This window comes from Waterburya agarophytonicola KI4 (genome assembly GCF_020640915.1).
In the GTDB taxonomy this organism is placed as follows: Bacteria; Cyanobacteriota; Cyanobacteriia; order Cyanobacteriales; family Xenococcaceae; genus Waterburya; species Waterburya agarophytonicola.
The window spans coordinates 382-58,052 of sequence record NZ_JADWDC010000023.1; the positions used below are offsets into that span (position 1 = coordinate 382).

The 57,671-nt window shown below is 38.4% G+C and carries 57 protein-coding genes (1 of these 57 running past the window's edge); 24 read left to right on the forward strand and 33 right to left on the reverse strand.

Annotation, left to right across the window (positions count from 1 at the left end; translation table 11 throughout):
- Together I4641_RS10830 and I4641_RS10835 are read left to right on the forward strand one after the other, a co-directional pair.
- Positions 1-1,028, forward strand: a 1,028-nt coding sequence (locus tag I4641_RS10830; RefSeq protein ID WP_229640537.1) for a GNAT family N-acetyltransferase, incomplete at its 5' end; no start/stop codon positions are given.
- Positions 1,029-1,260: 232 nt separating this feature from the next.
- Positions 1,261-2,550: a right-handed parallel beta-helix repeat-containing protein gene (locus I4641_RS10835; protein WP_229640538.1), complete on the forward strand. Its 1,290-nt coding sequence runs from the start codon at positions 1,261-1,263 to the stop codon at positions 2,548-2,550.
- Positions 2,551-2,566: 16 nt separating this feature from the next.
- On the opposite strand, the gene ruvA is transcribed toward I4641_RS10835, so the two are convergent.
- From ruvA to I4641_RS10855, 4 genes are all read right to left on the reverse strand, one after another.
- Positions 2,567-3,208, reverse strand: a complete 642-nt coding sequence (gene ruvA / locus I4641_RS10840; protein WP_229640539.1) for a Holliday junction branch migration protein RuvA — start codon at positions 3,206-3,208, stop codon at positions 2,567-2,569.
- A 40-nt stretch (positions 3,209-3,248) separates the two neighbouring features.
- A complete protein-coding gene (locus I4641_RS10845) occupies positions 3,249-4,145 on the reverse strand; it encodes a TIGR04168 family protein (protein WP_229640540.1) in 897 nt (298 codons plus the stop codon).
- A gap of 25 nt (positions 4,146-4,170) precedes the next feature.
- Positions 4,171-5,145 (reverse strand): anti-sigma factor antagonist, encoded by a 975-nt coding sequence (locus I4641_RS10850; protein WP_229640541.1) that lies wholly within the window; start codon positions 5,143-5,145, stop codon positions 4,171-4,173.
- Between the two features lie 254 nt (positions 5,146-5,399).
- Positions 5,400-6,059: a DUF3318 domain-containing protein gene (locus I4641_RS10855; RefSeq protein WP_263858208.1), complete on the reverse strand. Its 660-nt coding sequence runs from the start codon at positions 6,057-6,059 to the stop codon at positions 5,400-5,402.
- A 161-nt stretch (positions 6,060-6,220) separates the two neighbouring features.
- Here I4641_RS10855 and I4641_RS10860 point away from each other — a divergent pair, with 161 nt between their 5' ends.
- Both I4641_RS10860 and I4641_RS10865 read left to right on the forward strand, forming a co-directional pair.
- Positions 6,221-7,207, forward strand: a complete 987-nt coding sequence (locus I4641_RS10860; protein ID WP_229640542.1) for an undecaprenyl-diphosphate phosphatase — start codon at positions 6,221-6,223, stop codon at positions 7,205-7,207.
- A gap of 297 nt (positions 7,208-7,504) precedes the next feature.
- Positions 7,505-8,866 (forward strand): TIGR03279 family radical SAM protein, encoded by a 1,362-nt coding sequence (locus I4641_RS10865; protein WP_229640543.1) that lies wholly within the window; start codon positions 7,505-7,507, stop codon positions 8,864-8,866.
- A 225-nt stretch (positions 8,867-9,091) separates the two neighbouring features.
- Here I4641_RS10865 and I4641_RS10870 read toward each other — a convergent pair whose 3' ends face one another.
- The 9 genes from I4641_RS10870 to I4641_RS10910 form a co-directional block, all read right to left on the reverse strand.
- Positions 9,092-9,427, reverse strand: a complete 336-nt coding sequence (locus I4641_RS10870) for a ribulose bisphosphate carboxylase small subunit (protein ID WP_229640544.1) — start codon at positions 9,425-9,427, stop codon at positions 9,092-9,094.
- 25 nt (positions 9,428-9,452) lie between these two features.
- Positions 9,453-9,875, reverse strand: coding sequence for a chaperonin family protein RbcX (locus tag I4641_RS10875; protein ID WP_229640545.1), 423 nt, complete (start codon positions 9,873-9,875; stop codon positions 9,453-9,455).
- 107 nt (positions 9,876-9,982) lie between these two features.
- Entirely contained in the window at positions 9,983-11,398 is a 1,416-nt protein-coding gene (locus I4641_RS10880; RefSeq protein WP_229640546.1) for a form I ribulose bisphosphate carboxylase large subunit, read from the reverse strand.
- A 596-nt stretch (positions 11,399-11,994) separates the two neighbouring features.
- Positions 11,995-12,669 (reverse strand): beta-carboxysome scaffolding protein CcmN, encoded by a 675-nt coding sequence (gene ccmN, locus I4641_RS10885; RefSeq protein ID WP_229640547.1) that lies wholly within the window; start codon positions 12,667-12,669, stop codon positions 11,995-11,997.
- Between the two features lie 124 nt (positions 12,670-12,793).
- The gene (gene ccmM, locus I4641_RS10890) at positions 12,794-14,893 is read right to left on the reverse strand and encodes a beta-carboxysome scaffolding protein CcmM (protein WP_229640548.1); all 2,100 of its coding nucleotides are present in this window, start codon (positions 14,891-14,893) and stop codon (positions 12,794-12,796) included.
- Between the two features lie 104 nt (positions 14,894-14,997).
- Positions 14,998-15,306, reverse strand: coding sequence for a beta-carboxysome shell vertex protein CcmL (gene ccmL, locus I4641_RS10895; protein WP_229640549.1), 309 nt, complete (start codon positions 15,304-15,306; stop codon positions 14,998-15,000).
- A 22-nt stretch (positions 15,307-15,328) separates the two neighbouring features.
- A complete protein-coding gene (locus tag I4641_RS10900) occupies positions 15,329-15,667 on the reverse strand; it encodes a carbon dioxide-concentrating mechanism protein CcmK (protein WP_229640550.1) in 339 nt (112 codons plus the stop codon).
- Positions 15,668-15,726: 59 nt separating this feature from the next.
- Entirely contained in the window at positions 15,727-16,038 is a 312-nt protein-coding gene (locus tag I4641_RS10905; RefSeq protein ID WP_019504424.1) for a carbon dioxide-concentrating mechanism protein CcmK, read from the reverse strand.
- Between the two features lie 116 nt (positions 16,039-16,154).
- A complete protein-coding gene (locus tag I4641_RS10910) occupies positions 16,155-16,463 on the reverse strand; it encodes a carbon dioxide-concentrating mechanism protein CcmK (RefSeq protein ID WP_229640551.1) in 309 nt (102 codons plus the stop codon).
- A 965-nt stretch (positions 16,464-17,428) separates the two neighbouring features.
- Between I4641_RS10910 and I4641_RS10915 the strand changes: the two genes are divergently transcribed.
- The 6 genes from I4641_RS10915 to I4641_RS10940 all read left to right on the forward strand — a co-directional run bounded on the left by I4641_RS10915 (position 17,429) and on the right by I4641_RS10940 (position 25,533).
- Complete coding sequence (locus I4641_RS10915) at positions 17,429-19,327, forward strand: NAD(P)H-quinone oxidoreductase subunit F (RefSeq protein WP_229640552.1); 1,899 nt, start codon at positions 17,429-17,431, stop codon at positions 19,325-19,327.
- Positions 19,328-19,416: 89 nt separating this feature from the next.
- On the forward strand, positions 19,417-20,868 hold the full coding sequence (locus I4641_RS10920; RefSeq protein ID WP_229640553.1) for an NADH-quinone oxidoreductase subunit M: 1,452 nt from the start codon (positions 19,417-19,419) through the stop codon (positions 20,866-20,868).
- 78 nt (positions 20,869-20,946) lie between these two features.
- Positions 20,947-22,101: a CO2 hydration protein gene (locus I4641_RS10925; RefSeq protein ID WP_229640554.1), complete on the forward strand. Its 1,155-nt coding sequence runs from the start codon at positions 20,947-20,949 to the stop codon at positions 22,099-22,101.
- Between the two features lie 187 nt (positions 22,102-22,288).
- On the forward strand, positions 22,289-23,191 hold the full coding sequence (gene fabD, locus I4641_RS10930; protein WP_229640555.1) for an ACP S-malonyltransferase: 903 nt from the start codon (positions 22,289-22,291) through the stop codon (positions 23,189-23,191).
- Between the two features lie 402 nt (positions 23,192-23,593).
- Complete coding sequence (locus I4641_RS10935; RefSeq protein ID WP_229640556.1) at positions 23,594-25,033, forward strand: MotA/TolQ/ExbB proton channel family protein; 1,440 nt, start codon at positions 23,594-23,596, stop codon at positions 25,031-25,033.
- Between the two features lie 35 nt (positions 25,034-25,068).
- Positions 25,069-25,533, forward strand: coding sequence for a hypothetical protein (locus I4641_RS10940; RefSeq protein ID WP_229640557.1), 465 nt, complete (start codon positions 25,069-25,071; stop codon positions 25,531-25,533).
- Here I4641_RS10940 and I4641_RS10945 read toward each other — a convergent pair.
- The 9 genes from I4641_RS10945 to I4641_RS10985 all read right to left on the reverse strand — a co-directional run bounded on the left by I4641_RS10945 (position 25,530) and on the right by I4641_RS10985 (position 38,322).
- Positions 25,530-28,565, reverse strand: coding sequence for a hybrid sensor histidine kinase/response regulator (locus I4641_RS10945; protein WP_229640558.1), 3,036 nt, complete (start codon positions 28,563-28,565; stop codon positions 25,530-25,532). The genes I4641_RS10940 and I4641_RS10945 overlap by 4 nt on opposite strands.
- Positions 28,566-28,600: 35 nt before the next feature.
- Positions 28,601-30,853 (reverse strand): PhnD/SsuA/transferrin family substrate-binding protein, encoded by a 2,253-nt coding sequence (locus tag I4641_RS10950; protein WP_229640559.1) that lies wholly within the window; start codon positions 30,851-30,853, stop codon positions 28,601-28,603.
- An 83-nt stretch (positions 30,854-30,936) separates the two neighbouring features.
- Positions 30,937-33,030: a methyl-accepting chemotaxis protein gene (locus I4641_RS10955; RefSeq protein WP_229640560.1), complete on the reverse strand. Its 2,094-nt coding sequence runs from the start codon at positions 33,028-33,030 to the stop codon at positions 30,937-30,939.
- A 115-nt stretch (positions 33,031-33,145) separates the two neighbouring features.
- Positions 33,146-33,685, reverse strand: a complete 540-nt coding sequence (locus tag I4641_RS10960; RefSeq protein WP_229640561.1) for a chemotaxis protein CheW — start codon at positions 33,683-33,685, stop codon at positions 33,146-33,148.
- A gap of 6 nt (positions 33,686-33,691) precedes the next feature.
- Positions 33,692-34,054, reverse strand: coding sequence for a response regulator transcription factor (locus I4641_RS10965; protein WP_229640562.1), 363 nt, complete (start codon positions 34,052-34,054; stop codon positions 33,692-33,694).
- Positions 34,055-34,147: 93 nt separating this feature from the next.
- Positions 34,148-35,395 (reverse strand): response regulator, encoded by a 1,248-nt coding sequence (locus I4641_RS10970; protein ID WP_229640563.1) that lies wholly within the window; start codon positions 35,393-35,395, stop codon positions 34,148-34,150.
- Between the two features lie 124 nt (positions 35,396-35,519).
- Entirely contained in the window at positions 35,520-37,265 is a 1,746-nt protein-coding gene (locus I4641_RS10975) for a serine/threonine-protein kinase (protein ID WP_229640564.1), read from the reverse strand.
- A gap of 103 nt (positions 37,266-37,368) precedes the next feature.
- Complete coding sequence (locus I4641_RS10980) at positions 37,369-37,908, reverse strand: GIY-YIG nuclease family protein (RefSeq protein ID WP_229640565.1); 540 nt, start codon at positions 37,906-37,908, stop codon at positions 37,369-37,371.
- Positions 37,909-38,001: 93 nt separating this feature from the next.
- On the reverse strand, positions 38,002-38,322 hold the full coding sequence (locus I4641_RS10985; protein ID WP_369426768.1) for a hypothetical protein: 321 nt from the start codon (positions 38,320-38,322) through the stop codon (positions 38,002-38,004).
- A gap of 267 nt (positions 38,323-38,589) precedes the next feature.
- Between I4641_RS10985 and I4641_RS10990 the strand changes: the two genes are divergently transcribed.
- The 3 genes from I4641_RS10990 (at position 38,590) to I4641_RS11000 (ending at position 39,854) form a co-directional block, all read left to right on the forward strand.
- Positions 38,590-38,973 (forward strand): hypothetical protein, encoded by a 384-nt coding sequence (locus I4641_RS10990; RefSeq protein WP_229640567.1) that lies wholly within the window; start codon positions 38,590-38,592, stop codon positions 38,971-38,973.
- Positions 38,974-39,111: 138 nt separating this feature from the next.
- Entirely contained in the window at positions 39,112-39,459 is a 348-nt protein-coding gene (locus I4641_RS10995; RefSeq protein ID WP_229640568.1) for a hypothetical protein, read from the forward strand.
- A gap of 14 nt (positions 39,460-39,473) precedes the next feature.
- On the forward strand, positions 39,474-39,854 hold the full coding sequence (locus tag I4641_RS11000; protein ID WP_229640569.1) for a hypothetical protein: 381 nt from the start codon (positions 39,474-39,476) through the stop codon (positions 39,852-39,854).
- 70 nt (positions 39,855-39,924) lie between these two features.
- On the opposite strand, the gene I4641_RS11005 is transcribed toward I4641_RS11000, so the two are convergent.
- Positions 39,925-40,311: a hypothetical protein gene (locus I4641_RS11005; protein WP_229640570.1), complete on the reverse strand. Its 387-nt coding sequence runs from the start codon at positions 40,309-40,311 to the stop codon at positions 39,925-39,927.
- A 349-nt stretch (positions 40,312-40,660) separates the two neighbouring features.
- Between I4641_RS11005 and I4641_RS11010 the strand changes: the two genes are divergently transcribed.
- Positions 40,661-41,524: a carbohydrate ABC transporter permease gene (locus tag I4641_RS11010; protein ID WP_229640571.1), complete on the forward strand. Its 864-nt coding sequence runs from the start codon at positions 40,661-40,663 to the stop codon at positions 41,522-41,524.
- Between the two features lie 69 nt (positions 41,525-41,593).
- Positions 41,594-41,953: a DUF4864 domain-containing protein gene (locus tag I4641_RS11015; RefSeq protein WP_229640572.1), complete on the forward strand. Its 360-nt coding sequence runs from the start codon at positions 41,594-41,596 to the stop codon at positions 41,951-41,953.
- Between the two features lie 40 nt (positions 41,954-41,993).
- Here the strand turns inward: I4641_RS11015 and I4641_RS11020 are convergent, their stop codons facing one another.
- From I4641_RS11020 to I4641_RS11040, 5 genes are all read right to left on the reverse strand, one after another.
- Positions 41,994-43,652 carry a hypothetical protein gene (locus tag I4641_RS11020; protein ID WP_229640573.1) on the reverse strand — a complete coding sequence of 553 codons (1,659 nt, stop codon included), beginning with the start codon at positions 43,650-43,652 and terminating at the stop codon, positions 41,994-41,996.
- 25 nt (positions 43,653-43,677) lie between these two features.
- Positions 43,678-43,938: a MoaD/ThiS family protein gene (locus tag I4641_RS11025; RefSeq protein ID WP_229640574.1), complete on the reverse strand. Its 261-nt coding sequence runs from the start codon at positions 43,936-43,938 to the stop codon at positions 43,678-43,680.
- A 20-nt stretch (positions 43,939-43,958) separates the two neighbouring features.
- Positions 43,959-44,936: a GTPase Era gene (era, locus tag I4641_RS11030; protein WP_229640575.1), complete on the reverse strand. Its 978-nt coding sequence runs from the start codon at positions 44,934-44,936 to the stop codon at positions 43,959-43,961.
- A gap of 95 nt (positions 44,937-45,031) precedes the next feature.
- Positions 45,032-46,153, reverse strand: coding sequence for a M14 family metallopeptidase (locus I4641_RS11035; protein ID WP_229640576.1), 1,122 nt, complete (start codon positions 46,151-46,153; stop codon positions 45,032-45,034).
- Positions 46,154-46,223: 70 nt separating this feature from the next.
- Positions 46,224-46,430, reverse strand: coding sequence for a hypothetical protein (locus I4641_RS11040; protein WP_229640577.1), 207 nt, complete (start codon positions 46,428-46,430; stop codon positions 46,224-46,226).
- A gap of 165 nt (positions 46,431-46,595) precedes the next feature.
- Between I4641_RS11040 and I4641_RS11045 the strand changes: the two genes are divergently transcribed.
- From I4641_RS11045 to I4641_RS11065, 5 genes are all read left to right on the forward strand, one after another.
- Positions 46,596-47,249 carry a DUF3386 domain-containing protein gene (locus I4641_RS11045; RefSeq protein WP_229640578.1) on the forward strand — a complete coding sequence of 218 codons (654 nt, stop codon included), beginning with the start codon at positions 46,596-46,598 and terminating at the stop codon, positions 47,247-47,249.
- An 84-nt stretch (positions 47,250-47,333) separates the two neighbouring features.
- Complete coding sequence (locus I4641_RS11050; RefSeq protein ID WP_229640579.1) at positions 47,334-47,570, forward strand: NifU family protein; 237 nt, start codon at positions 47,334-47,336, stop codon at positions 47,568-47,570.
- A 73-nt stretch (positions 47,571-47,643) separates the two neighbouring features.
- Positions 47,644-47,847 carry an RNA-binding S4 domain-containing protein gene (locus I4641_RS11055; protein ID WP_229640580.1) on the forward strand — a complete coding sequence of 68 codons (204 nt, stop codon included), beginning with the start codon at positions 47,644-47,646 and terminating at the stop codon, positions 47,845-47,847.
- Between the two features lie 31 nt (positions 47,848-47,878).
- Positions 47,879-48,985 (forward strand): Holliday junction branch migration DNA helicase RuvB, encoded by a 1,107-nt coding sequence (ruvB, locus tag I4641_RS11060; RefSeq protein WP_229640581.1) that lies wholly within the window; start codon positions 47,879-47,881, stop codon positions 48,983-48,985.
- A gap of 145 nt (positions 48,986-49,130) precedes the next feature.
- Complete coding sequence (locus I4641_RS11065; RefSeq protein ID WP_229640582.1) at positions 49,131-49,637, forward strand: DM13 domain-containing protein; 507 nt, start codon at positions 49,131-49,133, stop codon at positions 49,635-49,637.
- Between the two features lie 44 nt (positions 49,638-49,681).
- Here the strand turns inward: I4641_RS11065 and rph are convergent, their stop codons facing one another.
- Positions 49,682-50,407 (reverse strand): ribonuclease PH, encoded by a 726-nt coding sequence (rph, locus tag I4641_RS11070; protein WP_263858209.1) that lies wholly within the window; start codon positions 50,405-50,407, stop codon positions 49,682-49,684.
- Positions 50,408-50,692: 285 nt separating this feature from the next.
- Here rph and I4641_RS11075 point away from each other — a divergent pair, with 285 nt between their 5' ends.
- Both I4641_RS11075 and I4641_RS11080 read left to right on the forward strand, forming a co-directional pair.
- Positions 50,693-50,986: a hypothetical protein gene (locus I4641_RS11075; RefSeq protein ID WP_229640583.1), complete on the forward strand. Its 294-nt coding sequence runs from the start codon at positions 50,693-50,695 to the stop codon at positions 50,984-50,986.
- A gap of 105 nt (positions 50,987-51,091) precedes the next feature.
- Positions 51,092-52,672, forward strand: a complete 1,581-nt coding sequence (locus tag I4641_RS11080) for a cation:proton antiporter (RefSeq protein ID WP_229640584.1) — start codon at positions 51,092-51,094, stop codon at positions 52,670-52,672.
- A gap of 69 nt (positions 52,673-52,741) precedes the next feature.
- Here I4641_RS11080 and dnaG read toward each other — a convergent pair whose 3' ends face one another.
- The 4 genes from dnaG to purS all read right to left on the reverse strand — a co-directional run bounded on the left by dnaG (position 52,742) and on the right by purS (position 56,894).
- Positions 52,742-54,700 carry a DNA primase gene (gene dnaG, locus I4641_RS11085; protein ID WP_229640585.1) on the reverse strand — a complete coding sequence of 653 codons (1,959 nt, stop codon included), beginning with the start codon at positions 54,698-54,700 and terminating at the stop codon, positions 52,742-52,744.
- Between the two features lie 224 nt (positions 54,701-54,924).
- The gene (locus tag I4641_RS11090) at positions 54,925-55,824 is read right to left on the reverse strand and encodes a D-hexose-6-phosphate mutarotase (protein WP_229640586.1); all 900 of its coding nucleotides are present in this window, start codon (positions 55,822-55,824) and stop codon (positions 54,925-54,927) included.
- Positions 55,825-55,907: 83 nt separating this feature from the next.
- Positions 55,908-56,603, reverse strand: a complete 696-nt coding sequence (purQ, locus tag I4641_RS11095; RefSeq protein ID WP_229640587.1) for a phosphoribosylformylglycinamidine synthase subunit PurQ — start codon at positions 56,601-56,603, stop codon at positions 55,908-55,910.
- Positions 56,604-56,627: 24 nt separating this feature from the next.
- Entirely contained in the window at positions 56,628-56,894 is a 267-nt protein-coding gene (gene purS / locus I4641_RS11100) for a phosphoribosylformylglycinamidine synthase subunit PurS (RefSeq protein WP_229640588.1), read from the reverse strand.
- Between the two features lie 117 nt (positions 56,895-57,011).
- On the opposite strand from purS, the gene I4641_RS11105 reads away from it, so the two are divergent.
- Together I4641_RS11105 and I4641_RS11110 are read left to right on the forward strand one after the other, a co-directional pair.
- Complete coding sequence (locus I4641_RS11105) at positions 57,012-57,389, forward strand: Fur family transcriptional regulator (protein ID WP_229640589.1); 378 nt, start codon at positions 57,012-57,014, stop codon at positions 57,387-57,389.
- Between the two features lie 239 nt (positions 57,390-57,628).
- On the forward strand, positions 57,629-57,671 hold the 5' portion of the coding sequence (locus I4641_RS11110) for a potassium channel family protein (RefSeq protein WP_229640590.1). The gene runs 1,673 nt beyond the window's last position; the window shows 43 of its 1,716 coding nt (coding positions 1-43); its start codon is at positions 57,629-57,631; its stop codon lies beyond the right edge, outside the window.

Below are 57,671 nucleotides of genomic sequence, written 5' to 3' on the forward strand. Positions count from 1 at the left end.
TAGAAATAGACCCCGATTTTTTTTGGTCTTGGCATAATTTAGGGGATGCTTTAACTAAATTACAACAATGGGATCGAGCAGTTTTAGTTTATCGTCGTGCAGTAGAAATAGACCCCGATTTTTTTTGGTCTTGGCATAATTTAGGGGATGCTTTAACCAAGTTACAACAATGGGATCGAGCGATCGCCGTTTACCTCCAGGCTATTATGCTCCAAAGCGATCGCCAGGTAGTATATCAAAAATTAGGTACGGTTTTTAAACAACGGGGTAGTCTAAAAGACTCGATTCGAGATTATCGTCAATTAATTCAATCTGGCGATCGCGATAATATTTACCGCAACCTGAAAACAAATCCAGAAACCTTACTCGCCATTGCTGAAGCTTTAGTTATCGAACATCAAACCCATGCTGGGATCGTTCTATATTACATGGCGTTGGAGATTCAAAGCGATCGCCCTGCCATACTAGTTAAGTTAGCAGAATTATTGCAGCAGCAAAACCAACTACAAAAAGATATTGCTTCAAATCAGTCAACATTGCAAAGCGAATTATTAACTAGGCAGCAAAGCAATATTATTGCCCAAGCCAAACCCGATAATATCCCTGGAGAAATAATTGTTCAACATAATTGCTCTATTTCACCCGAACAGTTAGAAGATCTATTTAGCACCGTTGGTTGGTCGCGTCGCCCTTTAGATCGAGTAAAACAATCCTTAGATCGTAGTTTTGGTTATGTTGCTGCTTGGCACATCTATGGAGAGAAAGAATCCTTAATTGGCTTTGCTAGAGCAGTTTCCGATGGAGTTTTTCACGCCACACTACTAGATATATTAGTCGCTCCTCGTTTTCAACAGAGAGGATTGGGTAAAAAAATTGTTTTGGCTTTAATCGAGCAATTACAACAGTCTCAAATTAACGATATTACTTTGTTTGCCAGTCCCCATATCGTAGATTTCTATCACAAGCTCGGTTTTGTCTCCCAACCCAAGAATTTACAGTGGATGCTTTGGGGAGGGGGAGATCGATAAATTTTCGATAACCCACTCAGTTTTTACGGCTATAATTGCTTTTAGGGTGGACAGTCTCTTGAATCAACCTTGTCACGAATTGAGGGACGCGACATTTCACCCTTTTTTTAGCTTCATCCAATCTTCATCAGTTGCTCGGTCTAGAAGCTCTATCTCTTCACACAATCTGCGATCTTTTTTTGTTACAAATGGGAATAATAGTTTTTTATAATTTCTTTTCCCTAAAAATAATATGAATTTCAAATATCTAGTTTCTTCTATTTTAGTTTCTTCTATTGCTCTAGGTACGGGATTTTTCATATTTACAGAAGCTTCGACAGCCGATGTAGTTGTGGAATGGCAAGAAGGAGACAATTCGAGCAATATTCAAAAAGCGATCGATTCTGGTGACGATACGGTAATTATTCCTAAAATGAATGAGCCTTGGGTAGTAGGTAAGCGCATTCGTGCCAGACAACCGAATCAAAAGATTGTTTTTGAACCAGGAGTACTAGTATTAGCCCAAAAAGGAGCATTTCAGAAAATAAATGATAGTATTATGCTGATAGAAGCAGATAATGTCACTCTTTCTGGTTATAAAGCTACATTTCAAATGCAAAAAGCTGACTATCTCAATCCCGAGCTATACGAACCATCAGAATTTAGACATAACATAGTAGTTCGTGGGGCTAAAAACTTTGTTGTTGAAGGATTAACCCTCAAAGATGCTGGAGGGGACGGTCTTTTTGTTTCTCACGGTCCCAAAGCGCAAGGAGAATCTATTCCTCAACAGAGATTTTCATCGGGGGTAATTCGCGACGTGGTAGCCGATAACAATCATAGATTGGGACTAAGCATCATGAGCGCGCAAGATCTGACGGTAGAGAATAGCATCTTTAAAAACACTAGCGGTACGAAACCAGCGTCGGGGGTAGATATCGAACCCGACCACGAGTGGCAAAAGCTAGTTAATATTAAATTCAAAAATAACCAATTCATCGACAACGATCGCAACGGAATTCAGATTGGGTTGGGCAAATATCGCGGAGAGAACATTACCGACGTGAGTATTTCCTTTGACGGTTGTGAAGTTATGAGAAACAAAGAGTCTGGTATTAAAATCAATACCAATAAAGCAGGAGCTGTCGATGGAGTGAGAGGGAAAATAAGTTTTAAAGATTGCGATATAGATACATCAGGGATAAGTGGAATTCATATCAAGTCCGATCGCGTCAATCTTGACGAGGCAGTAAAAATTGATTTTGAAAATATCACCGTCCGCAATACAGGCAATGAATCTCCAGAGTCTGCTCCTGTAGTGCTATTTAATACCCACGCTCCAGGAGTAGTTGCAAATATCGATTTTGGCAAAAATTTTGTTATTTACGATGATGCCAAGCGTCCAGGATTACTTACCTCCAATTTCTCTCGCAAACACGGCTTGGCAAATATTCACGGTCAAGTAAAAATCAACAACCCCAATCAACAACCATCATTTTTGAGCGATAATTTAGAGAATGTAACTTTAGAAATTATTAAATAAATCGCAGAAATTAATTTTATTCTCCACTCAACCAAGCGATCGCACTTCTAATCCATTCTTCTGCATGGGGATTATTAAGTAATTGCTCGTCTCGGCTCAGAGCAGTTAAAACCTGCTCAATTTCTTCGTTGCTATAACCTAAAGCTAATAAGGTCATTTCTAAATCTTCTTTAATTTCAGGTTTGGGAGCAAAAACAGCTTCGGGTTGTTCTACTTTTATTCCCGATACTTTATGCCATTTAGCCAGTTTGGTTTTTAATTCCAAAGCAATTCTTTCGGCGGTTTTTTTACCCACTCCTGGGATTTTGCTTAGGGTGGTAATATTGCTGGTGACAATTGCACCGACTAATTCGGAAATACCCAGAGTATCAATAGAGGCGATCGCCAGTTGCATGCCAATACCACTAACTGCGGTTAGCTGGCGGAACAAATCTCTTTCTGCTGCGGAGTCAAAACCATAAAGGATTTGCTTGTCTTCTTGAATCTGTAGGTGGGTAAAGACTTGAATTTCCTCGTCGGTTGTTTCATCTAACTGACGGGCAAAACGAGAAGAAATCTGCATTTCGTAACCAATTTTATTAACTTCCAACACCAAAAAAAGACGATTTTGGGTAGTTTTAGTAATATCTATTTTTTTACCCTTGAGGTAACTAATCATAAGTATGCGTTTTTAATTGATTAGCTCGAAGCTTGTTTGATTATTGCTCGCAATAAAGAATTTCTTCGCTTTCAATTGTAAAGTCTGAATTCACCCAAACTAAAGAAATCTCTCTGACCACACCTCCCTCAAACGACACCAGCGAGAAATTACGCTTAATGTTGCCATCGCCTTTAATTACGCGAGGTACGCAGGCTGCATTGAGATACACCGTATCGTCTTTAAATTCTACAATAGTTCTTCTTTTTCCCGAAGGATGTTTGAGGGCGTGGTGCATGTGACCAAAAGTAACCAGAGGAATAGATTTACCAATGTTGCGAATATCTGCGATCGCCTGGGTTAAATCAGGATCGCCATAGTCTCCTCCATCGGGTTTCCAATCTCGACCGCAGATTGATTCTGTCTTACTCCCGAGACCGTGGGGGCCATTGTGACCGATAATAATTATGTCCTCAAAAGAGCAATTTTGAGCCATGGTAACGATTTGCTCGGCAGATTGAGCAAAGCTTTTTACATTATAGCGATCGCGATAAAATTGCGAGTTTCTCCAGGTTGAGCCACCCCAACTAAAAGGACGACTGCCCACTACAGATAGCTCATAATCGGCAAAATCTAGCTGAGAAAACCCGACATGAGCATCTCCTAGTAAATCTAACTGTTGCTGTACCCGATCTTCGGTTGATTGGTCGTAGGGAGCTTTTTGTCGCCCCCAAGACGACGCACTATACCAGGCATCGTGATTTCCTGCGATCGCTGCTTTAGGAGTTTTAACTGCGGCGATTTTACGTACCACCTCCACCGCTTCATTGCCAAAATCTCCCACAAATAGGACTAAATCTATCCCAAGATGTTGCAAAGTTAGTTCATCTCTTTCGTCCCACTGATTGTGGACATCTCCTACTACAGCGATGGTAATTTGTGATTTTTTTGGACTCATGAACTAATTACTGTTTCCTATTGGTTTAGACTGCACCGCTATCTTTATTGAAAATCACCCAAACTGTTTTCCAGATTAGCTTTAGGTCGTAGAGCAGACTCCAACTGTGCTGATATTTTAAATCCAACTTGATTACATCTTCAAAATTCCGCACCTGAGAACGACCATTCACTTGCCATTCTCCTGTCATTCCTGGCTTGACATCTAACCTTTGCCATTCAGGTATTTGATAGCAATTCACCTCTTCAGAAGTTGGGGGACGAGTACCGACAAGACTCATATCTCCTTTGAGAACGTTAAGAAATTGAGGAAATTCATCTAAACTGGTGCGTCGTAAAAAGTGACCGATTTTAGTAATGCGAGGATCGTTATCATTTTTAAAAAAAGCCCCACAGGCTTGATTTTCAATTTCCTTTTTCTTTTCTTCTGCATCGGCATACATGGAACGAAATTTCCACATTTGAAATTTTTTTCCCATCCACCCACAACGAGTTTGGCTAAAAAAGATCGGACCAGGACTGCTTAATTTGATTGCTATAGCGATGGGAATCAAGATAAGACCAGTAATTACCAAACCAACAATAGCACCTGTAATATCTATTGTACGCTTGACGAGGGAACGGACTGAAGGGTGGGTTTCGGGAGATTCTTTGTTAGACCACTTTTCTGAAGATCTAATATCTAAGATATCGATTAGTCCCGTCATCGACAAAGTCGCCATCACTGGAGGTTGTACCGATTCTAAGATTAATTCAATATTTTTTTCTTGAGCAGATTTTAAACTAGCGATCAAAGCACCAATGCCACTACTATCAATAAATCTAGTTTTAGCAAAATTTATAATTATCTGTTGATAAGCAATATCTGGTTGCAACAATTGGCTGACAGCTTGTTTAAAAGGTACTGCTTCTAAAACTGTCAAGCGTTCTGGCAATTCTACAACTGGGTTATCCCGATCAAAGGATATCGGAAACCTAATTGCTGGTGTCTCGTCAATCATTAATTCTCAATGTTTGATTATCAAAGGTTAATTAAAGCGTGTTATTAATTTTCAGAAAAGTGCCTTGTATATTTAATAATGTTTTGCGATCAACGAAAAACACTAATAATTATTAAGTATTGCTTAACTCGATTTTACACTCTTCTCAATCAACAGCGAATAATTGATTAACAAAAAGATTTTACTCATAAAGGGAAATTTTGGAATTGATAATTTCCCTAGGATCTCACTCCAAAATTTTATTTATTTCCAATTCACAGGCGATTATCCCTTCTACCAATTGGTTGTCTTCCTTCTTGATTTCGGGCTTTATCTCTAGAAGCACTGCGACGTAAAGCTTGTAAGCGTTCTTCGTATTTTTTTCTTTTCCGACGACTGGGAGTCATTTCGATTAAAGTTTTCAAGGCACTGCCCAAACTCTTATAAGCATTGGGTAAAGAATAGCCAAAACGAGTAGCTAAAGCGATCGCTTTTTCGTCTGCTTCAATGGATTCGGTGATGGTTTTTTCGCTACTATTTTTTTGCCACAGACGATAGCCAGAAATACCGCACAAAGATAAAGCGAGTAACAACAATAACCCATCCTGTACCCATAATTCTCCCACAGCACCGCCTAAACCAATTGCTAGGGCTGCCATTTCCCATCCTTCTTTAGGAATCGTATCATTTTGTACCCTTGCAACCTCGTGCCAAAATAGCAAATTGCGCTGATCGATCGCCAGACTATCCCATTTGGCGAGATCGATTTGAATTTCAATTTCATCTTTGCCAATTTCTTCGCTACGAATTAAGGGAGGATTGACTTCTGTCGAACCTTCTACAATTACCCAACTTTGCAATTCGGGGGGAAGTAAGGTTTTTAGACGGCGCAATTCATTAATTTCTGCCCTAGCGGAAGAGGTTGCATAACTCATACGTTTATCAGGTTAATACTTTGATTATTTCGTAATTTTTAAGTGTACCCACTTTTATATGATATCTGAATTCATTTATCGATCGAAAATGCTTGGGTTATGGCATATTCCCAGATAAACTTGAGACTTAACAAATGTTTTAGATTTGGAATCAATATACTATGTTCAGGCAGATTAAAAAATATTTTAGTTTTATCTGTTATTTGTGTCTGGGTCTTATTGTAAGTGTTTTATCTTCTACAATCGCAAGCTCATCAGCGATCGCCAGTTCCGCCGAGATTATCGCTCAAGGTGCTGTAGGCGAAACAACCCAAGTGAATTTATTTCAGGCAATCGTTTTAGGTTTTGTTCAAGGGGCGACGGAATTTATTCCTATCAGCAGTACCGCACACCTCAAAGCTATTCCTGTCTTTTTTGGTTGGGGAGATCCTGGAGTATCTTTTAGCGCGGTCATCCAACTTGGGAGTATTGCTGCGGTTTTATCTTATTTTTGGTCTGATTTAGCCCAGATTGTTAAGGGAATGATTAAAGCTATTCGCACCTCTGATTATGATTCTCAAGAATTTTGGATGGCAGTGGGTATTGGGGTGGGTTCGATTCCGATTATCTTTTTTGGTTTGTTGCTCACAATTTACGAACCTGCTTTTTATGAAAACACTCTCAGAAGCATGACTTCTATTGCGATCGTTTCGATTTTGATGGCTATTTTACTTGCTCTGGCAGAATCAATCGGCAACCAGAAGCGCAATTTTAAAGATTTAACGGTCAAAGACGGTATTTTAATCGGTTTGGCTCAAGCTATGGCAATTGTACCAGGAACATCCCGTTCGGGTTCGACGATGACGGCTGGTTTGTTTAGCAATCTAGATCGAGAAACTGCTGCGCGGTATTCGTTTTTGTTGGGCATACCTGCCATTACCTTAGCTGGTTTGGTAGGATTAAAAGATTTAATTAGCCCCGTTGAGGGAGAAGCAATATTATTTATTCCCTTGATTGGAGGTTTGATTTCTTCTGCGATATTTTCTTATATTGCGATCGCTTGGCTGTTGGAATTTTTAAAAACTAGAAGCACTTGGTTATTTGTGTGGTATCGCTTAATATTCGGAGTAGGTATCTTAGTTGCAGTGGCTTTAGGGTGGATTAAATAAGGAACGAGAATAATTAAACTGTAGGGTGGGCAATAAGATAACTTTTATTTTTGTGTATTAATTGATTTTTATTGCCCACCAGTCATTAGCTAAATAAAAAGTACGGGTTCAATGTTATTTTTAAAACCTGTTTACTCATAAATTTGCCCGCATCATCAAAACTCTTTAATTCGATATATTTTAAAATAATATTTACTACTGCTACAAAAACAATTCAAAGGTTTGGAGCTTAGAGCCTAAAGCTTATAGCTATTTGTTATTTATTAATACTGATTTTAACTTCAAACTAAGCCTATTATGAGTAAAACTACAATTACGCCAGCTAAAATTAGCCGTGTTTTGCCAGATTCGATCGCCGAGGAGATTGGCTTTGAAGTTGGCGATGCGATCGTGTCGATCGATCGCACTAAACCCCGCGATCTAATTGACTACCGTTTTTTGTGTAGCGAAGAATATTTGGAATTGGAAGTAATTGATGCTGGGGGGGAGCTTCACGTCATTGAAATTGAAAAAGACTACGACGAAGATCTCGGTTTGGAATTTGAAACGGCTTTGTTTGATGGCTTGATGCAGTGCAACAATCATTGTCCTTTCTGCTTTATCGATCAGCAACCCCCAGGCAAAAGAAAAAGTCTTTATTTTAAAGATGATGACTATCGTCTGAGCTTTCTTTATGGCAGCTATCTAACCCTAACTAATGTAACCGAACCAGAATGGCGCAGAATCGAACAAATGCGTTTATCTCCCCTATTTGTTTCTGTACACGCTACCGAACCAGAAATTAGGACGAGGTTGTTGAAAAACGATCGCGCTGGGTTAATTATGTCCCAATTTGCTTGGTTTCAAGAACGACGCTTGCAGATACACGCACAGGTAGTTGTTTGTCCTGGTATTAATGATGGAGAACATTTAGAGCGTACTTTATTAGACGTGGCATCTTTCCATGAGGGAGATATTCCTGCCGTCGCCTCCGCAGCAGTCGTTCCCGTGGGTTTGACACGCTTTCGTCCAGCAGAAGATGAATTGATTCCTGTTTCTCAAGAAAAGGCGATCGAGGTGATTAAGCAAGTACAAGAATTACAGAAAAAATTTAAACAGCAGTTCGGCAGTAATTTTGTTTGGCTGGCTGATGAATGGTTTTTGATTGCGCGCCAGGATATACCTCCCGAATCTCATTATGAAGACTATCCCCAAATTGGTAATGGTGTGGGTTCGATTCGGTTATTTTTAAAACAGTTTCAAAATACGGCAAACGAAATGTTACCCGATGGGATAGATACTCCCCGTCGTTTTACTTGGGTAGTGGGGAATGCTGTCGAGCAGGCTTTTCAACCTTTAGTAGAGCAATTAAATACTGTCGAAGGATTGGAAATTAATTTGGTGGCTTTAAATAGTAACTATTGGGGACAAGAAATTACTGTCACGGGTTTGTTGACAGGACAAGATTTACTTCAAGGTTTACAGGAAAAAGACTTAGGCGAGGGGATTTTATTACCATCCTTAATGCTCAAGCACGATGATACTAAGTTTCTTGACGATCTAACAGTTGAAGATGTTAGCAATCAGCTTAAAATACCTATTTTCCCCGTTAGTGGTGTGGCAGAATTGATTGATCGCTGTATTGAGGGTTCTGAGTCTGAGAATATCGTTTTAGTTTAAGAAAAAGCGTACCGAAAGAAAGCGCAGCTTATCGCCTCTTTTCCAATTTCCTTAACTTGTGACCAATGATTGGCTAGGCAATTGGTAATAATTGCCAAAAATAAAAGGGATGAAGTTAGAAAGAGTTCTATCATCATCCCCGATCAATATTTAGAAATTAGACTTAAGACATCAAAATAAGATGCTGGAAGTCCGAACATATAAGCAACTAAGCCAAACTGCTACTTAATAACGGTTCTGAGTGGGCTTATAAACAATGAAACTTACAGTTTGACACTGTTTGATGTTGTCAAATCCAACAACACGAATATAACAATCGGAATATTCAGAACGGCACTCACGTACTTCATTCAAGACATCTTGAGCGCTACGAGCATCAAATAAAGGTAGCTTCCATAAAGTCCAGTGGTGTAGTTGAGGAGTGGGATCTTTCTCAAATTCAACGCCAGGAATGTAACCTTGGTCGATCATAAAATCGATTTGTTTGGCGATTTGCTGATCTGTTAAAGGAGGTAAGTATGAAAAGGTTTCGTAACGACGCTCTTTAGGTAATGTTTTCATGGTTTATCTTTCCGTATATTTATGATTAGTCAGAAGATTCTTCAGTTGCCGATCGCGGTTCTATATCCTCATCTAATGAAGATAAATCAGAACTTATTTCTGATTGCGATCGCGTCAGACGTTCCAAAAGAATACGACGAAGAGTCAAATTATCTTGCTTAATACCAGAAGTAACCATTTCTGGCAAAAATTCTAGAGTTTGCTCTGCTATGCTGTCGCGGACAGTCATGATCCGCAAAGCCAACTCCTTTCCTCTAGGTTCGGACATAATCTCTTCTAGGTAAGCTTCTGCATCTCGCAGTTTGCCTCCCGAAGAATATTTCCTCAGCCAGATCGCTTCACCAGGGTTGGTTTCTGCTAGCTGATCGATAACTAACATCACCGCTTTATAAGTTAGATAATTTTGGACAATATTTGCCGTGTCTTTTGCAATATCTTTAGGTTGCATTTAGTTCGGATATAGCCATTCTGGGATGTCAAATTTAACAAGTTTTGTTTTTTATTTTTAATCCCAGACGAAACTATTTGCTGTTCGCGAATAACTATTCTCTAAATCTATAGAGTGTCTACTGCGTCGAATTCAAACTTGATTTCTTTCCATAGTTCGCAAGCTGCTGCCAACTCAGGACTCCAACGGCAAGCTTCGCGGATAACATCGTTACCTTCACGAGCCAAGTTACGTCCTTCATTACGAGCTTGAACGCAAGCTTCTAGAGCTACGCGGTTAGCAGTTGCACCAGGAGCATTACCCCAAGGGTGTCCTAGAGTACCACCACCAAACTGTAGACAGGAATCATCACCGAAGATTTCTACTAGGGCGGGCATATGCCATACGTGGATACCACCAGAAGCGACGGGCATTACACCAGGAAGAGAAGCCCAGTCTTGAGTGAAGAAGTTACCGCGAGAGCGATCTTCTTCTACATAGTCTTCACGCATTTGGTCGACAAAACCTAGAGTGATATCTCGTTCACCCTCAAGTTTACCTACAACAGTACCAGAGTGTAAGTGGTCGCCACCAGATAGACGCAAGCACTTAGCTAATACGCGGAAGTGAATACCGTGATTTCTTTGACGGTCAATTACAGCGTGCATTGCACGGTGAATATGTAGCAATACACCATTTTTGCGACACCACTTAGCTAAGGTAGTATTAGCGGTAAAACCACCAGTCAAGAAGTCGTGCATGACGATAGGAGTACCGATTTCTTTAGCGAATTCAGCACGTTCCATCATGTCTTCGCAAGTTGCAGCAGTCACGTTAAGGTAGTGACCTTTCATCTCATTAGTTTCTGCTTGAGACTTCTCAATTGCTTCTTGAACGAACAAAAAGCGATCGCGCCAGCGCATGAAAGGCTGTGAGTTAATGTTTTCATCATCTTTGGTGAAATCTAGACCACCACGGAGAACTTCGTAAACTGCACGACCGTAGTTTTTAGCAGATAGACCTAGTTTGGGCTTAATAGTACAACCCAATAGAGGACGACCGTATTTGTTTAACAAGTCTCTTTCAACGGTGATACCGTGGGGAGGTCCTTGGAAAGTTTTTAGTAAAGCTACAGGAAAACGTATGTCCTCTAGACGCAATGCACGTAGAGCTTTAAAACCAAATACGTTACCTACCAAAGAAGTAAGAATGTTAGTTACAGAACCCTCTTCAAACAAATCCATTGGATAAGCGACAAAACAGAAATACTGATTGTCTTCACCAGGAACTGGTTCGACTTCATAACAACGACCTTTATAGCGATCAAGATCGGTTAAACCATCAGTCCATACTGTTGTCCAAGTACCAGTGGATGACTCAGCAGCTACCGCAGCCGCACATTCTTCTGCTGGAACACCAGGCTGAGGAGTCATACGGAAACAAGCCAAGAGGTCTGTATCCTTGGGAGTGTAATCTGGGGTGTAATAAGTTAGGCGATAGTCTTGTACGCCAGCCTTAAATCCAGCACCTGTTTTAGTTGCCATGTTCGGTCATTCCTCCATAAATAAAACGCTTAATTTTTTACTTTCTTTTAGAGTCATTTAAATCTTGCAGACTCTATACCTTTAAAAAAGAATCAGTAGAAAGATATCTCGCGGTCTTTAAAAAATTCGTTGCTTTGAGTAGCTAAATCAGCTACTTTTTTTCGCAATTTCTTATGTTAATACCATAGCATGGATGTTAATCATTTCTAATGATTTTTCCTTTGACTGTGATTGGATTATTTTTTACGACAGATTAGTTTAACTAATGAATATTGAAAGTTGTTATTAAAAAAGTTAAGAATTATTAATATTATCTTTATTATCTTTAGTTTTGAATATTTTTTTAGGCTCTAATAATCAAGTGAAATAAGCATATGTGCTTATTTGAAAAATAAAATATTAATTACTATCTTAAAACTAAATTAAGCTCAAAGTATTGCCTTAAAAGAAAAAATAGCTATAGTTAAAAATAAAAAATCGATACAAGCATAAAATTGCATCGATTGAAAAATAATATTCAATTATTTATTAATAGTTTTCTTTATATTTTTACTTAATAAGCAAAAATAATATTTTAAGCTGAGTTTTTTAAACTATTATTCTAATTTTTGGGCATTAGAATCAAAATCTTTCTTGTGGGGAAATAAAGTTACCAAAAGCTGATTAATATACACTTGCCCAACTACTGGATTTTTCTCTTTCTCAACTTCAAACTCTACTGCTGTTTTTGATTCGGTAGTCGGAGGACTGCTATTTTTTTGTTTAAAATTCTCGACTACTGTTTTACCTTTGGGAAACTTGGTGCTGTAATTCTTATTTTTACTTGCTCCATGATGAGAATTTTGATTGGGTTGAGACTGAGACTTTGGCGAACTGCTTACTTGCCCCTCTTGTTGTTTGGCTTCAATTTTCAGCTTACGGGAGGCATCGCCCAAAATCGAACCAGGTTCGATTACCTTCATTGGGTCAACATCCGCTTGAAAAATAGTAACTGCTGTTCCAATGCAAGCATTATTGCCAATTTTACAACTACCAATAAGTAAAACTCCAGAACCTAAAATAGCTCCACTGCCGATCTCAATCGAACCTTGAGAAGCATTTACAATTACCCCCATACCAATACACACATCAGCACCAATGACAATACGGCGATCGGGAGCAGCTTGCAAAATCACTCCTGGTGCGAGGGATGCTGTAGGATGAATCTCAACATCACCGCTAATGCGTATATCTTTATTTAAAACAGGTTGCGGGGGTGGTAAGTAAATCATGAAGAATATTATTTGAATCGTGGGCGCGGGAACAGCTATTGCAACTCCTAGCTACAATAGAGCATCAGGCGAACAACCGTTCCTTTGTCCTCCAGGGGATGAGCGCAACCTCTAAAGTGCTAGCTTATGGTCGCTGAATAATAGTTTCAGCTACTCTTCTTTTACTTTTAGGGTCGATTCCCAATAAGCGAACGTATTCGCCATTGTGTTCAGCCAAACAAACTTTCAAAGAAGCAACTACATCTAACTCATGACGACTATCGATAGTAGCGCAGCTTTTCCACGATTTAGTTTTAAAGCGTCTTTTATCTGCATGTTCTGTGCCTATTTTGAAGCCAGCAGCTAATAAAGATCGTACTTCTTGAATCGCATCATCGCTGAGTTGGCTTTGACTGAAGTCATTGTAGTGAGCAGCGCGACCATTTTTGCTATCGTCATTTGTGTAGTCAGCTACAAAGTAGCCTCGATCCTTAACATTTCTGTTACCGTGACCGTTACCATTTCCGTTGATTTTACCATTGGAACTATTGCCAGGTCGTTGGATAATAGTTTCTGCTACTCTGCGTTTAGCCTGGATATCGATACCCAACATACGAACGTACTCGCCAGAATGTTCTGCCAAACAATCTTCCAAAGCGGCAATAACTTCAGATTCGCGATTGCTTTCAATGGGAGAACAAGTTTCCCAAGATTTAGTTTTAAAACGTCGTTTGCTAGTATGTTCTGAGCCAATTTTGAAACCAGCAGCTAATAGAGAGCGTATTTGTTGAATAACATCAGCCCCTAAAGAACCGCCACCATTACCATTGCGGCCATAACTAGATCTGCTACCACCGTTACTGCTACTACTACCACCAGAATTCCAATTCCTTTTAGCCTGTACGGGATTTTCTCCAGGACGCTGGACGATAATTTCTGCCATTCTTCTTTTGGCATTATTATCAACGCCGACGATACGCACGTATTCGTTGGGATTTTCAGCCATCGCCTGTTCGATCGCGCCAAATACCTTGCTACTGCTGCCGTCAACTTGCTTTACTGTCAGCCAAGACTTTGTTTTAAAGCGACGTTTGCTGGCACGTTCGATACCAATACCACAGCCTTGAGAGACTAAGCTATTGATTTGTGCTGCAACATCACCATCTAAGATACCATCACGACTGCTATGGTTACCGGAGCTAGAACGACTTCTACCACTGCGATTGCGACCGCGATTGTGATTGGCTATGTTTCTAACTGAACCTTCTCCTGGAGTATCTTCAGGTCGTTGAATAATCATTTCGATAACTCGACGATTGGCTCTTGGATCGACTCCAATTAGCCTGACGTATTCTCCCTGATACTCGCGTAACACAGAATCTAGTTCTGCGGTTACATGGCCTTCATTCCGGCTTTCAATTCGCTCGCCAGTAAGCCAGGATTTGGTTTTAAAACGACGTTGATTAGCGTGTTCGGTGCTGATGATACAGCCTTGCGCCAATAGCGATCGCACTTGGGTTCTAATATCTGAACTTAAACTCATATTCCCTACTGAATTTATATAATCATTCTCATTATTGACATCTGAAGTCAGACTCGTATCCACCTCATCTTGTTCGCGAGCCTTGTAAGCTTGGGGATTTACACAGGCATCATCATCCGCACAACGATAACCAGCCAAAAGAGCTTCGTTGATTTCCACAACATGATTGGCAAAAGAGCGATCGCTATCTATAACATTTGGTAAGCGTTCCGCTTGTTGCTGATTGACAATTACTGCTCCTGAAGGAACGTATTTGCCAGGAGGAATTGACACGTCTTGAATCAGAGCGTGCATCATGATAATGCAACCATCTCCTACCTTGGCATTGAATACCGTAGAGCGAAAACCAATAAAGCATTCATCCCCAATATAAGCAGGACCGTGTATCAGTGCCATATGAGTAATACAAGTATTGTTGCCAATCCAGACAGAATACTCTTTACTATCGTCACCGACTACTCGACCTTTTTCCAGACCGTGAATTACGACCCCATCTTGAATATTGCTGCTTTCTCCAATGTAGAAAGGCGTTCCCTCATCAGCCCTAATTGAGCTACCAGGAGCAATAAATACATTTGCACCTACTCTGACATCCCCAATCAATCTAGAAAAGGAATGTACGTAAGCAGTGCTGTCTACTTGTGGTGTTGCAAGATCGCTCGACCACGGAGTCGGGGGAGCCGCGTTTGTGCGGACTACCATTATTGAAATTCCTCCTAAATTAACTCAATCATTTGTCCAAACCAATTTTCGTTAGGCTATGCTTTTTGATACTTTTGTAGCGTATGCTTTTGCTAGGCTTGACGTTAGAGTAAACGCTCGGCTTCTTTTTTGCTATAAAGAGCATTACGCTCTACGTTGACCGTATCAATAATGCCCACTACTGTAGCATCTAACGGTTTGGACTCTTGACCAACCTCAATCCTCGCTGCACTACCTCGGCTAATTAGAACCCACTCACTGACACCCGCACCAATGAGATCTCCAGCTACTTCATATTTAGGCAACAATTGTCCTTCTTCGTCTATATATTGAACAAGAAGTAATTTTATTCCCCTCATGCTAGGCACTTTATGAGTGCTAACTACCGTCCCGCGAACTTGGGCTATTTGCATACCATACTTGCCTAAACTAAACTTATGGTCTTCTTAAAGGGCGGGGATTTACGCTCTCACGAAATTGTTCTACAGCTTCGGTATAGCGAATAGGTAGGACGTATTCTAGGTTCTCATGAGGACGAGCAATAATGTGAGTAGAAAGAACTTGTCCGCCATTGACTCTAGCAACATTCTCTGTCCCAGCAGCAACGGAAGCTTGGACTTCTGAAACGTCACCGCGAACGATTACTGTTACGCGACCTGTGCCGATTTTTTCGTATCCAACTAAGGTTACGCGAGCTGCTTTTACCATAGCATCTGCTGCTTCTACTACCGCAGGGAAACCAAGGGTTTCAATCATTCCGACTGCAATTGACATATTTTTACTCCTGAATTTTCTACTGAATTGGTTACTGATAATTTTTAAGTAAAAAATTATTAATAGGTGCGAAACTGCTCTACTTCTTCGGTATAGCGAATGGGTAGGACGTATTCTAAGTTTTCGTGAGGACGAGCAATAATGTGGGTGGAAAGAACCTGTCCGCCGTTTACTCTAGTGACGTTTTCTGTACCAGCAGCAACAGAAGCTTGGACTTCTGAAACGTCGCCACGAACGATTACTGTTACGCGACCCGTGCCAATTTTTTCGTATCCAACTAAGGTTACGCGGGCTGCTTTTACCATAGCATCTGCCGCTTCTACTACCGCAGGGAAACCAAGGGTTTCAATCATTCCGACTGCAATTGACATATTTTTACTCCTTTACAATTAGCGATCTAGCTAACTATTTTTAAATTGATTGACTGATGTGTGATTTTTAGACTGGAGACAATAAGCTTATGAGCTAGAAACTAATAGTTAAATAGTTAAAAGCGAAATTGATCTACTTCTTCGGTATAACGAATAGGTAGAACGTATTCTAAGTTTTCGTGAGGACGAGCAATAATGTGGGTGGATAATACTTCTCCACCATTGACGCGTTTGACAGACTCTACTCCCGCTGCGACAGAAGCTTGAACTTCTGAAACATCGCCACGAACAATTACTGTTACGCGACCCGTGCCAATTTTTTCGTATCCAACTAAGGTTACGCGAGCAGCTTTGACCATAGAGTCTGCTGCTTCTACTACTGCGGGGAAACCAAGGGTTTCAATCATTCCGACTGCAATCGACATTTATTATTTTCCTCTTTAAACCGAATATAAAAACGCTTGGGGCAGAGAAGCAGGGTATGACAGATTTGTTTACCTGAGCTACTTTGCTACGTTGATTAACTCTTTATATCTAGTCGACAAGCCAATTTCCCAGGCTCATATTAAATTATGAGTTTTCTTAATCTCGACCAAAATTACCTTTCATGGTCGAGCTAACAACCATGTCATAATAATTTGGCTAAATAAAGTCTGGCACTTGCTAATTTACCATCCATTATCAAGCATAAATAACCTTGACTCCTTTGACAACATAAAACATGATTATATTTTTTAATTTGATTGTTAATAAGAATTAATACCTGTTGGCAAACATACGTTCTCGACTACGCTATGAGTAGACTGACATTGGGCTTATAACTACTTTTTATAATTTATTTATACTCAAATTTGGCGTTTTCAAGTATTTGATTCGTAGTATGTCAAGTAACGAAATCATCCTGACTCAGTTGAGTAAGTTTACCTACAGTGATAACCTTTATTTTGTAAAGATCTCAGACAAACAAGGTAAGCATATATTCTCCTAAAAATATATACTCCAAAAAAACTTTTAATATGTTCTGTGGCGATATTTCATTGAGCCTAACTATCAGTAAAGAGGGTGAAAGTCGAGAAAAAGTAACTGATATTAATAATTCCAAAATATATTAAATTATTTTAGCAATAAGGCGATCGCAAAAAAATAGACCGAACCAACTATAGTCAAGATTGAGCTTGAAAACAAGTTTTATTGGGCATTGCCTATCATATATTCTAATTTTATGGAGGGAAATTAAATAAGATTTGAGTGCATCATAGCTGATAAGATGGGGTTTTAAGAAAACAATCAAATAAGAATTAGCTTGACTATCAAAAATTTTAAGATAGCTTGTATTGCTAATGACTGAATAAATATAAAAATTGGTGTTGTAAGTTCCAAAACAGTTTTGATGACTGACTTTTTAGTAAATTATTCCTGGATAATACCCGTATATAGCTTGGTGGGTGCATTAATCACTTTACCTTGGTCTTTAGGATTAATCCGCAAGACAGGACCTCGTCCAGCAGCATATATCAACATACTGATGACCGTGCTGGCGTTTGTTCACGGCTCGATTATTTTTAATCTTGTTTGGACAAGACAGGGGCAACAGTTTGTGTTTCACTGGTTGCAAGTGGCAGATTTAGATCTCACCCTTTCGATTGAGCTGTCTCCAGTAAGTTTTGGAGCATTACAGTTGGTAACGGGGATTAGCTTGCTGGTGCAAATCTATGCTCTGGGATATATGGAGAAAGACTGGTCATTAGCACGCTTTTTCGCCTTAATGGGATTTTTTGAAGCAGCCTTGGCGGGATTGGCTTTGAGCGATTCGTTATTACTAAGCTATTGCCTTTTAGAAGCTTTAACCTTATCTACTTATCTTCTGGTAGGTTTTTGGTATGCCCAACCTTTGGTAGTTACTGCTGCTAGAGATGCTTTTCTCACAAAAAGAGTAGGAGATATTGCCCTGTTGATGGGTATAGTTGCTCTTTCTACTTATGGGGAGGGACTTAATTTTTCTCAGTTGGACAGTTGGGTATCGGGACATCAGTTAGATTCCACTACAGCTGCTTTTTTGGGTTTAGCTCTAATTGCAGGGCCGATTGGTAAATGCGCCCAGTTTCCTCTTAATCTTTGGTTGGATGAGGCGATGGAAGGTCCTAACCCAGCGGGAATTATGAGAAACTCAATTGTGGTTTCTGCGGGGGCTTATGTATTAATTAAATTAGAGCCAGCTACTACCCTTTCTCCTGTTTCTGCTAACGCCTTAATTTTAATAGGTGCAATTACAGCTATTGGTACGTCTTTGATGGCGATCGCCCAAATAGATATTAAGCGAGCGTTATCCCATTCCACCAGTGCCTATATGGGATTGGTCTTTATTGCTGTAGGATTGAGACAGGTTGATATTGCCTTTCTATTATTATTTTCTCACGCGGTCGCCAAAGCCTTACTTTTCATGAGTGCGGGGTCAGTTATCTTAACCACCAACAATCAAAATGTTACGGAAATGGGCGGTTTATGGTCGAGAATGCCCGCAACTAGCTTGTCTTTTCTGGTCGGATCGGCAGGACTGTTAGCATTTACTCCTTTAGGGATGTTTTGGACTTACCGGCGTTGGTTTAATGGGGCTTGGGATGTCAGTTGGTGGCTGATTGCGATCGTGATGTTTGTCAATACTTTTTCTGCCATCAACCTAACTCGATTGTTCAGAGTCATCTTTCTCGGACAGCCCCAGGTTAAAACCCGTCGCGCTCCTGAAGTACCTTGGCAAATGTCAGTCCCGATGGTGGCGTTGATGGTAGTTACTTTAATCACTACTTTTGCTCCCATAAAATGGCCTTTATGGTTGAGTCCCAATACTCCTCTATCTTTGTTACAACCCGAATTAGTTAGTCAGTATTCTATTCCCCTTTTAATTGCTTCGGGGGCATTGGGTTGTATCATAGGTTCGACCATTAAAGTGCGTAAAGCTTGGGCAAGATCTAGCAATATTGGTGTTCGATTTATTCAAGACTTGCTAGCCTACGACTTTTATATAGAAAAGCTTTATGACGTGACTGTTATTGCTGCGGTTTCCAATTTAGCAAAAATTACTTCTTGGCTAGATCGCTACATAGTTGATGGTGCGGTCAATTTGGTAAGTATCGCTACCATCTTCAGTAGTAATGCTCTTAAATACAACACTACGGGACAATTGCAGTTTTATATTGCAACTATCGTAATTGGCACGGGCTTATTGTTGTGGTCGATGATCAATAGTCAATGGTCAATAGTTACCAATTATTGGTCTTCACTTATGCAATAAATATAAATATAAAATTTCAATTATAAAAACAGTATTTTTTCGATTTCATAAAATCCCCCAAGATAAATCCCCCAAGATAATCATTTATCATGCTCAGTGCTTTAATTATTATTCCTTTTGTGAGTGCTGCCATTATTGGCTTGACACCCTTGTCAGGAAAAAATCCCCGCAATTTTGCCATATTGACCGCAGCAATTATATTGACGATCAATCTCTTTGTTTGCTTGCAGTTTGATTTTCAACACCAAGGTATTCAATTTGCCCAAGATGTTGCTTGGATTGAATGGATTGGTTTAAATTACCACGTTGGAATAGATGGTCTTTCTTTTCCTCTGATCTTGCTCAATAGTCTTTTAACTTTAATTGCCATTTTAGCTACTAGCCCCACCATTCAGAGACCTCGACTGTATTATGCAATGTTGTTTTTGCTCAACGCTGGTGCTGTAGGAGCATTTTTGGCTCAAGATTTATTGCTTTTTTTCTTGTTTTACGAGCTAGAAATCGTTCCTTTATATTTCCTGATTGCTATTTGGGGAGGAACAAGAAGAGGTTATGCAGCAATGAAGTTTTTACTTTATACTGCTCTATCGGGAATTTTGGTATTGGCGTCTTTTCTGGGATTAGTTTGGCTGACAGGAGAAACTACCTTTGATTATGAAATATTGCGATCGCATACTCTTCCTTTAGCCAGTCAACTATGGTTACTCGCACCTCTTTTGATTGGAGTCTTTATCAAAATTCCCATCTTTCCTTTCCATACTTGGCTACCCGATGCTCACGTGGAAGCCTCTACCCCCATTTCCGTTTTGCTAGCGGGAGTACTATTAAAACTAGGAACATATGCTCTACTGCGCTTTGGTGTAGGCTTGTTCCTCGAAGGTTGGGTCTATCTTGCTCCGTGGTTGGCTGTTTTGGCGGGAATCAGTGCCTTGTATGGAGCATCCTGCGCGATCGCTCAAAGGGATATGAAAAAAGTGGTGGCATACTCTTCTATTGCCCACATGGCATATATTCTATTGGCTGCAACCGCTACGACTCGTCTTAGTATGACGGCTGCGGTGTTTCAAATGGTCAGTCACGGATTAATTTCAGCTTTTCTCTTTTTGTTAGTCGGAATGGTTTACCAAAAAACAGGCTCGCGAGATGTCGATTACTTACGAGGTTTACTCAATCCAGAAAGAGGACTTCCCGTTACAGGTGGATTGATGATTTTAGGAGTCATGGCAAGTTCTGGATTGCCAGGAATGGTCGGTTTTATTTCCGAATTTCTAGTATTTAGAGGCAGCTTTCCGATTTTTCCGATTCCGACCTTGATGTGCTTGGTGGGAACTGGTTTAACGGCTGTTTACTTCTTATTAGTAATTAATAAGGTCTTTTTTGGTCGTCTGACAGAAAATCTAGCCCAATTACCCCCAGTGCAATGGAAAGAACATGCTCCTGCTTTTGTACTGCTGCTGTTGATTGTCGCTTTTGGCATTAAACCAGATTGGGTCACTCATTGGAGTGAAGTACAGGCGATCGCTCTGTTAACTGGGGGATAGAGATCGCAGTTCATTGATTTGTTAAGACGCAAAAGCAAACTGCTCGCTCGTAAGTAATAAGTAATAAGTAATAAGTAAATGGTTGGCACTTCGGTTAAACGTTCCAAATCTCTTTTAGTTGACGAATACATTGCTAGATTAGAAAAAGGCGATGCTTTGCTAGATGATTCTCCGCAAAATCTTCTGGAAGTTGTGGGGATTCTTAAAAGTTATGGCGTTGTTTTAGATGCCTATTCTGTTAATCTTTGCTACATTGCCAATACTCAGTTTCTCAAGCTTTTTCCTCTCTTTAAATACTTTAATGGGGAAGTAAACAGCGAGAAGATTGCTCAGTTTTTGTGGCACGATCGCATTAATTACGAATATGCTGAATACTGTATGAAATCTATGTTTTGGCATGGTGGAGGCGGTCTAGATGCTTATTTAGATAGCCCAAAATTTGCAGACGAGACGGACAAGCTGATCGAAGCCTATTATAAATACAACCCTCTGATGTTGGGGCTACACAAAGTATTTAAAGACTTTCTGCCCGAACAAATGCGCCAAATGTCTTACTATAGCGGATTGGGACAATTTTGGCGGGTCATGAGCGATATATTTATCAATCTGTCCGATAGTTACGATCACGGTGAAATTAAATGTATCCCCGACGTAGTTGAATTTATTTTAGATGGTTTGGTGGCAGATGCAACCCGACCAATTACTTATACAGTAAAAGTAGGAAAACAAGAATTTGCGATCCTTCCCGAATCGGCAGAATTAACTTTTCTAGCCGATACCGCTGTCCCCTATGTAGAAGCTATCTTCTTTAGAGGCACTCCTTTTACGGGTACAGTATCCTATAACGCCCAGGCTTATGAAATTCCTTACGATCCTGGGATGTTTAACTATGGAGCATTGTACGCCGATCCTCTACCGATTGGCGGTGCGGGCATTCCTCCCACGCTCTTGATGCAGGATATGCGTCATTTTTTACCCGACTACCTAAGTCAGTTTTATCAGAAAAATAGTATTCGTGGAGAAGGAGATCTCAGAATTCAGATTTGCGAAAGCTTCCAAAAATCCATGTTTTGCGTTACAACTGCTGCTGTCCAAGGACTAGCACCCCACGCTTTAAGTACTAGTGACCCAGAACAACAGTTTGCTAATCGCAAATATCTCAAGGGTTGGCTCAATCGTATTTTGGAATCCCAAGTTATTGCAATCAATAGCACCACAGCTTCTCAAACTTAATAATTTGAATTTAGTAGAATTCGATTCTGTCGATCGCAAAGTAGAGTCAAATTCTTCACAAATTTGTAAAAATAGTGAGATAATTGGATATTAGCTGTTTATTAAAAAAATCTTAAAATATCTCGCCAAAACCTTTTTTTTATAGTATCAGCAATCTTTAGTACACAAAAAAATATAATTCTAATCAATGACAAAGACAGCATGGGTATTTCCAGGACAAGGTTCTCAAACCGTCGGAATGGGGGTAGATTTGCAAGATATTCCCACTGCCAAAACTAGATTTGAAACCGCAGAAAAAATATTGGGTTGGTCTATATTAAATATTTGCCAAGGAGACGAAAAAACCTTAGCTCGTACCTTATACACTCAACCTGCTTTATATGTTATCGAATCGATTTTAGTAGACTTATTAGCAGAGCGGACTGGTTTACCCCAGTTAGTAGCTGGTCATAGTCTGGGAGAATACGTCGCTTTGTATGCAGCTAGAGTATTTGATTTTGAGTCGGGACTAAAGTTAGTCAAAAAAAGAGCAGAATTAATGGATAGTGCTGCTGGGGGAAAAATGGCTGCACTCATGAAATTCGATCGCGACGAACTTACCGAAGTATTAGCCCAAACCCCTAATGTAGTTTTGGCTAATGATAATAGCAAAGGACAAGTTGTTATATCTGGTACTCCCGAAGCAGTAGAAGAAGTTGTAGGTAAAGTCAAAGCCAAGCGAGTAATGATGCTTAATGTCTCTGGGGCGTTTCATTCTCCTTTGATGCAATCGGCAGCAGAGCAATTCTTAACAGTATTAGATCGAGTCGAATTTAATGATGCCAAAACCCCCGTCTTATCAAATGTCGAACCAACTCCTGCAACTAGCCAAAAAGAGTTAAAAGAAAGACTAGCTCGACAGATGACAGGCTCGGTACGTTGGCGAGAAATCATGTTGCAATTCTCTGAGGCAGAAATTACTAATATTATTGAAGTTGGCCCAGGAAAAGCGTTGTGCGGTTTGCTCAAACGAACTTGTCGCGAAATTGAGTTGGAAAGAATCGGTACATTAGAACAGTTAGATACTAAAACCTTAGTTTTGACTCCCTAAGTCTTAGCTTTTATAAGGAATAATAAACGCTGATTTTTTATTCCTTATTCCTATTAAATAATAACTAATAACTAATAACTAATAACCAAGGCATTTGATAATACCCCATTAAAGTTAGAACTGCTAGAAAAGTTTTCAGTTAACTGAAAAATCGATCTTCTTGAGTCTATCGTATTCTTTATTTTTACTTGAATTTGGTAAATACAATATGGGATTAGTCACCCTATATATTTCACGTAAGCTTAAATAAAAATCTCATCGTATTTAGTTAGAATTACACGCCCTAAGTAAAATCTCAGATAATTGATTGACTAGAGACTAACAGATGAGCTATTACTGACAAGCAGAAGCCCTTAGAGCAAAAGATCGCAACCCATCATAACTGAAAATTTTAAAATCAATATGAGCAAATTTAGACCTAATAAACCTAAAAAACCTCGTTCTCGAAATTCCAAACGCCAAGAATTAGAAGTAGATTCTCGATTGCTATTTGCGATCGCAGCAGCAATTTTTTTACTTATTTACCTGATTGTTGGAATAATACCAGGATTGAGACAATCTTATATTGGTAAATTATTATACGATCAAGGACAAGCTCAATTCGTTCAGTTTATTGTAGTTGCGCTGACGGCAATAGTAGTTGCGTTTACAGGCTTAAAGATATTCCTTCTAAGAACAGAATACGAGGCTTTGGGTAAGATCTGGATTGCCGATCATATTCCTTTAGATAGACCCGATGCACACGAAGTAGCTTATTTTCAGGAAAGATTAATCAAGGACGGTAACTTAGTTGCATTGCGTTGCGGGCGTATTCTCAAAGCTTATATTCAAAGTGGGGACCGCGCTACTGCTAATGAATTTGCTTTAGATGATTCTTCTTTCTATCTCTCAGCTTCAGAATCTTCTTATGCTGTACCCCGCATTCTGGTTTGGGCAATTCCTTTACTAGGCTTTGTCGGTACGGTAATTGGTATTAGTGGGGCGGTAAGTGGTTTTTCTGGGGTATTAGAATCTTCGGGGGATGTAGAAGCCATCAAAGGGGGTATTGGGAACGTTACCACTAGCTTGGGTTTGGCTTTTGATACTACTTTATTAGCCCTGTTTCTTAGCGTCTTGGTGATGATTCCTTTAGTATTAGTCGAACGCTACGAATCCAAGCTATTGTTAGGTATCGATGTCTTTGTTAACGATAAACTCTTACCCCGCCTCAGAAAAAAAAGCGGACAGGTAGATCCAGCTACCATAGATCGAGCCATAGAAGGGGCAATTAAAGAACATTTTCCCAATCCCCGAGACTTAGTCGAACCAGCCCACAGCTACGCCCAACAAGCAGCAAAAAGCTTATCTACAGGTTTTATTGCCGAAATCAGTAAGGTGCAGGATGTTAGTTCTCAGGTAATTGCTCAAGTTAACGATATCAAACAGCAAACAAATCGCGATCGCCAAGAGTTTCTCAATTTCTTCGCCCAACAACAACAAGCAAATCAAGAATTAGTCCAGCAAATCAGGTCGGTAATTGAAGAAATAAGAAGTAAAAATATGGAGGCAGCCAACGACCTCAATGCCCAAACTCAAGGTATCGGTCAACAGCTAGAAAACGCAGCTAGAGTCCTGGAAAATAAAGTCGGATCTTTAGAAATTGCCACCCAAAAAATGTCAGATTTTCAACATATACAACAAGGGTTAGAACGTAGTTTTACTTCTTTAGAAAAGACGGCTCAACTAGAAAATGTCTTGAGTGCAGTTAAAGATAATTTGGCACAACTCCAGCCTATTTTGCAGCAACTAAACAAACCCCGTCGGATTACTATAGTCGAGCAAGATAACCATCAAAATTCTTAATTAACACTGTTGCCCACTAATTAAATTACTGCAATATGTCTCGGCGTAATATGCATCGTAAAAGGCAAACAGAGGTTGAACTATTTCCGTTTCTCTCTGTTTTAGCCTGTACCATTGGTACACTTATTTTATTGATCGTTGTCATGACTACTCAAGCTTTAGAACCTCAAGAAGCAGTGGTAGTAGCTAAAGTAGATGAAGATGGTAAGGGAGCAAATAAGACCAAAACTCCCTTATATATTGAATGTCGTGAAGATGGTTTTGTGCTTTATCCCGATAAAGAATTTGCTCCTAGGGCAGATTTTTATGACAAGGAATCTTCCTTCAGAAAAATGATTGCCAATTTAAAAGCAAACAAAGATAAAGAGTATCTAATCGTTATTTTGCGTCCTGATGGTTTAGAGATGTTTAACAAACTTAGAAACCTAGTCAAAGGAGAAGGAATAGATATTGGCTACGAGCCATTGGAATTTGGTTTAGAACTGAAGATTGAATCTTAATTCAACATTTCTCCTAGCTTATCTAGTAGCTGTTGCTCGTTGTAAGGTTTAGAAAAGTAGGCTGACGCGCCCAAGTTCATTGCTAACTTACGGTGTTTTTCATTGCTACGAGAAGTCAACATAGCAATAGGAAGATCGGCGAATTCCGATCGCTCTTTAATCTCTTCTAACACCCCATAACCATCTAATCTGGGCATTTCTACATCACAAATAACAGCCTGTACTATAAGTCCAGCCAGCAGCTTATCTACTGCCTCTCGACCATCTTTTGCCTGTTCCACTCGATAACCAGCTTTTTCTAGAGTCATACTGAGATAGCGACGGACATTGATCGAATCATCTACGACTAGAATAGTCTCGATCGCAGAAATATTGATTTTCGGCGAATTCAAATCAGCGCGATCGCTATTGACACCATTATTATTTTTTTGACCAACTAATACCATCGGATCGATTAGAGGAATTACTGTCCCATCGCCAAGTACTACCGAACTAATTATTCCAGGAGGCAGAGGAATAGGACTATCAATAGACCTAGTAGTCAATTCTTGTTCGTCCCAAAAACGATTTATTTTCAATGCAGCAAAAGAGCGATCGTCTCCCACGACTAAGGTCATTATTTGGTTAATAGTAGGATTACCAGTCAAGCTAATACCATTGTGAGAACGACGATAAAGCAGAATTTTGTCTATTTCCACTAAGGGAATAGACGTGAAGTTCCAGGCTATATTTTGATGATTATCTTCTGCCAATATTTCTTCTGGAGGACAAGAGATTAATTCTCTAATATTATTGGCAGGCAAAGCAAAAACTATACCACCTTGTTCGACAATTGCTACTCGCAAAATAGATAAAGAAAAAGGAATTCGCAGAATAAAAGTCGTACCTTTACCTGGTTGTGTATCTACTCGAATATCACCGCGAACTTCTTCCAAGTTGGTCTTGACCACATCCATCCCAACTCCTCTACCAGATAGTTCTGTAACTTGTTGTGCCGTACTAAATCCAGGCTCAAAGATAAAGTCGAGTAGCTCGGTGTCGGGTATTTGTGCCACCTCTTCGGGGGTAAGTCCCATTTGACAGACGCGATCGCGAATCTTGTCTAAATTAATACCACCCCCATCATCACTTAACGTAATTACACTGTAAGTCCCCAGATTTTTGGCTTGTATGGTAATTGTTCCTGATTCTGATTTGCCATTTTTGAGGCGAGTTTCTGAATCTTCAATACCATGGTCGAAAGAATTCCTTAATAGGTGCATCAAAGGATCGCTCAGAGCTTCGATTACGGAACGATCTAAAAGAGTTCTATCTCCCAAAATTTTTAGATTTACTTGTTTGCCAAACTGAAGATTGAGGTCGCGAATAATTCTCGGACAACGCTTAACCGCATCAGCAAAAGGTAACATTTGAGTTCGTGTAACGTTACCCTGCATCGACTTAGTAGTGTAATGAAGATCTCTTACTGATTGATTTACTTCTTGTACTCCAAGCTCAATATCCGTTGCCACTTCTTGTAGCTGAACGATAGTTTCTATTTGTTCTTGGCAAATTAAATGAATATCGCTGTAGCGATCCATTTCTAAGCTATCAAAGCGATCGCTTTGCTGGGTTGAGGAATTGACTGAAGTTAAGGCTAGCTGGTCTTTTTCGCTCAATATACCTTCAATAGAAGCGCGATCGTACCATTGTTTCAGTTGAGTATTAGAACGCTCCATTTGCGACATTCTTTGACTCATTAAAGAAACCACATTTTGTAATTGTTCTAACCGCAAATTAATACTATTACGGTTTAAAACTAATTGTTCAAATAGAGTATTGAACTGCTTTAGTTGAGAGGTCGGAACTCTGACCATCTTTTCTAATCGTTCGACAGATGGTGCTTTAGTTGATTTGGGAACAGTTGCCGAGTCTTCTGTTGTCGATCTAATTTTATTAGGGGTATCTGGAAAACTTTCTAGCTCAAATGCGGATTGTAAGCTACTTAAATCTAAAGAATCGACATCTAAAGGATCTAACTCTGCTTCTGCTTCCTCTTGTGTGTCGGTAATATTTAACTCAAATGCTGACTGCAAACTACCTAGTTCGATCGAATCCATATCTAAAGGATCGAACTCTTCTTCTGCTTCCTCTTGCGTGTCGGCAATATTTAGCTCAAATGCCGATTGCAAACCACCTAGTTCGATCGCATCAGCATCCAAGGGATCAAACTCATCTGGAATTTCTGGTTCAATCTGGCGATCGCCCTCGCCTAAATCTAGATCAGAATAACCTTCAAGATTAGATGGTAATCTTTCAATACTACCGCGCAAAACCAATGCGTGCGATCGCCTCCAGGTTTTAAGAGCCTGTTCTGCTAAAGATTTGATCTCAGCAGGAGATATACTTGCCACCTGGGCTTGAATCGATTCGCAAAGTTGCACGAAGGGATCGAGACTTGCCATCATGCCAAAGCCAACTAATTCTTGAGCAGTGGTAGTTAAGGCTTCGGTTAACTCAGTAATATCTAATTCTGATAATTGACTTTCAAAGCTATCTAGAACTCCATCAACTCCTTCTTCAAAAATCAGTACGGCAGGATCGAAATCTTCATTTTGTGACAATAAAGCATTTTCATCGGCAGTTTCCAATTCACCCAAATACTCTTGCAGTTTGTCAAAAATTGGTTGAGTCTGCTGACTAATATCAGACTCGACAACTTCCTTTCCTTGACGGTGCAGACTGGCAATCTGACGCAAGTGATCGACACTTTGTAATAATAATGTTTCTACTTCTGTCTCAATACTCTCTCCAACATAGCGGACTCGCAAAATTTTCAAGAAATCTTCTGTACGATGAGCCACTTGACTCAAAGTATTAAAGCTCATCATTCCTGCTCCTCCCTTAATTGAGTGAGCAGAGCGCAAAATAAGGTCTACTTTCTGAGACTCGATCGCACTATTCGCAAACCCCAGGAGATTAGACTCCATCAGATCGAAATATTCGACCGCCTCATCCAGAAAATTTAAGCGAATCTGTTGTTCTGTATCCATGCTGCTTAATTAATAATTAATAATTAACAATTGATTTATTCGGCTACTTTAAATTGAGCTACAGTAGATTCAAGTTTTTGAGCTACTTCAGCCGTGGCAACAATCGATTGTGCGACTTTTTTGGAAGATTCAGAAGTATTTTCCGATAGACTCGCTATTTTCTGCATTAGGTTACTTACATCTTGGGAAGTATTTGCTTGAGATATTGTTGCTTTTGAGATGGATTCCATTAATTGATTGATTGCTTGTGACTTTTCTAGCACTTTATTCAAACTTTCTTTACTAGCTTTCACTAGACGAGCAGATTCAACTACTTCGGTATTTCCAGATTCCATCACATTGCTTACTTCTTGAGTCTCATGCTGGATTGTTGTAGCAATATTGGCAATTTGTTGAATAGCTGAGGTAGACTGTTTTGCTAATGTTCCTACTTGTTCGGCAATGATGATAAATCCTTGTCCATATTCTCCTGCACGATCTGCTTCAGCACTAGCATTAATGGCTAAAACGTTAGTTTTCAAGGCAATTTCTTCAATAAAGGAAACTATTTGCGATATTTGTAAGGAAGATTCCCCCAGACGCTTCATTTTATTGGCTGTTTCTTTAACTGTAGTTCTCAGATTTAAAATACTATTTACGGTCAAGTCCATATTGCTACTACTTTCCACAGCCGTTATATAAGTATCGTTAGCAATTTGTTCTGCTCGATTGGCATTTTTGGCAACTACCTGAATCGATTGCGACATTTGTTCTACCGAAATCAAAGTATTACGAGTTTCTTGAGCTTCAACAATAGCCTGTTCGGCTAAAGCCAAAATTTCTACTTCACTTTGTTTGAGAGAAGACCCTACTTGTCCAGACGACTGCTTGGCTTCAATTGCAATCTCTTGTAGGCTACTAATAATTGCATTGAATAAATCGGCAACTGTACTGAGTTCTAATGAATCTAAATTCGCCCTAACTGTCAGATCTCCATCGGTAGCATCAGAAACTTCATCCAAAAGCGTATAAATTGCTTCTTCCAACTTTTCTTTTTCTTGACGTTGTTCTTCGGCTTTTACTTCTAAGGATTTATTACTTTCTTCTAAGGATATATTTAATTCAGCCAAAGCAGCTTCGCTTTTCTGTCTTTGAGCTAAAGTGCGTTGTTGAAAGTAAAGGATTGTTCCGACCAAACCAATAAATGTCAGGGTTGGAATATACCAAAATCTACGCAGTAACTGGGAAACAGTGATCACTCCTAATTCTTCGTAAGGACCAATTTGAAGATCTAAAAATAATTCATGTACTGGACGATAGTTCAAGGGAATTGTCCACCCTTCCGACTTAGCAGCAATCGCAGCAGGACTATCTTTGGGCATACTCAACAAGGCAGCGGAGACTTTTTCTGATATTTCTATAGGAACACCCTTGGCTACAGCAAACGGCCACTCAGGATATAGAGGAGTACTATGAACAAATGGGAATTGACCACTAGGATCTTGTTGTTGATTGATAATCCGAAAGTCTTCGAGTTTAATCTTTCCCTCTGCTGCCATTCTTTCTAAAGTATCTGTACGCACCGTACCCGCATCAACTTTTCCTTCCAAAACAGCTTCAACTACTGCATCATGAGTATCTCCAAAACTCAATTCTTTAAAATGTTTTTCAGGTTTAATTCCTTGTTGTTTCAAGACTCCCCAAGCCATTTGCCAACCACCTAAAGAGGTTTGGTTAACTGCCATAAAGGTTTTACCTTTTAGGTCTTTTAAGGTATTAATGTCTTGACGATCTGCTCTGACTAAAATTACACCGCCGAAAGAAGTATAGGGTTTGCCCAATCTCAGATTTTTTAAAGTAGCAATTCGATTTGCTCCATATTCTGCTTCAAAATCAACATACATTCCCGAGTTAGCAATAATAAAATCTATACTTTTTGCTTCTGTTTCTTGATAGATTTCTTCAAAGTTCAAGGGTACGATTTGAAATGAATATTCGGGAATGTTCTTAGAAAGGTATTCCGCCAAAGGTTGCCATTGAGATAAAACTTTTTCAGGGCCTCTTTTTGCTAGAACCCCAATTTTCAAAATAGTTTTAGTCGAATTGACTGTAGATGATTGTTGAGCTTGCGCTACAGCCGATATTGAATTAGTAAATAATAATTGTTTGATACTTATTGGTGCTAACGGGGCAAGTAATGCGGGTAGAATAAGACTTCCACAGCTAATTAATAATATTTGAGACCTAGTTTTGCTCAGCAATATTTTAGTTGCTTGGTAAAATTTTGGTTGAAGATTTTTAAAACTCATTATATAGACTCCATATCATGAACAAAGGAATATCAGGGAAATTTTCTGGAAAATATAATTAATATTTATCATTAATAATTAGTTTATTCGGCAACCTTAAATTGACCTACAGTAGACTCTAACTTTTGTGCAACTTTTGCCGTTTCTACAATTGACTGAGCTACTTGAGCAGAAGACTGGGATGTTGTTTCAGACAAAGTAGCAATTTTTTGCATTAGCTTGGTAATATTCTGAGACGTGTCTGCTTGAGAGATAGTACTTTGGGAAATAGAACCCATCAACCGATTGACCTCTTGAGATTTGGCTAATACCAAATTCAAACCCTGCTTGGTATTTTCGACTAGGCGAGTAGTTTCTACTACCTGAGTTGTCCCTGATTCCATTGCTTGGTTGACTTCTTGGGTTTCGGCTTGGATGGCTGCCACAATATTGGCAATCTCTTTGGTTGCTGCTGCTGATTGTTCTGCCAACGCCCCCACCTGTTCCGCTACGATGGTAAAGCCTTGACCATATTCCCCCGCCCGTCCAGCTTCCACACTGGCATTAATTGCCAATACATTAGTTCTGAGTGCAATTTCTTCAATGAATGATACTGCTTGAGAAATTTTCTGAGAAGATTCTCCCAAACGCTTCATTTTCTTGGATGTCTCACCAACAGTAGAACGCAATTCCAAAATACTAGCTACAGTCAAATCCATATTCTTGGTACTGTTGACAATTGTATTGTAAGTATCATCAGTAATTTTTTCGGCTTGGCTGGCATTCTCCGATACAGCTTGAATCGATTGAGACATTTGTTCTACAGACATCAAGGTATCACGAGTTTCTTTAGCTTCATCGATCGCTTGTTCGGCTAATAAACGGATAGCTAGTTCATTTTGCTGGAGAGAAGAACCTACTAGACTAGATGATTCCTTGGCTTCGATGGCAATATCTTGTAGGTTATCAATAATGGCATTAAATAAATCGGCGACGGTACTTAATTCCATCGAATCTAAGTTTGCCCGAACTGTTAAATCTCCATCGGTGGCATCAGAAACTTCATCAAGCAGAGTATAAATTGCTTCTTCCAACTTTCTTTTTTCCTGACTTTGCTCTTCTGCTTTACTTTCAATTTTGATAATGGACTCTTGTAGTTGTTGAGCCATCGTGTTAAAAGAATCTGCCAAAATACCAATTTCATCGTCTTGGGAAAGTTCGACTTTTTGGTCAAGATTACCTTCAGCAAAATTGGTGGCTGCTGCGGTAATTTTACTAATGGGTTTTGTCAGACGACTAGCTAAGAACCAAGTTAGCAGACCTACCATTAAGATGGAAACACCTGCAATCAATGTTGCTAAATGCTGGAATTCTTTTTCTTGAAGAAAAGCTTCAGATTTTTGTTGCAAGATAAATACTCCCCAACCATTATCAAGACGGTTGCCATGAGATATCCATTCTATTCCCGATTCGTCTTGAAAAGGAAAGCTGCCTTCTTCTCCTGAAAGTAAATTAGCTACAGGAGGATAATTACTGTAGTCAGTTAATTCATCGCCAGAAGTCAAATTAGGATCGGGATGACCCAAAATACGACCTTGTTCATCGACAATAAAACCATAGCCAGTTTTACCAAATTTAACCGCCCCAATTTGTTGAGTTAGTTCTTCTAATACACTGCAAATAACAGCTACGGCAGATAAAGTTGTTTGTTTATTAATCGGTGCGGCTAGACACAGAGTTGGCTTTTTGCTAGTTTTGCCAATCAAAGTTTGTAAAAACATTTTGTTACCTGCTTTTACCTCTTTTAACCAGAGTCTAGTTGAGTAATTATTAGCAGGTTTATCATCGCTACGAGCTATGTTTAAGCCATTTAGATCGGCAGTATGAGCTAAATAAATATACTCGTAGGTATCAGTAACTGTTTCCAAAATAGGTTTTTGTTGTTGAGGATCGAGGCTACGAACACCAGGTTGCAAAGTTAAATTTTTAAGAGATAAAATATTCATTTGCGTCCATCTAGATACGTTTTCGTCTAGAGCCTCTGCTTTCAAAGCTAAATTTTCTTGGGTTTCTTGGCGAATAATCTTACTAGCATTAGAATTAGCAAAAGCGATCGCAATGATTGTTGTGGGAATGACTCCCAATAAAACCAGAAAAGGCAAACGGAACTGTAAGCTTTTAAACAATGATAATTTCATAGATCTAAGTCGGTTATTTTAGCGAATATTTGCTGCTGGGCAAGGAAGTAGAACCATAAGTAATTAATACGATGTAAGTTTAAGTTTTCTCTTTACTAAATAAACAAAAACAATATTAGGAAATTTCTCGAATGGTTTGTAAAATATATTCAAGTTTTAAGATCGGAAAGCTAGTTGTTTGTTTCGTAATTACACCAGAAATAAAAGGTGCAATTGCGGAATAAACAGTTGCAGTAGCTGGTTGAATTTCTTTTGCCTGAAAACGAACAATTCCTTGCAAGTTAGATACAGCAAGACCTAAATAAATTGGCATTTCATCAGTAGTTTGCAAGACAATAATCTGATATTGTCGAGGATTAACTAGGTTAGAAGATAAATTTAACAACTGAGCTAAATCGAAAACACAAAATACCCGATCTCGCGAACTTATCATGCCAATGGTAGACTTGGGCATTCCAGGCAAAGTAGTAACTTGTTCTGTCTCAACAATCATCGATTCTTGTACCTGATCCATTGATAGAAAAGCTGCTACTTCTGATGTTAATTGGAATTTAATATAAGCCTTTCCAGGGGCTAGGTTACTTTTAAATAGCCCTTGAAGATCGGCTTGTACTCTTGAAGCTGCACTATCAGCCGTAGTATTATTGTTGGTCATCAATACTTAATTAATTACTCCTTCGACTGCATTCACCAATTCATCTTGGGTACAGGGTTTGGTGACATAGGCTTTTACTCCTTGTTTCATTGCCCACATCCGATCGACATCTCGATCTTTTGCCGTACAAGCAACCACGGGAATATTCTCTGTTTCAGGATTCTTTTTCAACTTGCGACATACATCTAAGCCACCCATTTTAGGCATCATCCAATCGGTAACAATCAGATCGGGTTTTTTTTCTATTGCCAAGGCGATCGCATCTTCTCCGTTATTAGCAAGAATAATACTGTAGCCAGCTTTAGTCAAATAGTTTGCCATCATATCTAACTGGGATTTGGTATCGTCAACAACAAGAATAGTCTTCATGATTTTTGGTTTTTTGCTTATTACTATTTGTAGATAAAATTTATCTCGGCGTATAAATTTGAGTTACTATTAATACAATTATTAAAAGTAAATTTACTGGAGATGTTTGGCAACTATATTATTTAAACCTTCTTTGGTAAATGGTTTGGGAAAATAGTCCGTTGCCCCAGATATTTTTGCCCTAGCTTTATCAATTAAGCCTGTGTTTCCCGTCACCATAATAATGGGAGTGAGATCGCATTTACCACTACTTCTTAATAGCCCACATAGCTTATAGCCATTAATTCTCGGCATAGTAATATCTAGTAAAATTAAGTCTGGTTTAATGGTGAAAATTTTAGATACAGCCTGTACGGGGTCATCTATAGCTGTAATTTCAAATTTCTCTCCATCGAGAAAACGTTTAATTTCACTCAGGATAGTAGGACTATCATCAATACAGACTATTTTCCAAGTTTTGACTGATGTCTTAGAAGAATTACTTTGGGTTATTTGGCGATCGCGATTAACATCAAGTGGCGACTGTAGAATATTTCGAGGAATATGGGGTAATCGATCTAAAGGTGATGGAGGATGATGTAAATAAATCATCTTCTCATCAATATAGGGAGATAAAATTTGTGCTACCTGTAACTCATCTTTTTTGAGGAGTATTGATAGTTGACGAATGCTAGTACGTCCTGTCAACACTTGGGTTAATTCCACGAGAGTCTTATGATTGAGAGAGCCAGAGACTGGCATAGGCTTGTTTTGCCAACTGGGTGGAAAATAAGGACGCTGATAAACCGAAAGTAGTTCTTGACTACAGTTTTGCCATTGTTTCAGCTTTGCTTGATTTTCATTCAAACATTCTGCTACGTTCCAAAACAAAGAATCTCTGATTTGGACTGGAATCCAAATAGGAAGAGAATCTCCATCCCGCCATGAGGAAGTAAAATTTTGTAACCAAAGACAAGATTGTATTTCATCCTTGGTGATATTTTGGATCAATTTTAGAGTTTGGGATAGATCTAAATGCTGTTCCTTTAATAGCCAAGAAATAACTTTGCCATATATCTTGGGTGGATCAGATTTATCTTTGATTGATGATTCTACTTGTAGTAAAGATGGAGGTACTTGTTTCAACGCAGCGATGGCTTGCTTGTATTGAAAATAATGTAGATGATATTTTAATTGGTCTAGTAGTTGTATGGAAGAATAAACGTACTGTATTTCCCCCTGATGTAAATAAATTTTCCAAGAAACTAATAATTCACTCTCAATCTCAAGACAGCCACAACTATTTGCTTTAGCTAATTGAGACAGTAATTCTGTCGGACGAAGCCTTTCAGTTGTTTTCATATAAAGAATTAAAATCAACTTAATAAGCTTATATTTCCCAGATAGCTATCTCAAATTAACATTTGGGTTATTTATATCAATTTAAAGAATAAATGTTTAATTTCAAGGGTAATTATGCAAAATACTATTGAAAACCTCTTTCCCAAACAGAAATACTAACTCGATCTTTGCTATCTCGTTGAACTTTTCCTTCGAGATTATCGACTTTAAAAAAACTAAAGTTGGTTTGACGATTATAAACACTACGCAACTTGTCTTTAATATCAGCAGAAGTATCTCCGCCCAACATTTTGGCTAAAGTTTGTTGCATTGTTCCTAAACTAACGGATGAATCTAAAACTACGTCTGTTTGACGAATTTTCCCTGTATTATCTGATTCATAACTCAGATTCACCCGATCTGGAACTACATCATAGTAAACCAAAACTCGGCTGTCGGGTCGGAAGCCTTTTCTTTCTGAGTTGGGTTTGCCTAGGGTGCTGACTAGTTGGCTTTCAGATATTCCTGTGGTCAAGATCGGAATGTTGATTTCAGATCTTGAGTCGACATCAATTTTAGTGAGAGTTTTAGGCGTTTTATTATCTCCCTCTGGCTGTTTTGCGTTTTTTGCGGGTAATTGTTCGGCTTTTTCTCTAATATTCGTGAGAATTTTCTCGGCTTTCTGGAAATTTTCTTCTTTGCCAGGTTTTTCTTTTTCAGTGTTGGCTTTAGGTTTTTCTGGGTTTATTTCTGGGTTGACAAAGATATCAGGGCGACTAGGTGTGGGTTTAATCTCTGCTTGTTGAGTTGGAGATTGTGGAGAGCGCAATATACTAGAAATTATGGCAAAGCCTGCTGCAAAAGTTCCTCCTGCTACGGCGATCGCAATAAGAACAAACAGACTGAGATTGGTTAATAAACTACGTTTTTTAGGCTGGTTGGCTTTTTTGGAATTAATACCAATAGTATTGTAGCGATCGCTTTTGGCACTATAGCTTTTGTTAGAATTGCCCCCAGGAGCAACATTTAGGGTTATTCCCGTGGATTTTGTGCCGTCGCTTCCTTTTGCTCCATTAAGAAGGGCAGACAACATTTCTTGAGCAGTGCTGAAGCGATCGCGGGGATGAAACCGTATTGAGCGATCGATTATTTGGGTTAATTCGCGATCGAGATTATGAGCGTGTTCGAGCCAGATTATTTCTCCGTCGCGGGGATTGGTTTCCAATTCGTGGGGAGATTTGCCCGTCAGTAGAAAAATTGCCGTCAAGCCCAAACTATAAAGATCGCTAGAATAGATGGGACGACCCGCGGCTTGTTCGGAAGACATATAGCCAGGAGTACCAATAGAAGCAGAATAGCTGCTACCAGAATCTTCGCTAATTTCCGTGGCGATCGCTTCCTTGACGGCGCCAAAATCGATCAGAAAGGGTAAGTTATCCCCTTGGCGCAGAATAATATTTTCTGGTTTTATATCGCGGTGAATAATACGACGACTGTGGACATAATCTAATACGGGTAATAATTGCAACAAGATTTCCTTAACTTCATCCCGATGTAGGTTGCCCTCTTTCTCCCAATACTGGTCTAAAGTTAAACCTTCGATCCACTCTTGAACCAGATAAAACTTGTCATCTTCGGAAAAATAAGCATAAAGACGAGGAATTTGATCGCTACCTTGCCCTAACTCCTCTAAAATTGCTGCTTCTCGCTGAAACCGTTCTTTTATCCATAAAGGAGTTTTGGGATTTTTAACAACGGGTTTTAGTTGTTTGAGGACGCATTTTCGTCCCGAAGGCATATGAGTATCTTCGGTGAGATAGGTTTCACCAAATCCACCTCGACCCAAAGTTTGGAGAATCCGATAGCGGTTGTTTAATAGTACGGCTTTCATACTTAATTGTATAAAGAGTAGGTATCGATCTAGAAACAACTCGGCTAGCAAGCAAGAGTAAATTTTATTACTCTTCTATACTTTTACGATCTAGATATCGCGTTTACTTTAAGTTTAATAGACCTTTTTCTTTTAGTTTGGGATTAAAACGAATATTCATCGTAACTCCGCGATCGCTTAGTTGTTGTTGAATATCTGCTTCAACTCGTCTAGCTACCTTCTTACGTATTTTAATTTGTCCTAATTCATCGCTATTATTGTACTGTGCCTTTTCTTCTTCTGTCATAGCAGGATTGGCATCAATTGCTTCAGTCCAAATAGAGCTTTCGCTGTCATTTCCTGGGGGAGTCGAGCCATTTTCGGCAATCCAAGCTGCTGCAATATCTTCTAAGATTTGACGACTGGGACGAGTAATAGTTTGTATTTTGATCCAGTAACAGTTTTGTGGTTTACGAATTAGATGTTGTTTGAGGCTGAGATAAACATCGCGAGAATAGCCCACATACTGCATTTCTTGTTCTTGATCGAATATGGCATATACACCAATTTTTCCCTGGGTATCTTCTGCGATGCACCCAGCCTCATCTAAGTATGGCAAATATTCCAAACTAGAAAGTGGAGATATTTCAATTTGGGCAGACATAAAAAATTACTTTTAACTATAATTAACTACTAAAAACTAATAGCTATCAACAGCTTTACTAACTGTATTTATAAATTCAATCAATAACGGTGGTTAAACCTTGCGATATATAGCGCAGAGACGGCTTGGTTTAAAAATCTTGGCTTGAAACATGAAATTTGGTGGCACGTTAATAATAATGTATCCCTCGGAGTTATGATATTGCTCGAACTCCCGGGGCATTCCTTTAGGAGTGTGCTGGCTGTAGGGTACTGGTTGAAATAATAGATCGGTAAATACGATCTCGGTTTCGTGCAATCTTTGGCTAATTTGGTCGGTAAAAGTCTTATTTGTCAACAATCGAAATAAGATTTCGTGAGCGTTGGTGTCAAGAGCAAAGCTAGTATCAAAATTTTTGACTATTCGTAAACCCATTTTGGACATCGATAATATATCGATAATATAAAAGGACTAAGTGAAATAGTATCAGACATTTCTGATTAATTTATCCGTGGTTAATCTTTCGTAATTGACCTTTTTTTAGTTACTCAAGATAGGAATTTCGGACTTCAATTAGTCTCTATCATCTAAAATTTTCCAGTAGTAAAAATGTAGGTAAATTTTCCGATCTTTGGAACACTCAGTTTAGAGGTGCGTCTAGTTTCTGGACAAGGTTGATTTATTAGAGACTATTTTCACACTATGAACGTACAAATTTTGAATTCACACAGCAAACAACTAGTTTTCGCGCTTTTGGCTGTTTCTACTATTGGTTTATTTTCTGTTCCCGCTAAAGCAGACGATGCTTTGATCCAAGAATCGATTCAAGAATCAGTAGTTACGGGTAGCGACAATGTTTCGGTACAAAATTCTAATCAAAGAAACCAACAATATACGGAGTATCGGGATAACCACGGTCGTTATGGTCGCGATAACTATAACTATAACGATAACGGTAGCACTGGTATTGTTCAACGCAGCGATCAATTTTGCGATCAAGTAGGGGAATATAATACCTGCGTTCAAGACGCACAGCAATCTAATAATAGCCACACTCGTCGCGAACGTCGCAGTCGTAGTTATTAACTATTGCACATTTGCAAGTAACGCTTTTGTAAGGTTTTCGTTTTGGCTGTTAGCCATTAGTTATTAGTTGTTAGCCGTTAGCTTCTATAGTTAACGGCTAACAACTATTCAAAAATTACCGAAATTAAAATTTTTTCCATGAAACTAACAAATTTAATCGGGTTCGTGGCGATAGGTGTTGTTATACCCAGTACTATCTTAGCAGGGAATAATTCCGCATTAGCAGATGTAAAAGTTAGCACTCCCAACGTCGAAGCCATCACTCGCAGCGATGGCAGCGTTTACGTCAATTCAGGAGGAACTACCGTACAAGTTCCCAGTCACCGTAGATATTGGACGCCTTGGCGTTATTGGCGTTTACCTTGGCAAAATTTAAAGAGCGAACGTTCTAATTGTCGTCAAACTTCTTATCAAGCAACTACTCGTATTACTCCTTCTAGTAGCAAAATAATCCAAAGTAGTGTTGCTAGTAACGGTTGTAACTAGAGGTAGTAAGAACAATGAAATTGACAGTAAGAACAACGGGATTATTATCGGTGTTTGGCTTGTTAACTGCTAACTGGTTTGTTACTCCTGTTATGGCTCAATGTGTCCAAGCTGATGTTTCTGTTCAATACAATATTAGTGGTTCAAAAGAACCCACCGAACGCACTAATGATGTGGAAATGAGCCAGGAAGGAACTTGTCGTGGTAATGCTAGCGTTACCACGGGAGTTCAGGGAAACGTTGGCGGAACTCGTCAAGTTCGTCAAACTAGAGTAGTACGTCATCGTATTGAGAATCGCGACAATAGTCATAGATACTCAGGAGGTTCTACTATTCAAATTCAAAGTAATCCTGCAATTGATGTTTACAATCCTGCGGATAATTTGGATTATTAACTATATTGCTAAAACTAGGAAGGACTTGGTGATGCCAAGTCCTTTTTGAATAGAATCAATATTTTTTATATTATAGCTTGAGAGAATAGATTGAAAAGTGTTCTACAGAAGCATCTTTTACAAAGATAACTAGAGTTTTATTATCGGTGCTATCTTTTTCTTGTATATCGATCTGATATTTTTTTTTAATTTTTAAGTTGAGCATTTTAAACCAAAAGTTATTTTGGGGAATGTAGGAAATTGCCTGATGAATTGTTAATTCTTTATCGTCTTCTATTTCATAGTTAGGTATATTTTGTTCGCTTACAATATCTGTTTTTAATAGTAAAAGATTAATTACGATAACACCGTTGCCAAAAAGATCGCGATTTTTTAAGGCATATTGCTTCAAAAAATATTTGTTATTGATGACAAAGTTTTTATTTTCCCTTTTGTCTAGAGAAGAATTAGAAGACATCTGTTACTTCCATAAAAAATATTCTTAAAGGAATTGAGTTTGATTTGAGCTAAAAATAATCTAAAAAATATGGGTACTAAATGTTGTTGTCAAGATAACAAAAAAAAATGTCAATGCCTAGGGTAATGATATTGAAATATGATAATTGCTACAGTATAATCTTCAGACAAGAACTCCCCTTTGACAACAGTTAATAAGCAGAAACAACTTGAACGGTAAATACCTAATTTTTAGAAGGTTTTAGTTTTGGCGATCGCAAATCTATCTCAAGTGATGTTATATTCTTTTAATTTAAGTGTCTAAAAACTGTAACATGGTTTCAGCAACGATCTTGACCATTTAATCAGCCATGTCGTCAGTCCAATCTAAAAAAGAAGCAGGTTCGTTTCCTCGCACCAAAGTTTGGTTGTGGATAAGTGTTGTTTTGATTGCAGTTTTTTTTGCTGCACCTATTTTGTGGCAAATATTGACTTCTGTAAAGCTCAATGAAGATATTACTGCTATTCCCAATGTTTATTTTCCTAGCAAATTTACAGTAGAACACTATCAATCTTTATTTAGTCGTCGTCCATTTTTGGCTTATATTTTTAATAGTGCTTTCGTGGCTAGTATTTCAACTATTTTATGTCTTGTTGTTGGTTCTCCAGCAGCTTACGGATTGGCTAGAATGAATTTACCAGGAGAGAAATTAATTTTAACTGGGATTTTAATTGTTACGTTGTTTCCTTACGTTTTACTATTTTTAGGTTTATTAGAAATTGTCAAAGCGGTAGGTTTAGGCAATAATTATCTGGCTTTGATCCTTCCTTATACTGCAATCAATTTACCCTTAACCATTTTGGTGATGAGAAGTTTCTTTTTACAATTACCTAAAGATTTAGAAGATGCTGCAAAAATTGATGGTTATAAAACTTGGGGAATGTTGGTCAACATTGTTCTTCCCATGACTTTGCCAGCGTTAGCAACAACTGGAATTTTAACTTTTATTTTTGCTTGGAATGAATATATCTTTGCCTTAACTTTTATTACTGAAGAAGCAAAAAAGACGATTCCTGTGGCAACAGCACAGCTTGGAAGTGCCAATTTGTTTGATATTCCCTATGGTTCGATCGCTGCTGCGACAGTTTTGGGTACTCTACCATTGGTAATTCTCGTATTAATTTTCCAACGGCAAATAGTACAAGGGTTAACTGCTGGTGCAGTTAAAGGTTAGAGATAATAGAGGAATTGACTACAATTCAGCCTTCAAAGTAACAAGTTTTATTACTAATAATAGTCCCAAATGTATATTTCTGAAAACGACAAAGTAATAATTCGTCAGCTAGTTGAAAAGCAACTACACGCATTTCAACAAAATGATGAAGCAACAGCTTTCGCTTTGATGAGTCCTAGTATTCAAGAAAAAATTAGCCAAAGAGATTTAATTAAAAAAATTAGATCTAAGTATAGTGCTATTGTTCGACCTCGATCTATTATGTTTCAGGGATTTACTTTGGTCGATAATTATCCAGCTTTAGTTTCTATGGTTATGGATCGAAAAGGTGAGTTGGCTCAAGCTGTTTTTGTTGTGCAACATCAACCTGATTATAGTTGGCGCATTCATGGCTATGAGTTACTTTCTATAGATAAAAAAATTGTATAACTGCAATGTATTGTAATATGGTTATTTTAAAATTACCGAATCAATCAAACCAAGATTTTATTTTTATTCTATCTTGTTCGAGGCGATTTTGTTTGACTTGAAGTCGGTCTATATCTTGTTTGATTCGATCTAGTTCTTGATGAGCTAAATCTGAGATAGCATCTATTTTATGTTGATATGCTTGATTTTTGCGATCTAAACTAATTATGAGAGTATTAATGAGATGATCGACTATTAAACGAACTAAATTTTGATATCTGTTATTAACAGTTCTTTGTAAGTCTTTTTGATGTTGTTTTAGTTTGAGAGTTTTGATATTTTGACCAGTTAAAATATTGGTGAGCTGAAAAATTAAAATAAAAAATCCTATATATATCCCCGTGCCAAAATATAATTTGCTAATTAAATAAATAATAGTTCCCACACACACAAAGATTAATAATTTCAACCAACTACCTTGAATATAGTTATAGTCAAAAAGTATTCTACTATTTAGCTGAAGGCAATAAGGATCTATAACATCGGTAATATTTAGTTGAGGAACTAATTCTGTATCAGTGTCGATCTTGAGAAGTTCTATGGCTGAAGATTGCAACAAATTAATTTCGGACAACTTAGCTTTAGTGCGATCAATAAATGTATTTAACCCACCTTCTCCATAGACATGATTTATTTTTGACCATTGAAAAGCCAAAGCTTGGGTAATCTTGTATTGATATGCTTCTAATATATAGTCATGAATATATTTAGTTTTTTCACTATTATTGATAGTAAGATAAAGATAAGTTCCGTTTGCTTCTTTAACTAATTCAATTTGGCTTGAATCAATAAGTTGTTGGATCTCAAATAGCCAACTATCAGGTATGAAAAGATTTAGATAATTACTGCGAGATTGATTGATTTTTTGTTTGAGATAAAGTATTTTTTGTTGTTGCTGCTGATTAATTTTATTAAAAGTTTTATTAATGATAAATTGTCGATAATCATTAATCTCTTTACCTTGTAAATAATCTTCTTTGAGTTGTTTAATATTCTGCCAATTGCTTTTTTTTTCTTTGCTAAAAAACTGTTCGACTTTAGCAACAATATCTTGTGAATGCTGGCAGACAAATTTGCGATTAATTTCTACAGCTAGATTAATTAAAAATTGGAGATACAGATCGATATGCTGACTACTGTTTAAGTCGAAAAAATCATCAAAAGGAAATGACAATCGATAAATTTGTTTGTACTCTTGAGATTCGATCCATTTAGCCAAAGTCTTTGTCCCATTTTCGGACTGTTCTTGTTTGACTAAAATAAACAGGCTGATATTTCTTTTAGTTGCAAGATCGATTAGTTTCTGATGATGGGGAGTAATTTTTTGGTCGGATAGATAAAAGAGAAAAATTGCACTACAGTTATCCGCAATTTTATAGATGTTATTAATTGGACAAACAACTTCAAAGCTATAAAGCGATCGCAATTTTGCCTTAGCCTTAGCCTTAGCTTTGATTCGTAAAATATCTTCTAAATTAGCCGACGAACTAACTATCTTGATTGTAGGTTTATTATTTTGTTGCAGTATCTCAATTCGGGAATTGAAAGTGTCAATTAAATTAGGATAATTTGTTTTAAATTCAACTTGTCGATCTAAATAATTCTTACTCTTTACTAAATTATCTATTAATTCATCTAACTGACCGCTATTAGACTCCATCAGTCTTACTAATTATTAATTTAATCTAACCTCCACTAACAGGAGGTATTAAGACTAACTCATCACCATCATTTAGTAAAGTATTCGGTTTGACAAACTGTAAATTAACTCCATAGCGGGTAACTTTTTGCCATTTAGCTAACTGTGGTTTTTGCTCGATCAAAGATAAAAGCACGTCACCTACTGTAGTTTCTGATGGAACTACCAAATCCAATTCCGATGTCTCCAAAACCTCTTGATAGATAGCAAATAATTTAACTTTAATTGTTATTTTTGATTCAATCATTGAATTCAATTAATAATTGATTATTCTTCTACTTGATAGCCAAACTCTGCCAGTCTTAAGCGAGATTGTCGCCATTTGGGTTCTACTTTAACAAACAGTTCTAAGTGAACTTTTCCTGCAATTAATTTTTGAATTTGTTCCCTAGATGCACTCCCAATAGTTTTAAGCATTGCACCTTTTTTACCGATGATAATACCCTTTTGAGAACTACGTTCGATGTTAATTGCTGCATTTACCTTGGTGATTTTAGGAGTTTCTTCGATTTTTTCAATCGTAATTGCCACCGAATGGGGAATTTCTTGGCGAGTATGGAGTAAAATTTGTTCTCTAATTAATTCTGCCATAATAAATCTTTCTGGCTGATCTGTAACGAGATCTGGAGGATAGTAATAGGGTCCTGATTCTAACTTATCTGTTAGTACTTGCTGTAGTTTATCTGTTCCCATGCCCGTAGTAGCAGAAAACTTAACCGTAGACCAATTAGTGTCTGCAATTAAATCGGCATAACTATCATCAATAAACTGGCAATTATTAGGTTGCAAATCAACTTTATTTAAGCCTAATACCACGGGGGTATTCATTCTTTTTAAAATATCAAAAATAAAGCGATCGCCCGTTCCCGCATCAACAGAACTATCAACTATAAATAAAACTAAATCTACAGATTTAATTGCCGTTTTAGCATTTTGAACTAATACTTTACCTAATTCGTGGTGTGGTTTATGTATCCCAGGAGTATCGACAAAAATAATTTGTGCTTGAGGAGTCGTTAAAATACCTCGCAAACGATTACGGGTGGTTTGAGCAACGGGAGAAGTAATCGCAATTTTCTGACCAATTAAATGATTCATTAAAGTCGATTTACCTACGTTTGGTCTACCAACAATGGCGACAAAACCAGACTTAAAACCTTCTGGAGCAATAGGAATAGTAGTAGTTAATAATTCCGCACCTTCTAGATTACTAAAATTATCTATATTCAATTCTGGAGAGTTCATATTTTATTATTTACGAAGATAAAAATAAATTAAATTATTATCTTTAACTTAAGATTTGGGTTAACAGCAATTCATCCCTACCAATTGCCACCAAATTAACAAGACAAAATATCTATTACATATTCGCCTTGGTTGACACACTGATTGGTAGAAATATCAAAAACTACCCCCGATGTTTCCGCAGCAATACTAACTACTTCAGGTATCTTTCCTTGTTTGTTAAAATTTAAAAGCTGATAAATAATATCTCCTGGCTTTACTTTGGTGTTTAGGGATAATCTCGATTGAATCATACCACCAGTGGGAGCATAATAACTGTTAATTTTACTTTTAGAGACTAGGGTAATATCTGTGGTTTTAGCAGATTCAGATAAAGATAAAATTTGCTTGTGTGCCAAATAATTTTTAATTCCCGCAACTCCTTTTGCTACCGAAGTCGGATTCATCGCCATTCCCGCACCCAATTCTAGAGTCCAAGATTCAAGATCGAATTTAATCTTTTCTCCCAGTATTGCCAATTCCCTTTCTAATGCCAACCACGGCTTTAAAAAAGCTTCATCAAAAGCATCCCCATCATATTCATCCATTAGGATGCCATATTCCAATAACAAATATTTCGCACTTTCAATTCTTTCCTGGAAACCAAAAGTATAATCGATCGCTTGATTGCTAGAACTATGAATATCAATAACATAGTCTGCATCCAAACATAAAGATTGTAACTGATAGCGGTATTGGCGACTAAGAGGAACGCTACGGGGTTGATTAATACGCTGTGATTCTTCTTGCCAAGCTTGCTGAATTCTCTTTAAATAGTTGCTTCTAATAACCTCTGGTGGGTTATTAATTTGAGACTTAGCAAACTCAGTCAAACCTTCGGATTCCTTTTCATAATCCCAAAAAATACGATTCCAATTTTTACCATCATAACTGTTAAACCGACCCGTAGAGAAAAAATGCGATCGCTGGTTTGTGCCTAAAGGATTGCATACGGGGACTAACCAAATTTCTCCCTGTAACTGAGAAACATCTAATGCAGTTAAAAATTCAATCAATTGGTGAATTACCGCATTACCAACAATTTCTGCACCATGAAGATTAGCTTGAATATAAGCTTTTTTTCCTGGCTGATATCCAATAAATTTGTATACCTGTAGTGAAAGAATATCGCCAGAAGCCAGTGTGTATAAATCTATCGTTGAAATATGGGGAATCATTAAACGCCTAGTATTTAATAGCTTTGTTTAAAATATTATTTTGCACCTCATATACCAAACCAGTAAAGCTTTAAAAATAAACATCAGGCGAGTTTTCTTCCAAATCAATCTCTTCTGTTAAACGATTTTGTTGGCGAGTATGAATTAAGAAAACTACTAATGCGTAATAACTATATACCCAAAATCCAACATACATAATCAAAATTAGCCAAGATTCGGGATTGTCGAGATTAAAATTAGAACCAGATAAATCCACGATAGTTTGCCCAAAAAACATCTTTTATCTAAAGTTAACAGATCGTCACTAAAATCTATGTTTTGAGCAATACCAATCGAGTAGAAATTATCGATCTTGCAAAATAATTTATTCTGATACGGTTATTGAGGGGTAAATTTTCTTAAACTAGATAGTGAAACCAAAATAAAACGATAAACATATAATATGTCAGATAACACTGCACGCGATCGCTTTCGCGCAGCCTACGAAAACCGGTACACTTGGGATAGTGACTTTCCTGGATATACTACCAAGCTAGAACTCAAGCAAGGAGAGGAAATATATACCGCTGATATTAAAGTAAACAGCGACTTAACCGTAGAGGTAACAGGTATTGAAGATGAGAAAGTGGCCGAAAGCGTCTACAATCACATGAGAGATGTTATCACTCATCGCAAGCGCAATACCTTTGAAAATGCTCACGGTAAAAGTACTTTTACTATGGGAGAATCAGACGCTAGTGGTGCGGTAGAGATCCTCGTTCAAGGCGACTCTATGGGATCTAACTATAAAATTCGCGGTACAGAAATCTGTCAAGTAAGCCGTGTTATGGGACCAATGGCATTTGTAATTAATACCAACGAAAGTCTAGATACTGGAGAAGGTTATATCTCTACTGGTTATAATGCTATCTTTCGCGACTCTAAAACCAACGACTTGAAAACGAAGAGAGAATTTGACGAAAGTTACGAGAAGTTTGATAAATATTATGTTCCCAAACATCAAACAATCGAAGCGATCTACCCAGAAGGTGGCAAAATTACTACTGAGTTTATTTTCTCGGAAACTAAGTTATTAGAACCTGCTGCGGTAGCTTAATTAAAACCGTAAATCATCAAGACTAGTGTGTTATCGCGCTAGTATAAATTTAATAGTAATACAAATAAATTAATCAAATAGATTATGGCATTAGCATTAACTACAGATAACGTAGAAACCGTCTTAGACGAACTACGTCCTTATCTTATGGCTGACGGCGGAAACGTCGAATTAGCAGAAATTGAAGGCCCTATTGTTAAATTAAGACTACAGGGTGCTTGTGGATCTTGTCCGAGTTCGGCAATGACTCTGAAAATGGGTATCGAACGTCGTTTGAGGGAAAAAATTCCTGAAATCGTAGAAGTAGAACAAGTTGTTTAAATTTTTAATGTGAGGGATAAATTATGTTTTGTCCCTTTTTTTCATCTTGATACTTGTACCGTCTTAAACCCGAATGAATGAATTGCAACAACATATTAAACTGGATCAATTCCTCAAATGGCAAGGTATAGCCCAAACTGGAGGAGAAGCCAAAATTATTATCAAACAAGGAATGGTCGAAGTTAATGGCGAAGAAGAAGTCAGACGAGGGCGCAAACTTGTTACAGGAGATAAAGTTACTATAGCAGGGACGACTCATCGGGTCGAACTACAATAGAATAGACCGTAATAGCCTTTTGATAGCTGCAATGGCAATACAAAGATCTTCTGACTCTACAAGTTCTTCCCCCAAGAAATCTCGTCCGCCGAAAAAGCAAGACATAAATGTCGATCCCGATCCTACTTTGATGTCTGCTAACGCCAACAATGAAGAAACAGAACAGAATGAAGACACAATTCGTCCCCAGCGTTTGGATGACTATATCGGACAAAAAGATTTAAAGGGAATTCTTAATATTGCGATCGCAGCAGCTAAGGGGAGAGAAGATTCTTTAGACCATCTTTTATTATATGGACCTCCTGGTTTGGGTAAAACCACGATGTCGCTGATTCTCGCTACAGAAATGGGAGTAAACTGTAAAATCACTTCTGCGCCAGCTTTAGAGCGTCCTAGAGACATTACAGGACTACTGGTAAACCTCAAGCCAGGAGATATTTTATTTATCGATGAAATTCACCGTCTAAATCGGATGACGGAAGAATTGCTTTATCCTGCGATGGAAGATTATCGTTTGGATATCACTATTGGTAAAGGACAAACAGCCAAAACCCGCAGCATTCCCTTGCCTCCGTTTACCTTAGTCGGTGCAACCACTAAAGCTGGCGCGCTATCTTCCCCGCTGCGCGATCGCTTTGGCATCATTCAAAGGTTACGCTTCTATGAATTGGACGAACTAACTTTAATTGTCAAACGTACCGCAGAAATACTCAACGCTAGCATTACCGAAGAAGGTGCAATAGAGATAGCCCGTCGTTCTCGCGGAACACCCCGTATTGCCAATAGATTGTTGCGTCGCGTGCGAGACTATACTCAAGTCCAAAAAGCCGAAACTATTACCGATGAATTAGCAGCAATGGCAATGGATCTATTTGATGTAGATCGAGAAGGATTAGACTGGACAGATCGTTTGGTATTGAATACCATTATTCAACAGTTCAATGGTGGCCCAGTAGGTCTAGAAGCGATCGCAGCAGCTACGGGAGAAGACCGCAAAACCATTGAAGAAGTTTACGAACCCTATCTTTTGCAGAATGGCTATCTCAGTCGCACCCATCGCGGGAGAATCGCTACTAACAAAACTTATCAACATTTAGGTTATAACAGCGACAAACCGAGTCAAACACAGTTATTTTAGGTGATTCTACTAAAAATAATTTTTTTCTGAAAGGGAAGTTTGAGAAATTTTAGCTAAAACAAATTAGATCCTCAGATAAAATTCAGTTTTGTTGAGTTAGATAGTAATTGTCAAGCCAATACAAATCAGAAGCTCAAACAAAACTATGAAACTTACATACATTGCCGCTTTAGCAACTGCTTCAATTTTAACTATCGGCGGTACGGCATTTTTCTCTAATAGTGCGATCGCTGATTCTTTCGAGAATACAGATTCGTCGATTTTTGTTGCGGGTAATCCTTGTGCTTCGGTGAATCCTTGTGCTTCAGTCAATCCTTGTGCTTCAGCTAATTCAAGTCAATTTGTTGCTGTAGGTTCGGGAAAAAAGGCAGCAGGAACTTATAAAATAGTTGAAGAAGACGGTAAACAATATATTGAATTTAGCGATGACTTTGAAGTATCTCAAGGACCAGATCTTGAGATAATTCTCCATAAAGATGGAGTCGTAGAATCTCGTCTTGCAGAAGAAGATTATATTAGTCTCGCACCCATAGAAAGCTTTTCAGGATCGCAAAGATATGAAATTCCAGAGAATGTAGATCTAAACGATTATGCTTCCGTCGCTGTTTGGTGTGAGGACTTCAATGTCACTTTTGGCTATGCACCATTGTAAATACATAAGAGAAAATATATGGAAGATGGTTCGTATAACATCGGCTAATCATCAATAATCAAGGCTTGTTGTTGGGCTTCAAGCAATTGAGCAATACCCTTTTCTGCCAAGTCCAACATAGCGTTTAATTGCGATCGCGTCATACTATTCGATTCAGCCGTACCCTGAATCTCGATTAGTTCTAGTTTGCCATTCATCACCACATTGAGATCTACATCCGCAGCATAATCCTCTCGATAGTCTAAATCTAAAAATGCTTCCCCTTCAATCAAGCCAACAGAAACCGCTGCAACTGTTTCTAATAAAGGAGATCTTTTAAGTTCCCCTGCGGAAATTAATTTATTGATACCGTGGGCTAAAGCTACATAACTACCCGTAATAGAAGCGGTGCGAGTCCCTGCATCTGCTTGCAAGACATCCGCATCAATAGTAATCGTACGTTCCCCAAAGCCTTTGAGGTCGATGGCTGCGCGCAAACTACGCCCGATCAATCTTTGAATTTCTTGAGTGCGTCCCGAAAGTTTCATCAACTCCCGTGAATGGCGCGTATTAGTCGCTCCTGGTAGCATTCTATATTCTGCGGTAAGCCAACCCTGACCGCTACCCATCAAAAACCGAGGGACTCTATTTTCCAGACTAACGGTACACAGAACTTTAGTTTTACCACATTCAATCACTACGGAAGATAAAGGATTTTCAATAAAATCTAATTGAAATTTATGTGGGCGGAGTCGATCGGCTTGGCGATTTTCAGAACGTTCCCAGGACAAAATACTGCTCCCCAATTTTATAAAGTAATAATCGAGTTTTGCAGAAAAGAATCAACAAAATATAAACAAATTGCTAGTTTGATATAGTTCTTAACCAACTATCTCATTTTTAGTTAATTTTACTGTCGAAAGATCGTCAATCTTCACCAAGATTGTTTATGCTTATTTAAGATTTTTAAAATTCTCTTCCAAAGTCAAAATTTACTTATATCGTAGATATAAATAAGGGCAGCTTGTCTTAGTTCTTGTTTATTTGAAATAATCACCAGGAATAGTCTAGAAATTGTGTCCAATCTATTTGTTTCTCTTCTTCTTGCTGCTTTAGCAAGTTTTGCTGCTCCAGTAGTTCTTATTGGCTGCGCGATCGGTTTTTTTGGCATTATCGGCTATATCCCTGGATTTTGGGAAGTCAGCAACCAAACAACATCTTATATTTTGGATTTTTTGGCTGTATTTGGTAATGGAAAGCCATTTCAAGGCATTATTACTTTGGGAATAACCCTTTGTGTTGTGGGTATTTTACTCGATTTAGTTAATTTTTATCGCTATCAAAGTCTTAGAGATCGAGATGTAAGTTAAGTTCCATGTGTTCTGGCTACTTAAAAATTCGCGTTGCTACAACTAGATAAGTTTAAAGTGATTATATTGGAATGAGCTTATAGCTTAACTTGATTAACTTTATTTATGGAAACAATCTTTTTTAGTGTAGAACCGAGTGTAGTTGAGGTTTCTATTAAAGGAAACTTAGAGCAATTTTTAATAGTTTTGTCTGTATCCTTGAGTGTGGCGACAATTTCGCGAATTTTTAGCTGGTTTAGGCAAATTCCTTATACTTTATTGTTGGTAATTGTCGGACTTGGCTTGGCTTTTGTTGATATTCGCTTAGTTAATTTATCTCCAGAGCTAATTTTAGAAATATTTTTACCACCTTTGCTATTTGAAGCAGCCTGGAATATTCGTTGGCGCAGTCTCAAAGATAGTCTCTTTCCTGTAAGTCTATTTGCTATTGTTGGTGTAGTTATCTCTGTGGTTGGGGTAGCTTTTCCGTTAAGTTATTTCACTGACTTATCTTTACCCACTGCTCTTTTAGTCGGTGCGAGTCTATCTGCTACTGATCCCGTGTCTGTAGTAGCCTTGTTTCGGGAATTAGGAGCAAGCAAACGTTTAACTATTTTGATGGAGGGAGAAAGCCTCTTTAACGATGGTGTAGCGGTAGTTGCATTTTTGTTATTAGTTGATATTCCTTTAGGTAATGGAGAATTTGGGATCTCTGTCATTGTCATTCGCTTCTTGACATTTGTTGGTATTGGTTTAGGGGTTGGTAGTCTAATCGGTTTTGGAATTTCTTATCTGACTCAAAGATTTGATTTGCCTTTAGTAGAGCAGTCTTTAACTCTCGTGTCGGCTTATGGTACTTACTTAATCACAGAGGAATTAGGCGGATCTGGGGTAATTGGGGTAGTTACTGTTGGTATTATTTTAGGTAACTTTGGTTCGCGCATCGGGATGAACCCCCGTACTCGGTTATTAGTTTCGGAATTTTGGGATTTTCTGGCATTTTTCGTCAATTCAATTGTATTTTTGCTGATTGGCGACCAAATAAACTTTACCAGCTTGAAAAACAACTTCGATTTGATTGTAGTTGCGATCGCTGCTGTCTTAGTCACTAGAGCAATTGTAATTTTTGGCTTGGGTAATCTAAGTAACTTGGTGAGTAAAACAAAAACTAATCTGCGGGAGCAAACAGTACTCTGGTGGGGGGGTTTGAGAGGTTCGGTATCTATTGCGGTAGCTTTGAGTGTCCCTGTTATTCTCACGGGAAGACAAGAAATTATCGATACGGTGTTTGGGGTAGTGTTATTTACCCTATTGGTACAGGGTTTATCTACTAAATGGTTGCTTAAAACCCTCAATTTAATTGGCGATCAGCCTCTACGTCAAGAGTATTCGGAGCTATTGGCGCGCAAGGTAGCTCTTGGTCGCGTTGTCAAGTATCTAGAAAACAACGAATTAGCCTCTGAAATAGATCCCGAATATTATCGCTATCAGCAAGGATTGGTTAAAGGAGAATTAAAAAGTATTGAAGACAAAATCAATAGTATGCAGCGAGAAAACGAAAACTTGCGTGCCATGACTATGGAACAACTGCAAGAACAATTGTTAGATATTGAAGCGGATACCTATGCAGAATTTATTCGCGCGGGTAAATTAAACGAGAACCTATCTCCTGTATTGCAGGAAATTATGGCAAAAGCAGGAGATTAGCGATCGTAGTTTAGGTTTTTCGTAGGGGCGAATGGCTATTCGCCCTAGCTATTTGCCCCAGATATTCCTTTACAAAACTGGGTCTTGGGAGAAGTTGAGGCGTATTTGTTCGAGTTTGACGATCGCTTTTTTGGCGGTTTGAATCTCTTCGAGATAGTATTTCATTAATTCGAGATCGGTGGTGGGATTGAGGTTTTGTAGTTGTTGATTGCAGTAGATTTCGCGTTTTTGGTAGTTGACTTGTTCTAAAGATGCGATCGCTTCATCAATGCGAATATCGGCACGAAAGACATCTTCTTGGGTTTTTTCATCGAGATTGAATAGTTGAGTTACCCCTGTCATGGTTGCGGGAAAATCTAAACTGTGATTGTGTAATTCTCTTAAAAGAGGGTTAGTATCTCCAAAAGATCGTTCTGGAAGTTCGTCTTCGATCGCAATTATTTGCTGCCATAAAAAGCGATGGTGAGCTAGGGTAAATAACAAGTTTTTATCTTCTAAGCGATCGATTATCTTATCTCGGTAGCGGGGACAGTGAATATAGATTCTGAGTAATAATTCTTCTGCTTGTTCTAAAAGTTCGCTTTCAGGAGTACTCGCAACAGTAAATTTCGGGCTTGCAGAGGTATTGCGCTTTTCCTTGTAACTAGAATTATGATGATACTTGGGACGAACGGATCTTGTTTGGGACTTGAGGGTAGTTAGATTTTGTAATAATAGTCTGGCATCTCCTTGGGAGAGCAATTCGGCGCAATGGGTTAGATAATGATTGCGCTGGTTAGCATCTTGCAGCTTGTTCAACAATTTAATCATTCCTGCTGCTGCTCGTTGAAATTCATCGGCAGCCTTAAGGTCTTTATCTGCTAATAATCTATTAATTAGCCAATCTAGCCATAATGGAGCATTTTCTAAGGCTTGAAAGTACATTACCGCCCCATCATCTCTGCTTTTAACAAATTCATCTGCATCCTTACCATCGGGTAAATTGAGAATGCGCAATTGCACCACTCCGCTATAAACCAAATCTTCTACTTCAGCAATCGCCCTTTCGGTGGCTTTTTTCCCTGCATGATCCGCATCAAAATTAAGAATCACCTTTTTAGAAGGAGTAAAACGCAATAGTTGCTTGAGTTGATCTTGAGTAAAAGCCGTACCTAAAGAAGCCACCACATTATCAATTCCTGCTTCGTGGAGGGCGATCGCGTCAAAGTATCCCTCTACCACTACAGCACAGTCGGAACGACTAATACTAGTGCGGGCTTTATCCAAAGCAAACAAAGTTTTACTTTTATTAAATAAAGGAGTTTCAGGGGAGTTAAGATATTTGGGTTGATCTTCATCTCGGAGGCTGCGGCTGCCAAAACCAATAATTTTTCCTTTTAGATCGGCGATGGGGATAATAAGGCGATCGCGGAATACATCATAATAACCACTACCATTTTTTCTCGGTTTGATCAATCCTGCTTGCTCGACAAAATTAACGGGATAGCGTTTGGTTTCTACCAAATATCGATAAAGAGTTTCCCATCCCGCAGGAGCATAACCAAGCTGAAAACTGTTAATAGTAGTCTCGTCTAAGTTTCTTTGCTCTAGTAAATAGATTAAAGCAAGTTCTCCCTGAGACTGATGGAGAGCGTGCTGATAAAAACTAGCCGTAACTGACAAAATTAGATGTAATTCTTCTCTAACAGAAAGTTGACGCTGAATTTCTTTTCTTTGCTCTGGTTCGACAGTTTTTACTTCAATTTGATAGCGACGCGCCAGATCCAAAACAACTTCTGCAAAAGACTGCTTGCCAATCTCCATCAAAAACTTATAACTGTTTCCCCCTTCCCCACAGCCAAAACAATAATATACTTGCTTATCTTGGCTGACGCTAAAACTAGGACTTTTTTCATTATGAAAAGGACACAAACCCTTAAAATCTCTACCCCGCTTTTGTAAGACAACATATTCGGAGATGATATCGACAATATCAACCCGTTGTCGTACTTCTTCGATTGTATCTGGATGAAGTCGGGGAACTTTCACGCTTTATCTACTTGAAATTCTTTGAGTCAAATATTTAATTATACGTTAGTTATTTATTTGTAAGCTAAAACTATCTCAAATATTCTCATAAGTAGAAATTGATTTTGATTTTAATCTTTCATAATATAGCGATCGCTTTTTGTCAGCATTGTTAAATATACAAGACAACAGATAAATCAAGATTCCCCCGTCCGCAGCCAGGGGAATGATGACTAAACATCAAACTAATAACAAGAGTAATTGGCAGTTAAATTAAAATCACTACCCGCAGCAACTTCAATGACTTCATTAGCAGCATTCGCAGTTTCCACGCAGACAAATCTTTGATAGTCCAAATCTCCCAGATCTGCCATATTTGCCGAAATTGTCGCCCCAGGATTCCACACAATTGCTGTATTGCTATTGGCAGCAGTTATTTTTATTTTTCTGCCTAATGCAGAATCATCAATAATTAGTTGTGATGGTACGTCGAGGTAAATGCGATCGCATTCTCCATCAAAAGTAACCGTACCCGTTTGAGTTTTGTTTTTGCCTCCATCTACTTTATCGAGATAAGACAAATCTTCTAAATTCAAGACCTGTACTTGATTGATGTCACCTATTCTAAAATAGGTATGTAGAGCTTGAGTAATGGAAAATGAATTGTCTCCTGTATTGCGAGTAGTCAACTCCACAGTCAAAGAATTCCCCACGGTTATAGCGATCGACATATCAAAACTATAGTCCCAGATTTTTCTGGTTTCAGGGGTATCTAGCAGCCCCATTACCACTTCAGTCGAGCCATCTTGGGTAGTAACTATCTCTCGTATTGTCCAGAGGCGATTGCGGACAAAACCGTGACTGGCACGTCCTTTATCTTCAGGATCGGGGCCAAACCAAGGCCAACAAATGGGTGTACCACCTTTAATTGCCTTACCTTCTTGGTAATAAGCTTGGTTGCTGAGAAACATAATATCTTCAGCTTGGTTGACAGGCTGGAAAGATAATATTTGTCCTCCATAAAGAGAGAGGGTAGCGTTGGCGTATTCGTTATTGATTTCTATGATAGGAAAACCACCTTTCCCTGCCACAATTTTGACTTTATTGACAATGCCATAATCTGCGTTTAATTGCTCGATATTCATTTTGTTATTATTTATTGTTTATGTGTGGACGAACGTCCATTCGCCTTTTTTTTTGGCTCTCCAACAACCATCAACTTGCAATACTAAGCAGTGGTTAAGGCAGTCAGTAATCCCTGAAACATAGCTAATCCATCAGTACCGCCAATATTGCCATCGGCAGCCCTTTCGGGGTGAGGCATCAAGCCCAAAACGTTTCCTTTTTGATTAACAATCCCTGCAATGTTATTGATCGAGCCATTGGGGTTATTATCTGAGTTAATCTCCCCCGACGAGCTACTATAACGAAATAAGACTCGATCGCCATCTTCTATTGCCTTAAGGGTATCTTCATCGGCGTAATAACAACCTTCACCGTGGGCAATGGGCAGAGTAATTACCTGTTGTGCTTGATAATTTTTTGTCCAAATCAGATCGTTGCGTTCGACTTTAATAGTTGCGCGATCGCAAATAAAATGTAAACCGCGATTGCGAATTAATGCCCCTGGCAACAAGCCAACTTCTGTTAGTACCTGAAAACCATTGCAGATACCCAAAACATATTTACCCTGTTTGGCGTGTTCGATGATGCTATTCATTACAGGAGAAAATTGGGCAATTGCCCCACAACGCAAATAATCTCCATAACTAAATCCTCCAGGTATAACTACCACATCCAAATCAGAAATATCCGTTTCCTGATGCCATACCATACGAGTCGGTGCATTCAAGATCCCTTGAGTAACAGTAGAAATATCGCGATCGCAATTTGAACCAGGAAAAACAATTACTCCAAATTTCATTTAACTAAATCTCCTTTGACGATCTTAAACGGTGGCTAATTCGGATAATTCAAAGCAATAATTTTCGATTACCGTATTTGCCAGCAAGCGATCGCACATTTCATCTAAATGCTGTTTTGCTTCATCTTCATTATTGGCGGTTAGCTGCATTTCAATGTATTTACCAATTCTGACGGATTCTACTTCGGTATATCCCATTTGCTTGAGTCCAGATTCTACTGCTGTTCCAGCAGGATCGAGTACGGAAGAACGAAGGGTAACATAAATACGAGCGTGATATTTGGTAGCCATAGAATTACTCAGCCATGATTTAGCAACTAGCAGAATAATTTTAGCAGTCAACAGTCAACAGCTATTAGCTTTTAGAAGATAAGATAGATATTAGTTCGATATTCGTCGATTAAATCTATGAAAGCCCAACGTACTCGTTCTCAAGAGCGAATTTTAATACTACTAAAGAGTTTAAACCGTTCTATTTCGGCTCAAGATCTTTATATCGAACTGAGAAATCGCGAACAAGACATGGGTTTGGCAACGGTTTATCGTTCTCTAGAAGCTTTGAAACTACAGGGAGAAGTACAGGTGCGTACTCTTGCTAATGGAGAATCTGTATATAGTTCCCTTAAAAGCGATCGCCATCATCTTACCTGCGTCAACTGTGGCGTATCTCTTCCTATTGATGAATGTCCCGTCCACGATCTCGAAAAACAGTTAGAAAAATCTCATACTTTCAAGGTTTACTACCATACTTTAGAATTTTTCGGCTTGTGCCAAAAATGCAGCTAAATAATTACCGATTGCTAAGATAAAAGTGCGCATCTATACAGTAAATAGTTGATTTGTTATTCATAATTGAATTATGTAGCAATGGTATCGATATCTTAAAATCAGTCAAACTAAAAGGTAAGCTGTCGATACATTCAGATTACCAAATCGTATTTTTAGTAAACCTCTTTAACCTTAGATCTTAAAATTTCATCCTTAGATCTCAGCCAATAAATAAAATATTTGACAATTTAGCTCATATGCAACCCAAAATTATTGTCTGTGGCTTAGGACGTACTGGTT

Excerpts from the sequence above, each read along its gene's own strand:
- I4641_RS10835 (WP_229640538.1), top strand. The coding sequence starts at position 1,261 with ATGAATTTCAAATATCTAGTTTCTTCTATTTTAGTTTCTTCTATTGCT.
- ruvA (WP_229640539.1), bottom strand. The coding sequence starts at position 3,208 with ATGATTAGTTACCTCAAGGGTAAAAAAATAGATATTACTAAAACTACC.
- I4641_RS10845 (WP_229640540.1), bottom strand. The coding sequence starts at position 4,145 with ATGAGTCCAAAAAAATCACAAATTACCATCGCTGTAGTAGGAGATGTC.
- I4641_RS10850 (WP_229640541.1), bottom strand. The coding sequence starts at position 5,145 with ATGATTGACGAGACACCAGCAATTAGGTTTCCGATATCCTTTGATCGG.
- I4641_RS10855 (WP_263858208.1), bottom strand. The coding sequence starts at position 6,059 with ATGAGTTATGCAACCTCTTCCGCTAGGGCAGAAATTAATGAATTGCGC.
- I4641_RS10860 (WP_229640542.1), top strand. The coding sequence starts at position 6,221 with ATGTTCAGGCAGATTAAAAAATATTTTAGTTTTATCTGTTATTTGTGT.
- I4641_RS10865 (WP_229640543.1), top strand. The coding sequence starts at position 7,505 with ATGAGTAAAACTACAATTACGCCAGCTAAAATTAGCCGTGTTTTGCCA.
- I4641_RS10870 (WP_229640544.1), bottom strand. The coding sequence starts at position 9,427 with ATGAAAACATTACCTAAAGAGCGTCGTTACGAAACCTTTTCATACTTA.
- I4641_RS10875 (WP_229640545.1), bottom strand. The coding sequence starts at position 9,875 with ATGCAACCTAAAGATATTGCAAAAGACACGGCAAATATTGTCCAAAAT.
- I4641_RS10880 (WP_229640546.1), bottom strand. The coding sequence starts at position 11,398 with ATGGCAACTAAAACAGGTGCTGGATTTAAGGCTGGCGTACAAGACTAT.
- ccmN (WP_229640547.1), bottom strand. The coding sequence starts at position 12,669 with ATGATTTACTTACCACCCCCGCAACCTGTTTTAAATAAAGATATACGC.
- ccmM (WP_229640548.1), bottom strand. The coding sequence starts at position 14,893 with ATGGTAGTCCGCACAAACGCGGCTCCCCCGACTCCGTGGTCGAGCGAT.
- ccmL (WP_229640549.1), bottom strand. The coding sequence starts at position 15,306 with ATGCAAATAGCCCAAGTTCGCGGGACGGTAGTTAGCACTCATAAAGTG.
- I4641_RS10900 (WP_229640550.1), bottom strand. The coding sequence starts at position 15,667 with ATGTCAATTGCAGTCGGAATGATTGAAACCCTTGGTTTCCCTGCGGTA.
- I4641_RS10905 (WP_019504424.1), bottom strand. The coding sequence starts at position 16,038 with ATGTCAATTGCAGTCGGAATGATTGAAACCCTTGGTTTCCCTGCGGTA.
- I4641_RS10910 (WP_229640551.1), bottom strand. The coding sequence starts at position 16,463 with ATGTCGATTGCAGTCGGAATGATTGAAACCCTTGGTTTCCCCGCAGTA.
- I4641_RS10915 (WP_229640552.1), top strand. The coding sequence starts at position 17,429 with ATGACTGACTTTTTAGTAAATTATTCCTGGATAATACCCGTATATAGC.
- I4641_RS10920 (WP_229640553.1), top strand. The coding sequence starts at position 19,417 with ATGCTCAGTGCTTTAATTATTATTCCTTTTGTGAGTGCTGCCATTATT.
- I4641_RS10925 (WP_229640554.1), top strand. The coding sequence starts at position 20,947 with ATGGTTGGCACTTCGGTTAAACGTTCCAAATCTCTTTTAGTTGACGAA.
- fabD (WP_229640555.1), top strand. The coding sequence starts at position 22,289 with ATGACAAAGACAGCATGGGTATTTCCAGGACAAGGTTCTCAAACCGTC.
- I4641_RS10935 (WP_229640556.1), top strand. The coding sequence starts at position 23,594 with ATGAGCAAATTTAGACCTAATAAACCTAAAAAACCTCGTTCTCGAAAT.
- I4641_RS10940 (WP_229640557.1), top strand. The coding sequence starts at position 25,069 with ATGTCTCGGCGTAATATGCATCGTAAAAGGCAAACAGAGGTTGAACTA.
- I4641_RS10945 (WP_229640558.1), bottom strand. The coding sequence starts at position 28,565 with ATGGATACAGAACAACAGATTCGCTTAAATTTTCTGGATGAGGCGGTC.
- I4641_RS10950 (WP_229640559.1), bottom strand. The coding sequence starts at position 30,853 with ATGAGTTTTAAAAATCTTCAACCAAAATTTTACCAAGCAACTAAAATA.
- I4641_RS10955 (WP_229640560.1), bottom strand. The coding sequence starts at position 33,030 with ATGAAATTATCATTGTTTAAAAGCTTACAGTTCCGTTTGCCTTTTCTG.
- I4641_RS10960 (WP_229640561.1), bottom strand. The coding sequence starts at position 33,685 with ATGACCAACAATAATACTACGGCTGATAGTGCAGCTTCAAGAGTACAA.
- I4641_RS10965 (WP_229640562.1), bottom strand. The coding sequence starts at position 34,054 with ATGAAGACTATTCTTGTTGTTGACGATACCAAATCCCAGTTAGATATG.
- I4641_RS10970 (WP_229640563.1), bottom strand. The coding sequence starts at position 35,395 with ATGAAAACAACTGAAAGGCTTCGTCCGACAGAATTACTGTCTCAATTA.
- I4641_RS10975 (WP_229640564.1), bottom strand. The coding sequence starts at position 37,265 with ATGAAAGCCGTACTATTAAACAACCGCTATCGGATTCTCCAAACTTTG.
- I4641_RS10980 (WP_229640565.1), bottom strand. The coding sequence starts at position 37,908 with ATGTCTGCCCAAATTGAAATATCTCCACTTTCTAGTTTGGAATATTTG.
- I4641_RS10985 (WP_369426768.1), bottom strand. The coding sequence starts at position 38,322 with ATGGGTTTACGAATAGTCAAAAATTTTGATACTAGCTTTGCTCTTGAC.
- I4641_RS10990 (WP_229640567.1), top strand. The coding sequence starts at position 38,590 with ATGAACGTACAAATTTTGAATTCACACAGCAAACAACTAGTTTTCGCG.
- I4641_RS10995 (WP_229640568.1), top strand. The coding sequence starts at position 39,112 with ATGAAACTAACAAATTTAATCGGGTTCGTGGCGATAGGTGTTGTTATA.
- I4641_RS11000 (WP_229640569.1), top strand. The coding sequence starts at position 39,474 with ATGAAATTGACAGTAAGAACAACGGGATTATTATCGGTGTTTGGCTTG.
- I4641_RS11005 (WP_229640570.1), bottom strand. The coding sequence starts at position 40,311 with ATGTCTTCTAATTCTTCTCTAGACAAAAGGGAAAATAAAAACTTTGTC.
- I4641_RS11010 (WP_229640571.1), top strand. The coding sequence starts at position 40,661 with ATGTCGTCAGTCCAATCTAAAAAAGAAGCAGGTTCGTTTCCTCGCACC.
- I4641_RS11015 (WP_229640572.1), top strand. The coding sequence starts at position 41,594 with ATGTATATTTCTGAAAACGACAAAGTAATAATTCGTCAGCTAGTTGAA.
- I4641_RS11020 (WP_229640573.1), bottom strand. The coding sequence starts at position 43,652 with ATGGAGTCTAATAGCGGTCAGTTAGATGAATTAATAGATAATTTAGTA.
- I4641_RS11025 (WP_229640574.1), bottom strand. The coding sequence starts at position 43,938 with ATGATTGAATCAAAAATAACAATTAAAGTTAAATTATTTGCTATCTAT.
- era (WP_229640575.1), bottom strand. The coding sequence starts at position 44,936 with ATGAACTCTCCAGAATTGAATATAGATAATTTTAGTAATCTAGAAGGT.
- I4641_RS11035 (WP_229640576.1), bottom strand. The coding sequence starts at position 46,153 with ATGATTCCCCATATTTCAACGATAGATTTATACACACTGGCTTCTGGC.
- I4641_RS11040 (WP_229640577.1), bottom strand. The coding sequence starts at position 46,430 with ATGTTTTTTGGGCAAACTATCGTGGATTTATCTGGTTCTAATTTTAAT.
- I4641_RS11045 (WP_229640578.1), top strand. The coding sequence starts at position 46,596 with ATGTCAGATAACACTGCACGCGATCGCTTTCGCGCAGCCTACGAAAAC.
- I4641_RS11050 (WP_229640579.1), top strand. The coding sequence starts at position 47,334 with ATGGCATTAGCATTAACTACAGATAACGTAGAAACCGTCTTAGACGAA.
- I4641_RS11055 (WP_229640580.1), top strand. The coding sequence starts at position 47,644 with ATGAATGAATTGCAACAACATATTAAACTGGATCAATTCCTCAAATGG.
- ruvB (WP_229640581.1), top strand. The coding sequence starts at position 47,879 with ATGGCAATACAAAGATCTTCTGACTCTACAAGTTCTTCCCCCAAGAAA.
- I4641_RS11065 (WP_229640582.1), top strand. The coding sequence starts at position 49,131 with ATGAAACTTACATACATTGCCGCTTTAGCAACTGCTTCAATTTTAACT.
- I4641_RS11080 (WP_229640584.1), top strand. The coding sequence starts at position 51,092 with ATGGAAACAATCTTTTTTAGTGTAGAACCGAGTGTAGTTGAGGTTTCT.
- I4641_RS11090 (WP_229640586.1), bottom strand. The coding sequence starts at position 55,824 with ATGAATATCGAGCAATTAAACGCAGATTATGGCATTGTCAATAAAGTC.
- purQ (WP_229640587.1), bottom strand. The coding sequence starts at position 56,603 with ATGAAATTTGGAGTAATTGTTTTTCCTGGTTCAAATTGCGATCGCGAT.
- purS (WP_229640588.1), bottom strand. The coding sequence starts at position 56,894 with ATGGCTACCAAATATCACGCTCGTATTTATGTTACCCTTCGTTCTTCC.
- I4641_RS11105 (WP_229640589.1), top strand. The coding sequence starts at position 57,012 with ATGAAAGCCCAACGTACTCGTTCTCAAGAGCGAATTTTAATACTACTA.